Annotated in this window: 48 protein-coding genes, 5 tRNA genes and 2 pseudogenes (1 of these 55 running past the window's edge); 17 read left to right on the forward strand and 38 right to left on the reverse strand. The window is 71.6% G+C overall.

The genetic code is table 11. The annotated features are described in order from the left end of the window. Both thiD and ABZ862_RS17190 read right to left on the reverse strand, forming a co-directional pair. Positions 1–220 carry the 5' portion of a bifunctional hydroxymethylpyrimidine kinase/phosphomethylpyrimidine kinase gene (gene thiD, locus ABZ862_RS17185; protein WP_360958566.1) on the reverse strand. The gene continues 590 nt to the left of window position 1, outside the view, so only the first 220 of its 810 coding nucleotides appear in the window; it begins with the start codon at positions 218–220; the stop codon falls past the left edge of the window. A gap of 35 nt (positions 221–255) precedes the next feature. After that, complete coding sequence (locus tag ABZ862_RS17190) at positions 256–1221, reverse strand: thiamine-phosphate kinase (RefSeq protein ID WP_360958569.1); 966 nt, start codon at positions 1219–1221, stop codon at positions 256–258. A gap of 203 nt (positions 1222–1424) precedes the next feature. Here ABZ862_RS17190 and ABZ862_RS17195 point away from each other — a divergent pair, with 203 nt between their 5' ends. Both ABZ862_RS17195 and ABZ862_RS17200 read left to right on the forward strand, forming a co-directional pair. Then, entirely contained in the window at positions 1425–1658 is a 234-nt protein-coding gene (locus tag ABZ862_RS17195; protein WP_003973433.1) for an Lrp/AsnC ligand binding domain-containing protein, read from the forward strand. Between the two features lie 20 nt (positions 1659–1678). Next, positions 1679–2185, forward strand: a complete 507-nt coding sequence (locus tag ABZ862_RS17200; protein WP_360958573.1) for a DUF3515 domain-containing protein — start codon at positions 1679–1681, stop codon at positions 2183–2185. Positions 2186–2251: 66 nt separating this feature from the next. On the opposite strand, the gene ABZ862_RS17205 is transcribed toward ABZ862_RS17200, so the two are convergent. From ABZ862_RS17205 to ABZ862_RS17215, 3 genes are all read right to left on the reverse strand, one after another. Then, the gene (locus ABZ862_RS17205; protein WP_360958575.1) at positions 2252–3412 is read right to left on the reverse strand and encodes a D-alanine--D-alanine ligase family protein; all 1161 of its coding nucleotides are present in this window, start codon (positions 3410–3412) and stop codon (positions 2252–2254) included. A 286-nt stretch (positions 3413–3698) separates the two neighbouring features. Beyond that, complete coding sequence (locus ABZ862_RS17210; RefSeq protein ID WP_360958577.1) at positions 3699–4709, reverse strand: NAD(P)H-dependent glycerol-3-phosphate dehydrogenase; 1011 nt, start codon at positions 4707–4709, stop codon at positions 3699–3701. After that, positions 4706–5512: a lysophospholipid acyltransferase family protein gene (locus ABZ862_RS17215; protein WP_360958580.1), complete on the reverse strand. Its 807-nt coding sequence runs from the start codon at positions 5510–5512 to the stop codon at positions 4706–4708. The genes ABZ862_RS17210 and ABZ862_RS17215 overlap by 4 nt, the downstream gene beginning before the upstream one ends. Before the next feature lie 154 nt (positions 5513–5666). Between ABZ862_RS17215 and cofC the strand changes: the two genes are divergently transcribed. Beyond that, on the forward strand, positions 5667–6305 hold the full coding sequence (gene cofC, locus ABZ862_RS17220; protein WP_360958583.1) for a 2-phospho-L-lactate guanylyltransferase: 639 nt from the start codon (positions 5667–5669) through the stop codon (positions 6303–6305). Between the two features lie 10 nt (positions 6306–6315). Continuing rightward, the gene (locus tag ABZ862_RS17225; protein WP_360958586.1) at positions 6316–6519 is read left to right on the forward strand and encodes a hypothetical protein; all 204 of its coding nucleotides are present in this window, start codon (positions 6316–6318) and stop codon (positions 6517–6519) included. Between the two features lie 165 nt (positions 6520–6684). Here ABZ862_RS17225 and ABZ862_RS17230 read toward each other — a convergent pair whose 3' ends face one another. The 4 genes from ABZ862_RS17230 to leuC form a co-directional block, all read right to left on the reverse strand. Next, positions 6685–7311, reverse strand: a complete 627-nt coding sequence (locus ABZ862_RS17230; protein ID WP_360958589.1) for an HU family DNA-binding protein — start codon at positions 7309–7311, stop codon at positions 6685–6687. A 137-nt stretch (positions 7312–7448) separates the two neighbouring features. Continuing rightward, positions 7449–7679, reverse strand: a complete 231-nt coding sequence (locus tag ABZ862_RS17235; protein WP_360958591.1) for a hypothetical protein — start codon at positions 7677–7679, stop codon at positions 7449–7451. A gap of 289 nt (positions 7680–7968) precedes the next feature. Continuing rightward, on the reverse strand, positions 7969–8562 hold the full coding sequence (leuD, locus tag ABZ862_RS17240) for a 3-isopropylmalate dehydratase small subunit (protein ID WP_360958594.1): 594 nt from the start codon (positions 8560–8562) through the stop codon (positions 7969–7971). Between the two features lie 5 nt (positions 8563–8567). Beyond that, positions 8568–9998 (reverse strand): 3-isopropylmalate dehydratase large subunit, encoded by a 1431-nt coding sequence (gene leuC / locus ABZ862_RS17245; protein WP_360958597.1) that lies wholly within the window; start codon positions 9996–9998, stop codon positions 8568–8570. A gap of 192 nt (positions 9999–10190) precedes the next feature. Between leuC and ndgR the strand changes: the two genes are divergently transcribed. Continuing rightward, positions 10191–10907, forward strand: coding sequence for an IclR family transcriptional regulator NdgR (ndgR, locus tag ABZ862_RS17250; protein WP_360958600.1), 717 nt, complete (start codon positions 10191–10193; stop codon positions 10905–10907). Positions 10908–11218: 311 nt separating this feature from the next. On the opposite strand, the gene ABZ862_RS17255 is transcribed toward ndgR, so the two are convergent. The 9 genes from ABZ862_RS17255 to ABZ862_RS17295 form a co-directional block, all read right to left on the reverse strand. Continuing rightward, positions 11219–11291, reverse strand: a tRNA-Glu gene (locus tag ABZ862_RS17255). Positions 11292–11319: 28 nt separating this feature from the next. Then, positions 11320–11391, reverse strand: a tRNA-Gln gene (locus ABZ862_RS17260). 21 nt (positions 11392–11412) lie between these two features. Next, positions 11413–11485 (reverse strand) — tRNA-Glu (locus tag ABZ862_RS17265). A gap of 27 nt (positions 11486–11512) precedes the next feature. Continuing rightward, positions 11513–11585, reverse strand: a tRNA-Glu gene (locus tag ABZ862_RS17270). 36 nt (positions 11586–11621) lie between these two features. Next, positions 11622–11693 (reverse strand) — tRNA-Gln (locus ABZ862_RS17275). Between the two features lie 91 nt (positions 11694–11784). Continuing rightward, positions 11785–12519 carry an HAD family hydrolase gene (locus ABZ862_RS17280; RefSeq protein ID WP_360958603.1) on the reverse strand — a complete coding sequence of 245 codons (735 nt, stop codon included), beginning with the start codon at positions 12517–12519 and terminating at the stop codon, positions 11785–11787. A gap of 180 nt (positions 12520–12699) precedes the next feature. Next, complete coding sequence (gene gltX, locus ABZ862_RS17285) at positions 12700–14199, reverse strand: glutamate--tRNA ligase (protein ID WP_360958605.1); 1500 nt, start codon at positions 14197–14199, stop codon at positions 12700–12702. Next, positions 14183–14959 (reverse strand): fumarylacetoacetate hydrolase family protein, encoded by a 777-nt coding sequence (locus ABZ862_RS17290; protein ID WP_360958807.1) that lies wholly within the window; start codon positions 14957–14959, stop codon positions 14183–14185. The genes gltX and ABZ862_RS17290 overlap by 17 nt, the downstream gene beginning before the upstream one ends. 347 nt (positions 14960–15306) lie before the next feature. Next, positions 15307–15507, reverse strand: coding sequence for a hypothetical protein (locus tag ABZ862_RS17295; protein WP_360958810.1), 201 nt, complete (start codon positions 15505–15507; stop codon positions 15307–15309). A 568-nt stretch (positions 15508–16075) separates the two neighbouring features. Here ABZ862_RS17295 and ABZ862_RS17300 point away from each other — a divergent pair. The 8 genes from ABZ862_RS17300 (at position 16076) to ABZ862_RS17335 (ending at position 26964) form a co-directional block, all read left to right on the forward strand. After that, positions 16076–20059 carry a nitrate- and nitrite sensing domain-containing protein gene (locus ABZ862_RS17300; protein WP_360958608.1) on the forward strand — a complete coding sequence of 1328 codons (3984 nt, stop codon included), beginning with the start codon at positions 16076–16078 and terminating at the stop codon, positions 20057–20059. A gap of 9 nt (positions 20060–20068) precedes the next feature. Beyond that, on the forward strand, positions 20069–20482 hold the full coding sequence (locus ABZ862_RS17305; RefSeq protein WP_003993189.1) for a roadblock/LC7 domain-containing protein: 414 nt from the start codon (positions 20069–20071) through the stop codon (positions 20480–20482). A gap of 112 nt (positions 20483–20594) precedes the next feature. Beyond that, entirely contained in the window at positions 20595–20993 is a 399-nt protein-coding gene (locus ABZ862_RS17310) for a DUF742 domain-containing protein (RefSeq protein WP_030168425.1), read from the forward strand. Then, positions 20974–21549, forward strand: a complete 576-nt coding sequence (locus tag ABZ862_RS17315; protein ID WP_360958612.1) for an ATP/GTP-binding protein — start codon at positions 20974–20976, stop codon at positions 21547–21549. The genes ABZ862_RS17310 and ABZ862_RS17315 overlap by 20 nt, the downstream gene beginning before the upstream one ends. A 423-nt stretch (positions 21550–21972) precedes the next feature. Continuing rightward, on the forward strand, positions 21973–25296 hold the full coding sequence (locus ABZ862_RS17320) for a nitrate- and nitrite sensing domain-containing protein (protein ID WP_360958615.1): 3324 nt from the start codon (positions 21973–21975) through the stop codon (positions 25294–25296). 10 nt (positions 25297–25306) lie between these two features. Next, entirely contained in the window at positions 25307–25720 is a 414-nt protein-coding gene (locus ABZ862_RS17325; protein WP_033321188.1) for a roadblock/LC7 domain-containing protein, read from the forward strand. Between the two features lie 97 nt (positions 25721–25817). Beyond that, entirely contained in the window at positions 25818–26402 is a 585-nt protein-coding gene (locus tag ABZ862_RS17330) for a DUF742 domain-containing protein (RefSeq protein ID WP_360958618.1), read from the forward strand. Beyond that, a complete protein-coding gene (locus ABZ862_RS17335) occupies positions 26383–26964 on the forward strand; it encodes an ATP/GTP-binding protein (RefSeq protein WP_356469703.1) in 582 nt (193 codons plus the stop codon). Before ABZ862_RS17330 ends, ABZ862_RS17335 begins: the two co-directional genes overlap by 20 nt. Before the next feature lie 155 nt (positions 26965–27119). On the opposite strand, the gene ABZ862_RS17340 is transcribed toward ABZ862_RS17335, so the two are convergent. After that, complete coding sequence (locus tag ABZ862_RS17340) at positions 27120–27329, reverse strand: acyl-CoA carboxylase subunit epsilon (RefSeq protein ID WP_360958622.1); 210 nt, start codon at positions 27327–27329, stop codon at positions 27120–27122. A 72-nt stretch (positions 27330–27401) separates the two neighbouring features. Beyond that, on the reverse strand, positions 27402–28997 hold the full coding sequence (locus tag ABZ862_RS17345; protein ID WP_360958625.1) for an acyl-CoA carboxylase subunit beta: 1596 nt from the start codon (positions 28995–28997) through the stop codon (positions 27402–27404). A gap of 420 nt (positions 28998–29417) precedes the next feature. Here ABZ862_RS17345 and ABZ862_RS17350 point away from each other — a divergent pair, with 420 nt between their 5' ends. Next, positions 29418–30023 (forward strand): YceI family protein, encoded by a 606-nt coding sequence (locus tag ABZ862_RS17350; protein WP_360958628.1) that lies wholly within the window; start codon positions 29418–29420, stop codon positions 30021–30023. A gap of 106 nt (positions 30024–30129) precedes the next feature. On the opposite strand, the gene ABZ862_RS17355 is transcribed toward ABZ862_RS17350, so the two are convergent. From ABZ862_RS17355 to ABZ862_RS17400, 10 genes and pseudogenes are all read right to left on the reverse strand, one after another. Continuing rightward, on the reverse strand, positions 30130–31554 hold the full coding sequence (locus tag ABZ862_RS17355; protein WP_360958631.1) for a hypothetical protein: 1425 nt from the start codon (positions 31552–31554) through the stop codon (positions 30130–30132). 50 nt (positions 31555–31604) lie between these two features. Next, a pseudogene (locus ABZ862_RS17360) lies at positions 31605–32536 on the reverse strand (glycoside hydrolase family 3 N-terminal domain-containing protein); the annotation flags it as partial. A 29-nt stretch (positions 32537–32565) separates the two neighbouring features. Beyond that, positions 32566–33159, reverse strand: a pseudogene (locus ABZ862_RS17365) (YdcF family protein); the annotation flags it as partial. A 140-nt stretch (positions 33160–33299) separates the two neighbouring features. Next, positions 33300–34904: a citramalate synthase gene (cimA, locus tag ABZ862_RS17370; RefSeq protein WP_360958634.1), complete on the reverse strand. Its 1605-nt coding sequence runs from the start codon at positions 34902–34904 to the stop codon at positions 33300–33302. A 284-nt stretch (positions 34905–35188) separates the two neighbouring features. Next, positions 35189–35821 (reverse strand): TetR/AcrR family transcriptional regulator, encoded by a 633-nt coding sequence (locus ABZ862_RS17375; RefSeq protein ID WP_360958637.1) that lies wholly within the window; start codon positions 35819–35821, stop codon positions 35189–35191. A gap of 16 nt (positions 35822–35837) precedes the next feature. Then, complete coding sequence (locus ABZ862_RS17380) at positions 35838–36920, reverse strand: agmatine deiminase family protein (RefSeq protein ID WP_360958640.1); 1083 nt, start codon at positions 36918–36920, stop codon at positions 35838–35840. 12 nt (positions 36921–36932) lie between these two features. Next, positions 36933–38666, reverse strand: coding sequence for an urease subunit alpha (locus tag ABZ862_RS17385; RefSeq protein WP_360958644.1), 1734 nt, complete (start codon positions 38664–38666; stop codon positions 36933–36935). Further along, positions 38639–39352 carry an urease subunit gamma gene (ureA, locus tag ABZ862_RS17390; RefSeq protein ID WP_360958647.1) on the reverse strand — a complete coding sequence of 238 codons (714 nt, stop codon included), beginning with the start codon at positions 39350–39352 and terminating at the stop codon, positions 38639–38641. The genes ABZ862_RS17385 and ureA overlap by 28 nt, the downstream gene beginning before the upstream one ends. A 159-nt stretch (positions 39353–39511) precedes the next feature. Continuing rightward, positions 39512–40600 (reverse strand): branched-chain amino acid aminotransferase, encoded by a 1089-nt coding sequence (locus ABZ862_RS17395; RefSeq protein ID WP_360958650.1) that lies wholly within the window; start codon positions 40598–40600, stop codon positions 39512–39514. 281 nt (positions 40601–40881) lie between these two features. Beyond that, the gene (locus tag ABZ862_RS17400; protein WP_360958653.1) at positions 40882–41925 is read right to left on the reverse strand and encodes a 3-isopropylmalate dehydrogenase; all 1044 of its coding nucleotides are present in this window, start codon (positions 41923–41925) and stop codon (positions 40882–40884) included. 174 nt (positions 41926–42099) lie between these two features. On the opposite strand from ABZ862_RS17400, the gene ABZ862_RS17405 reads away from it, so the two are divergent. Continuing rightward, complete coding sequence (locus tag ABZ862_RS17405; protein ID WP_360958655.1) at positions 42100–43692, forward strand: metallophosphoesterase family protein; 1593 nt, start codon at positions 42100–42102, stop codon at positions 43690–43692. A gap of 113 nt (positions 43693–43805) precedes the next feature. Here the strand turns inward: ABZ862_RS17405 and ABZ862_RS17410 are convergent, their stop codons facing one another. From ABZ862_RS17410 to ABZ862_RS17420, 3 genes are all read right to left on the reverse strand, one after another. Then, the gene (locus ABZ862_RS17410) at positions 43806–43937 is read right to left on the reverse strand and encodes a hypothetical protein (protein WP_360958658.1); all 132 of its coding nucleotides are present in this window, start codon (positions 43935–43937) and stop codon (positions 43806–43808) included. Positions 43938–44259: 322 nt separating this feature from the next. Beyond that, on the reverse strand, positions 44260–45891 hold the full coding sequence (gene pruA, locus ABZ862_RS17415; protein WP_360958661.1) for an L-glutamate gamma-semialdehyde dehydrogenase: 1632 nt from the start codon (positions 45889–45891) through the stop codon (positions 44260–44262). A 71-nt stretch (positions 45892–45962) separates the two neighbouring features. Beyond that, complete coding sequence (locus ABZ862_RS17420) at positions 45963–46889, reverse strand: proline dehydrogenase family protein (RefSeq protein WP_360958664.1); 927 nt, start codon at positions 46887–46889, stop codon at positions 45963–45965. 298 nt (positions 46890–47187) lie between these two features. On the opposite strand from ABZ862_RS17420, the gene ABZ862_RS17425 reads away from it, so the two are divergent. Next, positions 47188–48414 (forward strand): helix-turn-helix domain-containing protein, encoded by a 1227-nt coding sequence (locus ABZ862_RS17425; RefSeq protein WP_360958667.1) that lies wholly within the window; start codon positions 47188–47190, stop codon positions 48412–48414. Between the two features lie 45 nt (positions 48415–48459). On the opposite strand, the gene ABZ862_RS17430 is transcribed toward ABZ862_RS17425, so the two are convergent. Next, the gene (locus ABZ862_RS17430) at positions 48460–49068 is read right to left on the reverse strand and encodes a TetR/AcrR family transcriptional regulator (protein WP_360958670.1); all 609 of its coding nucleotides are present in this window, start codon (positions 49066–49068) and stop codon (positions 48460–48462) included. Between the two features lie 95 nt (positions 49069–49163). Between ABZ862_RS17430 and ABZ862_RS17435 the strand changes: the two genes are divergently transcribed. Continuing rightward, positions 49164–50720, forward strand: coding sequence for an MFS transporter (locus ABZ862_RS17435; protein WP_360958673.1), 1557 nt, complete (start codon positions 49164–49166; stop codon positions 50718–50720). A gap of 194 nt (positions 50721–50914) precedes the next feature. Here ABZ862_RS17435 and serA read toward each other — a convergent pair whose 3' ends face one another. The 4 genes from serA to ABZ862_RS17455 all read right to left on the reverse strand — a co-directional run bounded on the left by serA (position 50915) and on the right by ABZ862_RS17455 (position 56463). Further along, positions 50915–52504, reverse strand: coding sequence for a phosphoglycerate dehydrogenase (gene serA / locus ABZ862_RS17440; protein WP_360958676.1), 1590 nt, complete (start codon positions 52502–52504; stop codon positions 50915–50917). Between the two features lie 318 nt (positions 52505–52822). Then, a complete protein-coding gene (gene ilvC / locus ABZ862_RS17445; protein ID WP_360958679.1) occupies positions 52823–53821 on the reverse strand; it encodes a ketol-acid reductoisomerase in 999 nt (332 codons plus the stop codon). 242 nt (positions 53822–54063) lie between these two features. Beyond that, positions 54064–54588: an acetolactate synthase small subunit gene (ilvN, locus tag ABZ862_RS17450; protein WP_360958814.1), complete on the reverse strand. Its 525-nt coding sequence runs from the start codon at positions 54586–54588 to the stop codon at positions 54064–54066. A gap of 21 nt (positions 54589–54609) precedes the next feature. Further along, positions 54610–56463, reverse strand: a complete 1854-nt coding sequence (locus tag ABZ862_RS17455) for an acetolactate synthase large subunit (protein ID WP_360958682.1) — start codon at positions 56461–56463, stop codon at positions 54610–54612. Positions 56464–56768 lie beyond the last annotated feature (305 nt).

A 56768-nucleotide genomic window follows, 5' to 3' on the forward strand; every position in this document is an offset into this window, starting at 1 on the left:
TGTCGTCCACCACACTGCGGTACTGCGCCCGCACCGCCGCCACCGGGAGCGGCCAGGTCCCCTGCACCCCCAGGGAGTTCTGCGCGGTGACGGCGGTGACGACGCTCATTCCGTGCACGCCGAGCGCGAGCAGCGTCTTCAGGTCGGCCTGGATCCCGGCGCCCCCGCCGGAGTCGGAGCCCGCCACGGTCAGCACCCCCACCGGGGCAGCCGGGTTCACCGGGGCAACCGCGGCAATCGGGTCCACCGGGGCGGTCACCGCTCGATGTCCCCGAAATGGTCCCAGCCGCCCTTGCTGGTCCACGGCGCCCCGTCGACCGTCACCAGCGGCTGCGCCGAGGGGTTGAGCACCTCGCCGATGACCTTCCAGCGGGCCGGGAGCTTCACGTCCGGCGGGAAGGCCGCCACGATCGCGTGGTCCTCCCCACCCGTCAGCACCCACTGCATGGGGTCGACACCCACGGCCTGCCCGATGTCGTTCATCTGGGACGGGATGTCGATGGCACCGGAACGGACGTCGATACGGACCTTGCTGGCCTCGGCGATGTGCCCGAGGTCGGCGATCAGCCCGTCGCTGACGTCGCACATCGCCGTGGCGCCGAGCGCGGCGGCGGCGGGACCCGCGTGGTACGGCGGCTCGGGGCGGCGGTGCGCCTCGACGAACGCGCGCGGCGAGCGGAACCCCCGGGACAGCACCGCGTATCCGGCCGCAGACCAGCCGAGCCAGCCGGTCACCGCGATCAGGTCACCGGGCCGGGCTCCCGCGCGGGTGACCGGTTCCTGGTTGCGCAGATCACCGAGCGCGGTGATCGACACCATGATCGCGTCGCCGCGCACCACGTCGCCGCCGACCACCGAGGCACCGGCGACCTGGCACTCGTCGCGCAGGCCGTCCATCAGCTCGGTGGGCCAGGCGACCGGGAGTTCGGCCGGGACGACGAGGCCGAGCAGCAGCGCGGTGGGGACGGCGCCCATGGCGGCGATGTCCGCGAGGTTCTGCGCGGCCGCCTTGCGCCCGACGTCGTACGCCGTGGACCAGTCGCGGCGGAAGTGACGTCCCTCCAGCAGGATGTCGGTGCTCGCCACGACCCGCCGGTCGGGCGCCGCGATCACCGCGGCGTCGTCACCGGGGCCCACCCGCACCATGGGGGTGGTGGTGAGCCGGGAGGTGAGCTCCCTGATGAGTCCGAACTCCCCCAGCTCACCCACGGTGCCCTTCATGGTCCGTCCTCTTCTCGTGCTCATGGCGCCCGGTCGCGGGCGGTCGGCGGGCTCGGTACGGTCGAGACGGCCGTCAACTTCTGACGTCCCCGCACCCCCACGCGGGGACCCCGCCGTCCACAGGTCTCCCCGTGACGAGCGGCGACGCGATACCGTGGCGTTCCTTTTCCCCACATGATCCTCGTGGCCGCCCTGGAGGTTCCGTGGTACAGGCGTACATCCTGATCCAGACAGAGGTCGGCAAGGCGTCGACCGTCGCCGAGACGATCAGCAAACTCCCTGGAGTGATCCAGGCGGAGGACGTGACGGGACCGTACGACGTCATCGTGCGCGCCCAGTCCGACACGGTCGACGAACTCGGCCGCATGGTGGTCGCCAAGGTCCAGCAAGTCGACGGCATCACCCGCACCCTGACCTGCCCGGTCGTGCATCTGTAGCCCCCGTCTACCCTGGGCCGGTGACCTCTTGCCGCCGCCGGTCCGCCGGTCCTGCCGTGCTCGCCCTGCTGATCGCCGCCGCGGGCTGCTCCTCGGCGGGGGGCGGGGCCACGGTCGCGGTTCCCCGTCCGGACACGACCACCGCGAAGCTGTGCCGGAACCTGGACGAGGCCCTGCCGCGCAAGGTGGCGGGCCTCGGCCGGGACGACCCCGAGCCCCGGTCCGCCCTCACGGCGGGCTGGGGAGGCTCGGTGATCATACTGCGCTGCGGTGTCACCCGGCCGCCCAGGATGACCGACCCCGCCGTCGCCGAGGGCGCCGACCGCGACGCCGTGGCGGGCGGGGTGAACGGCGTGGACTGGCTGATGGAGAAGCAGGACGACGGCTCGTACCGGTTCACCACGGCCAACCGCCGCGCCTATGTGGAGGTGAGCCTGGCGAGGCAGCGGGTCCAGGACGGTTCGGCGGTGCTGGTCGACCTGGCCCCGGCCGTCAAGAAGGCGATCCCCACGGGGATCGCCGACTGACGGACTCCGGGTGTCACCGGCCGCGGGCCTGCGGCAGCCCGGTGGGGCGGGCCTGGCGCCGCGGCGCTAGCGCAGCCCGGTGGAGCGCCGCAGGGCCGCCTGGACGAGGCGGTCGACGAGCTCGGGGTAGGGGATCCCGGTCGCCTCCCACATCTTCGGGTACATCGAGATGGGCGTGAAACCGGGCATGGTGTTGATCTCGTTGATGACGAACTCGCCGTCGTCGGTGAGGAAGAAGTCGGCACGCACCAGTCCCTCGCAGGAGGCCGCCTCGAACGCCTCCACCGCGAGCCGCCGCACCTCGGCGGTCTCCTCCGCGGTGAGCGGGGCGGGCACCACACCGGGCGTGGAGTCGATGTACTTGGCCTCGAAGTCGTAGTAGGCGTGCTCCTCGGGCGGCGGGATCTCGGCGGGCAGCGAGGCCCGCGGGCCGTCCTCGAACTCCAGGACGCCGCACTCGATCTCCCGGCCGCGCAGCGCGGCCTCGACGAGGATCTTCGGGTCGTGGCGCCGGGCCTCGGCGATCGCGTCGTCCAGCCCGGCGAGGCCGTCGACCTTGGTGATGCCGATCGACGAACCCGCGCGCGCGGGCTTCACGAACAGCGGCCAGCCGTGTTCGCCCGCGAAGTCGACGATCTTCCTGCGGGCGGCGGACTCGTCCCGCTCCCACTCGCGGGGCCGGATCACCACGTACGGGCCGACCTTGAGCCCGAAGGAGGTGAACACCCGCTTCATGTAGTCCTTGTCCTGGCCGACGGCCGAGGCGAGCACACCGGAACCCACGTACGGCGTCCCGGACAGCTCCAGCAGACCCTGCAAAGTGCCGTCCTCGCCGTAGGGGCCGTGCAGCACCGGGAAGACGACGTCGACCTCGCCGAGCACCTTGGGCACCGCGCCGGGCTCGCTGTAGACGACCTCGCGGTTGCCGGGGTCGATGGGCAGCACCACGGCGCCCTCCACCGACTCGGCGAGGCTCTCGACGCTCGGCGTACGGCGGTCGGTGATCGCCATGCGGTCGGGTTCGTCGGCGGTGAGCGCCCAGCGGCCGTCCCCGGTGATGCCGATCGGCAGGACGTCGTACTTGGCGCGGTCGATGGCGCGCAGTACGGCGCCGGCCGTGACCACGGAGATCCCGTGTTCGGAGCTGCGGCCGCCGAACACGACGGCCACGCGCGGCTTGCGGGACGGCTGCTGCTCAGGGCGCTGGGGGAGGTTCTCGCTGCTCATATCGCGTCGAGAGTACCCGCTGACAAGACCCTGACACAGTGTCGGACATCCGCTACCCCCGTTCAGCCGCGGACAACCGCACCACCGGCCCCGCCCCGGCCGCGGGCAGCCGCGATGCCCCGGCCGGGCCCGGCCCCAGGCGTCTTGTCCACCGGCCGCGCCCCGGTCGGGGGCGGTGGGGCCGTAGGGGGTCGCCCTGCTCGCCGAGTTCGGGGGAAGCACCCTGCCGGCGCCGGGCGGCGCGGGCCGGCCCGGCCGGGTGAACCCCGCTCGGCGCCGCGAGGGCTCAGCGCCGCTCGGGCTTGGCGCTGCGCGACATCAGCTCCTTGACGGCGACCGCGGGCGGCTTGCCCTCGTGGACGATGTCGACGACCGTCTTCGTGATCGGCATGTCCACCCCGTGCCGCCGGGCCAGATCCAGCACGGACTCGCAGGACTTGACGCCCTCCGCGGTCTGCCGGGTGACGGCGATGGTCTCCTGGAGGGTCATGCCCCTGCCGAGGTTGGTGCCGAAGGTGTGGTTCCGCGACAGCGGCGAGGAGCAGGTCGCCACCAGGTCGCCGAGGCCCGCGAGCCCGGCGAAGGTCAGCGGGTCGGCCCCCATGGCGAGGCCGAGGCGGGTGGTCTCGGCGAGGCCGCGGGTGATGAGGGAGCCCTTGGCGTTGTCGCCGAGCCCCATGCCGTCCGCGATGCCCACGGCGAGGCCGATGACGTTCTTGACGGCGCCGCCCAGTTCGCAGCCCACCACGTCGGTGTTGGTGTAGGGCCGGAAGTACGGCGTGTGGCAGGCGGCCTGGAGCCGCTGGGCGACCCTCTCGTCGGCGCAGGCGACCACCGCGGCGGCCGGCATGCGGGCGGCGATCTCACGGGCCAGGTTGGGGCCGGTGACCACGGCGACCCGCTCCGGTCCGGCCTTGGCGACGTCCTCGACGACCTCGCTCATCCGCATGGTGGTGCCGAGTTCGACACCCTTCATCAGCGACACCAGCACGGTGTGCGGCGCGAGCAGCGGCGCCCAGTCGGCGAGATTGCCGCGCAGTGTCTGCGAGGGGACCGCCAGGACCGCGAAGTCGGCGCCGCGGGCGGCGGCGGCGGCGTCCGTGGTGGCCCGCACGGTCGCGGGGAGTTCGACGCCGGGCAGATAGTCGGGGTTGGTCCGTGTGGAGTTGACCGCCTCGGCCAGCTCGGGGCGCCGTCCCCACAGGGCGACCTCGCAGCCCGCGTCCGCCAGCACCATGGCGAAGGCGGTGCCCCACGACCCCGTACCGAAGACCGCCGCCTTGACGGGCTCGCTCACGTACCCTGCCCCTCTTCTTCCTTTTCCGTTTCCCTGGTCCGCACCGCTTGCCCCGGCTGCGGCGCCGTCTGTGCCTCGGTCCTGCGGCGCTGCTCGACCCGCTCGCGGCGCGGGTCGTAGGGGGTGTCGGGCGCCTTCTCGCCGCGGATCTCCTCCAGCAGACGGGTGATGGCGGCCATGATGACCTCGGTGACCTCCTTGAGGAGGTCGGCGCTCATGTCCCGGTCGTAGTACTCGGACAGGTCGACGGGCGGGCCCGCGAGGACGTGGTGCGTCTTGCGCGGCCAGAGGTCGGGCTTCTTCGCGTACGGCGGCAGCAGTTCGTTGCAGCCCCACTGGGCGACGGGGATCACCGGGCAGCGGGTGCGCAGGGCGACGCGCGCGGCACCGGTCTTGGCGACCATGGGCCAGCCGTCCGGGTCCCGGGTGAGGGTGCCCTCGGGATAGAAGGCGACGCACTCGCCGCGTTCCACGGCGTCGATCGCGGCCCGGAACGCGCTGAGCGCGTCGGTGCTCTCGCGGTAGACGGGGATCTGCCCGGTGCCGCGCATCGCGGCGCCGACGAAACCCTTGCGGAAGAGGCCGCTCTTGGCGAGGAACCGGGGCACCCGTCCGGTGTTGTACTGGAAGTGGCCGTACGCGACGGGGTCCAGGTGCGAATTGTGGTTCACCACGGTGATGAATCCGCCCTCGGCCGGAATGTGTTCCCTTCCGTGCCAGTCCCGCTTGATCAGAACCACAAGCGGCGGTTTGCAGAGCACCGCGGCGAAGCGGTACCAGAAGCCGATTCTGCGGCGGGGCACTCGGACACCTTCCTCTTGGGCTGCCACCTGGACCGGGGGCCGCACAAGTGTCGCTCCGGGCCGCCGGTCTGTCGAGAACACCGTACGCCCCGACCCCCGGCGTGCCCGATGCTCCGGGGGACAATGGCGGCGAGGAGAGAGGGAAGATACACCGGTGCAGTGGACCTTGGTCGTGCCCCTGAAGGCCCTTGCGCGGGCCAAGAGCAGACTCGCGGACACCGTCGGCGACGGGGTGCGGCCGGGGCTCGCCCTGGCGTTCGCGCAGGACACCGTGGCGGCGGCGCTGGCCTGCCCGGCGGTGCGGGATGTGGTGGTGGTCACGGACGACGCGCGGGCCGGGCGGGAACTGACGGCGCTCGGCGCGGCCGTCGTCGCGGACGAGCCGGGCGGCGGACTCAACACGGCGCTCACCCATGCGGCGGCGGCGGTGCGGGCGGCCCGTCCGGAAAGCGCCCTCGCCGCGCTCAACGCGGATCTCCCGGCGTTGCGTCCGGTGGAATTGGCGCGGGTCCTGGAGGCGGCGGCACAATTCCCGCGTGCTTTTCTCGCGGACGCGGCGGGAATCGGCACGACACTGCTGACGGCGGCTCCCGGCCGGGAATTGCGGCCGGCTTTCGGCGCGGATTCCCGGGCGCTGCACAGCGCGTCGGGGGCGGTGGAACTGCGACTGGCGGCGGTGGAGTCCGTACGGCAGGACGTCGACACCGGCGACGATCTGCGCGCGGCGCTGGCGCTCGGTCTCGGGCCCCGGACGGCGGCGGTCGCGGAGCGGCTGCTGATCGCCGGGCAGTAGGCTGCCGTCCATGCAGGCGACCGCGTACTCCTACGACCCCGAGACCCGCAGCGGGCAGGTGCTGCTCGACGACGGCACCCCCGTGCCCTTCGACGCCGCGGCGTTCGACGCGGGCGCGCTGCGGCTGCTGCGGCCCGGGCAGCGGGTGCGCATCGAGACGGAGGGCGAGGGCGCGGCGCGCCGGATCACCCTGGTGACCCTGCACACGTTCTGACCCCGGACGCCCGTCGCCGCGCGCGTACGGGCCGGTCCGCGCGGTGGACGGACACGCCGCGGGCCGGACTCCCGGAGGAGTCCGGCCCGGCGCGTGAATGCCCTGTGCCGTGTCGTGTGCCGTGACCTGTGCTGTGTCCTGTGCCGTGCCCCGTGCCGCGCGCCGTCAGGAGGCCGGGGTGGTCTTCTTGGCGGCGGTCTTGCGGGCCGTGGACTTCTTCGCCGGGGCCTTCGTGGCGGTCACCTTCTTGGCCGGGGCCTTCTTGGCGGTGGCCTTCTTCGCCGCGGTCTTGGCCGGGGCGCCGGTGGCCGCCGTCTTCTTCGCGGTGGTCTTCTTGGCCGCGGTCTTGGTGGCGGCTGCGGCGGCGGTGGTCTTCTTCGCCGCCGCCTTGCGGGCCGTGGCCTTCTTGGCGGTGGTCTTCTTCGCCGCCGCCTTCTTCACCGTCGCCGAAGCCCCGCCGGTCAGGCTGCCCTTGGGTGCCTTCTTGACGGCGACCTCGCCACCGCGGGGAAGCTTCTTCGTGCCGCTGACCAGGTCCTTGAAGCCCTGGCCCGCGCGGAAGCGGGGCACGGAGGTCTTCTTGACCCGGACCCGCTCACCGGTCTGCGGGTTGCGGGCGTAACGGGCCGGGCGGTCGACCTTCTCGAACGAACCGAAGCCGGTGACCGAGACCCGGTCGCCCGCGACGACCGCACGGACGATGGCGTCCAGGACCGCGTCGACGGCGTCGGCAGCCTGCTGGCGGCCGCCCATCTTGTCGGCAATCGCTTCTACGAGCTGCGCCTTGTTCACGTCTTCCCCTTCGGAGACCTCGCCAGAACGAAAGTGTTCAAGCTTTTTCGCACGTTAGGCAGATATATACCGCAAATCAAACACGAAACGGGCTTATCACCCTTGTGCCGCAACGAACTCGGCGGTCCCGGAGAAGTTCAGCGTTCCCCTTCGGGGAATCGACCCGCGTCGAGGTCCGATGTGAACCGCTCCAGACGCCTTGCCGCGTCGGCGAGATCGTGCTTGGCCGCGGCCGTAATGACCAGCAGCTTCCGGGCCAGCGCCATCCGTACGCCCTCCGGGACTTGCAGTGCGCGCACCCGCGAGTGCGCTTCTTTGAGCCGGTCCGCGACTGCCCCCCAGAGCTCGAGTTGGCCGTCGTGTCCCATGCACAGATTGTGCCATCTGGGGCGAGTTGTCGCCTGCTCAGGGGGCAACTGCCGCCGTGAACCACCTTTCCGGGGGCAGCGCGTCTCGCGCCCCGGTGGATCGCCTACCCCGGCAACCAGCGCTCTAACGTGGGAAGTTGTCCCGAACGGTCGGCCGGGACGGGGCCGTTCGGGTACAGAAACAGCCGTACCCCCGATCAGCCCGATCGGGGGTACGGAGGGGGTTTCCGGTGGCCGAAACTCGACCCGTGTCAGCCGGTGATGTGCTTCCGGTGCGGCGCCTCGGCGGTCAGACCGGGAGGGTGCGCGGTTTGAAGGACGGGCGCTTCGCCTCGTAAGCGGCGATGTCGGCCTCGTTCTGGAGGGTGATGGAGATGTCGTCCAGCCCGTTCAGCAGCCGCCAGCGCGCGTTCTCGTCCAGCTCGAAGGAGGCGGTGACACCCTCGGCGCGCACCTCGCGGGCCTCGAGGTCGACGGTGATCTCGGCCTGCGGGTCACGCTCGGTGAGCTCCCAGAGGGCGTCCACGATCTTCTGCTCCAGCACCACGGTGAGCAGGCCGTTCTTCAGCGAGTTACCGCGGAAGATGTCGGCGAAGCGGGCGGAGATCACGGTCCTGAAGCCGTAGTTCTGCAGCGCCCATACGGCGTGCTCGCGCGAGGAGCCGGTGCCGAAGTCGGGGCCGGCGACCAGGACGGTGGCGCCCTGCCGCTCAGGACGGTTGAGGACGAACTCCGGGTCCTTGCGCCATGCCTCGAAGAGACCGTCCTCGAAGCCGTCCCGGGTCACCTTCTTGAGCCAGTGGGCCGGGATGATCTGGTCGGTGTCGACGTTGGAGCGGCGCAGCGGGACGGCCCGGCCGGTGTGCGTGGTGAATGCTTCCATGATCCTCAGACTCCAGCGGGCGTACGGGTGTCGGCGTCGGACAGGTCGGCCGGGGAGGCGAGGTGCCCCAGGACCGCGGTGGCGGCGGCGACCTGCGGGGAGACCAGGTGGGTACGGCCGCCCTTGCCCTGCCTGCCCTCGAAGTTGCGGTTGGAGGTGGACGCCGAGCGCTCGCCCGGGGCCAGCTGGTCGGGGTTCATGCCCAGACACATCGAGCAGCCCGCGTGCCGCCATTCGGCGCCGGCCTCCTTGAAGACCGTGTCGAGGCCCTCGGCGACGGCCTGCAGGCCCACCCGCACGGAGCCGGGGACGACCAGCATCCGCACGCCGTCGGCGACTTTGCGCTCCTTGAGGATGTCCGCGGCGGCACGCAGGTCCTCGATGCGGCCGTTGGTGCACGAACCTACGAAGACGGTGTCCACGGTGATGGAGCGCAGCGGCTGTCCGGCCTCCAACCCCATGTATTCCAGGGCCTTCTCGGCGGCGAGGCGCTCCGAGGCGTCTTCGTACGAGGCCGGGTCGGGGACGGACGCCGAAAGCGGCGCGCCCTGGCCGGGGTTGGTTCCCCAGGTGACGAACGGGGCGAGAGAGGCGGCGTCGATGACGACCTCGGCGTCGAAGACGGCGTCCTCGTCGGTCCGCAGGGTCTTCCAGTACGCGACCGCGGCGTCCCAGTCGGCGCCCTCGGGGGCGTGCGGGCGGCCCTGGAGATAGGCGAAGGTGGTCTCGTCGGGGGCGATCATGCCCGCGCGGGCACCGGCCTCGATCGACATGTTGCAGATGGTCATCCGCGCTTCCATCGAGAGTTTCTCGATGGCGGAGCCGCGGTACTCCAGGATGTAGCCCTGGCCGCCGCCCGTACCGATCCGGGCGATGATCGCGAGGATCAGGTCCTTGGCGGTGACGCCGTCGGGCAGTTCGCCGTCGACCGTGATGGCCATGGTCCTCGGGCGGGCCAGCGGCAGCGTCTGGGTCGCCAGCACATGCTCGACCTGCGAGGTGCCGATACCGAACGCCAGCGCGCCGAAGGCGCCGTGCGTGGAGGTGTGGGAGTCGCCGCACACCACCGTCGTACCGGGCTGGGTCAGGCCGAGCTGCGGGCCCACGACGTGCACCACACCCTGCTCGACGTCGCCCAGCGGGTGCAGGCGCACCCCGAACTCGGCACAGTTCTTGCGCAGCGTCTCCAGCTGGGCGCGCGAGACCGGGTCGGCGATGGGCTTGTCGATGTCGAGGGTGGGGGTGTTGTGGTCCTCGGTCGCAAGGGTCAGATCGAGGCGGCGCACCGGGCGGCCGCTCCCCCGCAGCCCGTCGAAGGCCTGGGGGCTGGTCACCTCGTGCAGCAGGTGCAGATCGATGAAGAGGAGGTCGGGCTCGCCCTCGGCGCGCCGGACGACATGGTCGTCCCAGACCTTCTCCGCGAGTGTCCTACCCATCGCTGTTCCCTCCGGCCGGCCAAGAGGCACCGGCCCATCTCGAGATCGTGAGGAGACGGCGCCCGCGCCCCCCTGCGTGCCGGGCGCCCGCCGCCGGGCCCATAGGTCCACGGGCCGCTGTGCATCCAAGGGTTGCGCGTCTCACGGAAAATTGAACTTGCGTTTCACAGAGTGAGACGCAAGTATCGTTGCATGGACAACAGTAGCGGCGTCGGCGTTCTGGACAAGGCGGCCCTCGTCCTGAGCGCTCTGGAGTCCGGTCCGGCCACCCTCGCGGGCCTGGTCGGTGCCACCGGACTGGCACGACCCACGGCTCACCGCCTGGCCGTGGCCCTGGAACACCACCGCATGGTGGCGCGCGACATGCAGGGCCGGTTCATCCTCGGCCCCCGGCTCGCCGAACTGGCCGCCGCGGCGGGCGAGGACCGTCTGCTGGCGACGGCGGGACCGGTGCTCACCCACCTCCGTGACATCACGGGCGAGAGCGCTCAGCTCTATCGCCGGCAGGGTGACATGCGTATCTGCGTCGCCGCGGCGGAACGGCTGTCCGGTCTGCGGGACACGGTTCCGGTCGGCTCGACGCTGACCATGAAGGCGGGCTCGTCGGCGCAGATCCTCATGGCGTGGGAGGAACCGGAGCGGCTGCACCGCGGCCTCCAGGGCGCCCGCTTCACGGCCACGGCCCTGTCGGGCGTACGGCGCCGGGGCTGGGCCCAGTCGATCGGCGAGCGCGAGCCGGGGGTGGCGTCGGTGTCCGCCCCGGTCCGGGGCCCTTCCAACCGGGTCGTCGCCGCGGTCTCCGTGTCGGGCCCCATCGAGCGCCTGAGCCGCCACCCGGGCCGGATGCACGCCCAGGCCGTGATCGACGCGGCCTCCCGCCTGTCCGAGGCGCTGCGCCGCTCCGCCTGAGCCGGCCCCGTCGGGGACCAGGCCGCCCCAACGCCGCGGTCGCCTGATCCCGGCGGGGAGTGAGCGGGCGGGTGCCCGGGTGCGGGTCGTGTGTGGCCGGTCGCGCAGTTCCCCGCGCCCCTGGGCAGGCCGATCATCCGTCCCTCAAGAGCAGCGCGGAGAGACCTTCGGAGCCGTGGAACACCGGGGGCATCAGTCCCCTGAGGGGCGCGGGGAACTGCGCGAAAACCCCCGCCCAGCCGCACCCGCCGCACAACAGAAAATGGCCCCCCGCCTCAGCGAACCGCCAAGGCGAAGAGCCATCGTTCCCGTACCCCCGACCGGATTCGAACCGGCGCTACCGCCTTGAGAGGGCGGCGTGCTAGGCCGCTACACAACGGGGGCGTGGATCCTGCGTTTCCGCAGGTCCGAGCTGGTCTACCTGGACTCGAACCAAGACTAACTGAACCAGAATCAGTCGTGCTGCCAATTACACCATAGACCAAAGTGGTTTAGACCAGTTCAGTACCCCCGACCGGATTCGAACCGGCGCTACCGCCTTGAGAGGGCGGCGTGCTAGGCCGCTACACAACGGGGGCCCTAGCGTCCCGAGATGATCGGAACCGTACCCCCGACCGGATTCGAACCGGCGCTACTGCCTTGAGAGGGCAGCGTGCTAGGCCGCTACACAACGGGGGCTTTGCAGATGCTTGTGGTGTTCAGAGCTTCTGCGAGCTGGCCTACCTGGACTCGAACCAAGACTAACTGAACCAGAATCAGTCGTGCTGCCAATTACACCATAGGCCACTGGAACTCAAGCCCCGAGGGGGATCTCGTTCTAGCTTGCTCCTCCGGTACCGGCCTTGTCGGCCCGCTGCCCGGCGGCGCAGGAAGAACATTACCCGAAGGTGGACGGGGCTCCAAAACGGGTATCGGGCCCGAGCAACGCCGGAAGTTCGGTGAGCGACCCGATCCGCCGGAACCCGGCCGGGTCGCCGTCCAGGCGATAGACGCCGCCCCGGTCGATCCAGAAGGACAGCAGTCCGGCGTCGGCGGCGCCGCGTCCGTCGATCTCCGGGTGGTCACCGACGTAGGCGACCTGGTGCGGCGGCAGCCCGAGGCGATCGCAGGCCGCGCGGAAGGCGTCCGCGGCCGGCTTGGAGACCCCGAGCTCGGCCGCGCACAGCACACTCTCGAACCGGTCCCGCACCCCGAGGATCCGCAGCTTGCGCTCCTGGACGTGGAGGCTGGAGTTGGACAGCACGGCGTGCCGGTGGCTGCGGGCGAGCAGGTCCAGCACCGGCAGCACATCGGGGAACAGCGCCCAGGCTGCCTCGTAGTGCGCGACGTACCGCGCGAACCACTCCCCCGCCTCCGCGTCGCTCATCCCGGCGGCCTGGAGGAACACCCGCACCCGGTCGAGCCGCTGCTCCTCGAACGTGACCTCCCCGGCGGCGAACCGCGCCCACTGCGCGTCGGTCACCTCCCGCCACCGCGCCAGGGCACCCTCGACGCTCTCCTCCGCCCCGAGCATCCGCTCGGCGACCAGATGCGCCCGCATGCCCTCGCGGTCGGCGAAGGTGTAGTCGAAGAGAGTGTCGTCGACGTCCCAGACCACGGCGCGGATCCCCATGATCCGACGGTAGCGCGTGCCCCGGATCAAGGCTCCCGCGGGGGACGGACTGCCATGTCGTCGTGGTGGAGATCTTCGACGAGAGTGCCCATCCGGTCGACGAGGCCGACGCGCAGTGATCAACGGCCGAGGGGCGGCACCCGGAGTGTTCCGGGTGCCGCCCCTCACGTGGGGGCGGGGTCAGGCCGCCGGCCTCGCCAGCGCCGCGTCGATGCGGGCCAGGGTCTTCTCCCTGCCCAGGATCTCCAGGGACTCGAAGAGGGGCAGGCCGACCGTGCGGCCGGTGACGGCGACGCGGACCGGGGCCTGGGCCTTGCCGAGCTTGAGGCCGTGGGCCTCGCCGGCGGCCAGGACGGCCTCCTTCAGGGACTCGGGGGAGGTCCAGTCCGCCGACTCCAGGTTCTCGCGGGCCGTGCGGAGCAGCGCGTCGCTGCCCTCCTTCATGGCCTTCGTCCAGCTCGCCTCGTCGAAGACCGGCTCCGCCAGGAACAGGAAGTCGACGTTGTCGGTGATCTCCGAGAGGACCTTCAGGCGGGTCTGGGCGTGCGGGGCGATCGCCTGCCACTTCGCCTCGTCGAAGTCCTCCGGCGCCCAGGGGGCGGCCGGGGCCTTCAGCCAGGGGCGGCAGCGCTCGGTGAAGTCCTTGACCTCCAGCAGGCGGATGTGGTCGGCGTTGATCGCCTCGCACTTCTTGAGGTCGAAGCGGGCCGGGTTGGGGTTGACGGCCGCGATGTCGAACGCCTCGACCAGTTCGGCCGTGCCGAAGATGTCCCGGTCGGCCGACAGGGACCAGCCCAGCAGGGAGAGGTAGTTGAGCAGGCCCTCCGGGAGGAAGCCGCGCTCGCGGTAGAGGTTCAGGGACGCCTGCGGGTCGCGCTTGGAGAGCTTCTTGTTGCCCTCGCCCATCACATAGGGGAGATGGCCGAAGAGGGGGATCTCCCGGGCGACGCCCAGCTCGATCAGCGCCCGGTACAGCGCGATCTGCCGCGGGGTGGAGGAGAGCAGGTCCTCGCCGCGCAGGACGTGGGTGATCTCCATCAGGGCGTCGTCGACCGGGTTGACCAGCGTATAGAGGGGAGCGCCGTTGGCGCGGACGATGCCGTAGTCCGGGACGTTCTCCGGGAGGTACGTGATCTCGCCGCGGACCAGGTCGGTGAAGGTGATCGGCTCGTCGGGCATCCGGAAGCGGACGATGGGCTCGCGGCCCTGGGCCCGGTACTCCTCGACCTGGGCGCCGGTCAGGTCGCGGCAGTGGCCGTCGTAGCCGGACGGCCTGCCGGCGGCGCGGGCGGCCTCGCGGCGGACGTCCAGCTCGTCCTGGGAGCAGTAGCAGTGGTAGGCGTGGCCGGCGTCGAGCAGCCTGCGCGCGACGTCCTGGTAGAGGTCCATGCGCTGCGACTGGCGGTAGGGGGCGTGCGGGCCGCCGATCTCGGGGCCCTCGTCCCAGTCGAAGCCCAGCCAGCGCATCGCCTCGAGCAGCTGGCCGTACGACTCCTCGGAGTCGCGCGCCGCGTCGGTGTCCTCGATGCGGAAGACCAGGGTGCCCTGGTGGTGCCGGGCGAACGCCCAGTTGAACAGGGCGGTGCGCACCAGGCCCACGTGCGGGTTACCGGTGGGCGAGGGACAGAAACGGACGCGTACGGAGGAGGAGGAGCCTGATGCGCTAGCCACGCTTGACAACCTTGTTGGTGAGAGTGCCGATGCCTTCGATGGTGACGGCGACCTCGTCGCCGACGTTGAGGGGGCCGACCCCCGCGGGGGTGCCGGTGAGGATCACGTCGCCGGGGAGCAGCGTCATGGCCTCGGAGATGTTGACGATCAGGTCCTCGATCGGGTGGATCATCTCGCTGGTGCGGCCGAGCTGGCGCTGTTCACCGTTGACGGTCAGCTGGACGGTCAGGTCGGCCGGGTCCAGGTCCGTCTCCACCCAGGGGCCCAGCGGGCAGGACGTGTCGAAGCCCTTGGCCCGCGCCCACTGCTTCTCGCGCTTCTGGACGTCGCGCGCGGTGACGTCGTTGGCGCAGGTGTAGCCGAGGATCACGTCCTTGACGCGGTCACGCGGGACCTCCCTGCACAGCCGTCCGATCACGACCGCGAGTTCGGCCTCGTGGTGGACCTCCCGGCTGAAGGAGGGGTACTGGATCTCGTCGCCGGGGCCGATGACGGAGGTGGCGGGCTTGAAGAAGGCGAACGGTTCCTCGGGCACCTCGTTGCGCAGTTCCCTCGCGTGCTCGGCGTAGTTGCGGCCGAAGGCCACGACCTTGTTGGGGAGCACCGGCGGCAGCAGCCTGACCTTGCTCAGCGGCACCTTCGTACCGGAGAGCTCGAAGTCGGCGAACGGGATGCCCTTGATGATGTCGAGCACGAGTTCGTCCGGCTTGTCGCCCTCGACCACGCCGAAGGCGACGTTGCCGTCGATGGAGAACCTGGCGATGCGCACGGGATCCTGCACGACCCTTCGCTGAAGGAAGCGGATGGAACGGAACGGAACGGAACGGACACGACGGCCGCGGCCACCGGAACGGCGGCCCGGGCCGGCGCTCCAGGCTAACGCGGCAGAGGGCCCCCACCTCGCGTATCACGCGCTGCGTCCGCCCCCGCTCACCCACCGCGCCCGCCCTTGTCGCGCCACGGTCACCCCCGCGCCGGGCACGTGCCGCCGCGTAGGACAATGGACGGGCGCGAGCGAGCGCGGGCTTCGACGACGAAGGGCGCCCCCCGGTGAGGGGGACGCCCTTCATGCGTGCGGCGGGGCCGGCCGGAGCCCGGCCCGCGGACCCGCTCCGGCTATTCCGCGGACGCCGGCGCGGCCGCGGCTGCCACCGGTACGTCCTCGAGGACGGTGCGGCGGGGGTTGGCCGTCTGGGCGGGCAGCTCGGCGGAGTGCTCCGGACGCTCGTGGATGCGCAGGGCGTCGGTGCCGTCTAGGTGCGCCAGCGTCGTGCGGCGCGGGTTGGCGGTCTTGTGGAGCAGGTAAGTGGTCTTCACGGTGTACTCGACCCCGGGTTGTCGTGAGTTGGCAGGTTCGCCCATCTTGTAAAGCGTCAGGCTAAACATGCAATTCCCCGTCGAAGCCGTGAAGACCCCGTGATTACCGTGTGAGTTTGCTCACTGAGGGAGGCTCAAACCGGTCAAGTCCGACCTGCTTCACACCACGACAAAATGGACATCGGCCACCTGAAGCGACTATTCCGCTCCTGATCATGGCGTCTGGGACACGTGTAACGAGCTGCGGAGTCGCGGCTTTACGCCCTATTTATCCGCGATCATTTTCCACGGTTCGTGATCACCCGCTCACACTGGGTAACGCAGGTCACAGGTGGGCCGATGGCCCTTGTTGGAGATCCGGCACTGTGCTGGAATCAGGCGGACCGCTGCAGGATCGAGCCGGCGCGCAGGGGGCGCAACGCAGCGCCGAGTGGCGGCGAGACAGGGGGAACCAGCGCCGGTCACTCACGACCACCCGGGGGGCGTCTCCACAAACGCTCCCCACAACGCCGACACCGTGTCCTTCCGTTCATCCGGAGGGGCGCCTGGTCCAGAGGTTGCGACGCTAGTGCAGGGACGTTTCAAGAGGGATGGCAGCGCTTCGGCGGAGCCGGAGCCGCACGGCGGGACCGACCGCGGTTCCTCGCCCCAGCACGCCCAGAACCAGGGCCCGGCACCGTCCGGTGACGGCGCGGGCCGTCCGGGTGGCGCTCCGGCGTCCGCGGGTTCTCCCACACCCCCACCACCGACCAAGCCGCCCAAGGCCCCCGAGGGGCCGGGTCCGCGAATAGCACTGCGCAACTGGCGCATCTCCACCCGCCTGGTGTCGCTGCTCGCCCTCCCCGTGGTCGCGGCCACCTCGCTGGGCGCCCTGCGCATCAGCGACTCCATGGACAACATCCAGCAGCTCGACAACATCAAGCTGCTGACGGACATGACCAGGCAGGCCACGGCCCTGGCCACCGCGCTCCAGGAGGAGCGCGACGAGTCCGCCGGTCCGCTGGCCCACGGCGCCAACGCCAAGACCGACTTCACGGTCAAGGGCGTCCGGGACAAGACGGACCGGGCCAAGGAAAACTTCATCAACGCGGCCGAGGAGATCGACGCCTCCAGCAAGGACGGCAACCTCCAGGGTGTCCGTGACACCCTCGTCGGCCTGGTCGGTGACCTCGACAACCTCGCCAGGATCCGCAACACCGCGTACGAGCAGTCGGACAACTCCACCCAGACCGTGGAGTCGTACCACCGTCTGATCACGCAGCTCGTCGACCTCTCCCAGGACATGGCCGAGGCGACCAGCAACCCGGAGATGATCCAGCGCACCCGCGCGCTGGCGGCCTTCTCGACGGCCAAGGAGTACGCCTCGGTGCAGCGCGCCGTGATCGCGGCGGCCCTGCCGAGCCAGAAGACCACCTACGGCAACCTCTCGGAGAACGACCGCCTCTACGGCGACTCGGCCTACGAGAGCGAGAAGTCCGAGATCAACATCTTCCGCAACATCTACGGCGCCGCCGGTGCCGAGGAGCTCATCGCCCCGATCGAGGACGGCAACGCGACCATCGAGGCCGCGGACACCTACGCCAAGCGCGCCCTCGACTCCAAGGGCGGTCTGAAGACCCTCGACAAGCGCTCCTACCTCGACTGGGTGGACGACAGCTCCACCAAGATCGACGAGATGAAGAAGCTCGAGCTCACCCTGCTCCAGAACATGGAGCAGAAGGCCCGTGAGCTGCGCAGCGCCTCCGAGCAGGAAGCGATCATCTCCGGTGTCCTGATCCTCCTGGTGCTCGGTATCTCCCTGGTCGGCGCCTTCGTGGTGGCCCGGGGCATGATCCGCTCGCTGCGCCGGCTGCAGGAGACGGCCACCAAGGTCGCCCAGGACCGGCTGCCCGAGCTGGTCAAGCAGCTGTCCGAGTCCGACCCGCAGGACGTCGACACGTCCGTGGAGTCGGTCGGTGTGCACTCGCGTGACGAGATCGGCCAGGTGGCCGCGGCCTTCGACGACGTGCACCGCGAGGCGGTCCGCCTCGCCGCCGAGCAGGCCCTGCTGCGGGGCAACGTCAACGCGATGTTCACCAACCTCTCGCGCCGGTCCCAGGGCCTCATCCAGCGTCAGCTGTCCCTGATCTCCGAGCTCGAGTCCCGCGAGGCCGACCCCGACCAGCTGTCCTCGCTGTTCAAGCTCGACCACCTCGCGACCCGTATGCGCCGTAACGGTGAGAACCTCCTCGTCCTCGCGGGTGAGGAGCCCGGCCGACGCTGGACCCGCCCGGTCCCGCTGGTCGACGTGCTCCGCGCCGCCGCGTCCGAGGTGGAGCAGTACGAGCGCATCGAACTCGCCTCCGTGCCGACCACCGAGGTCGCCGGACGCGTCGTCAACGACCTCGTGCACCTGCTCGCCGAGCTGCTCGAGAACGCCACCTCGTTCTCCTCGCCGCAGACCAAGGTCAAGGTCACCGGTCACGCGCTGCCCGACGGCCGCGTGCTGATCGAGATCCACGACACCGGTATCGGTCTGTCCCCCGAGGACCTCGCGGCGATCAACGAGCGGCTCGCCTCGCCGCCCACCGTGGACGTCTCCGTCTCCCGCCGCATGGGCCTCTTCGTGGTCGGCCGTCTGTCGCAGCGGCACGGCATCCGCATCCAGCTGCGCCCGTCCGACTCCGGTGGCACGACCGCGCTGGTCATGCTGCCCGTCGATGTCGCCCAGGGCGGCAAGAAGCCCGCTCCCGGCAAGCCCGGTCCGGGCGGTCCGACCGGCGGCCCCGCCGCCGCGGCGGCCGCGGCCGGTGCCGCCGCCGCACGGCGCAACGCCCAGAGCGGTGCCCTCGGTTCCGGCGGTGCCGCGAACGCGGCACGGCTCGGTGCCGCCGCCGCACGCGGCCAGGTCGGCGCCCAGGGTCCGCGTGCCGCGCTGCCCGGCGCGGGCGGACGTCCGGGCGGCCCCGGCGCCCCCGGCGGCCCCAACGGTCAGCGTCCCGGCGGTGCGCCCCAGCAGGGCGGCCGCCCGGCTCCGGCCGGTGCGGGCGCGGGCGGCTTCGGCCAGGGACCCGGTGCCCCGCAGGGCATGCAGGCGACCGGTGCGCCGGACAACTTCGCCGGCGGTCAGGACCCGTTCGGCGGTCAGGACCCGTTCGGCGGCACCGCGCAGCCGCAGGACCCGTTCGGTCCGCAGGGCGCCTTCGGCACCCGCGACGCGTTCGGCAACCCCGCCCCGCGCGGTCCCGTTCCCCCGCAGCGCGGCCCCGAACAGGGCCGTCAGCCGCAGCTCCCGGCACGCGGCGACCGGCCGCGGCCCGAGCTGCCGGGCGGCGACGCCCAGCCGCGGGTGACCTGGGGCAACGACAACTCCCAGCAGGACATGGGCCGTACGCCGCTGGACGCCCCGCGCGGCCACGACGAGCGCGAGGTCTCCCAGACCTCGCAGATGCCCCGAGTCGACGACCGGCAGGGTCCCGGCTCGACCTCGGAGATCCCCCGGATCGACGACTGGCCGGCCTCCACCTCCGAGTTCCCGCGCCAGGACTACAACGCCCCGCGGCCCGGCGGACCGTCGGACACCGGCCAGTTCGACACCGGCCAGTTCCCGATGACCGGCACGCCCGCCGACACCGGCCAGTTCCAGCGGCCCAACACGCCCGCCGACACCGGCCAGTTCCCGCGGCCCGGCTACGACGCCCCGCGTCCGGGAGCCGGAGCCCCGCAGGACACCGGCCAGTTCCCGATGCCCGCGGTCAACGGCAGCCAGGACAACGGCCAGTACGTCCGTTCCGACGTGTTCGGCACGTCCGGCGGCCAGAACAACACGCCGCACACCGGCCAGTTCCCCGTCCCGCAGGCGTACGACCCGGGTTCCACCGGCCAGTTCCCCGCGCAGGGCTACAACGGCTCCACGGGCCAGCACGCCCTGCCCGGCCGCCAGGACGCCCTCGGCGACCCGGCCGGCACCGGCCAGTTCCCGTACCAGCAGGTCAACGGCAACGACTACGGCGGCCAGCGGCCGCAGGCACCGCAGCGCCCCGCAGGCCGCCAGGAGCCCGAGGCACTGCCGCCCGCGACGGGCCCCGGCGACGGACGCACCCCGCTGTTCGACACGCTGGAGACCAACTGGTTCCGCGGCGGCCAGGGCCAGCCGCAGCCGCAGAGCAACGGCTCCGCTCCGGCCCCTCAGCCGATGGCCCAGGCGGCTCCCGCCGCCGCTCCGGCGGCCCCGGCGGCTCCTCCGGCGCCCGCCGCTCCCCCCCAGCGTCCCGCCACCGCGACCTGGCGCACCTCGCCCAACGACGAACTCGTCAAGCAGGCGGAGCGTGTCAGGAAGCCGGCGGCGGGCGGTGTCACCACCTCCGGCCTGCCGCGCCGGGTGCCCCGGGCGAACCTCGTCCCGGGCACGGCTCAGCAGCAACAGCACCACACCGGTCCGCAGGTCTCGCGTGCGCCTGACGACGTACGCGGCCGGCTGACCAATCTCCGTCGGGGTATCGCGCAGGGCCGTCAGGTCAACACCGGCCAGACGGGCAGCTTCCCGAACCCCACTCACCAGCAGGAGCGTTAGTTGAGCCAGATGAGCCAGGCGGCACAGAACCTCAACTGGTTGATCACCAACTTCGTGGACAACACCCCCGGGGTGTCCCACACCGTCGTAGTGTCCGCCGACGGTCTCCTTCTGGCGATGTCGGAAGGCTTTCCCCGTGACCGCGCCGATCAGCTCGCGGCCGTCGCGTCCGGGCTCACCTCGCTGACCGCCGGGGCGTCCCGGATCTTCGAGGGCGGCAGTGTGGCCCAGACGGTCGTCGAGATGGAACGGGGCTTCCTGTTCCTCATGTCCGTCTCGGACGGCTCGTCCCTCGCCGTCCTCGCCCACCCGGAGTGCGACATCGGCCTCGTCGGCTACGAGATGGCGCTCCTCGTCGACCGAGCGGGTGCGGTCCTTACTCCGGATCTGCGTGCCGAACTACAGGGAAGTCTGCTTCACTGATCGGCCTCCGCACCACCCACCTCACGAAATCACCGTCCGGCCGACACATTCCCCCCACCGGCCCGACGGACGGCACGACTGACCGAGCACAGCTGTCCCGCCCGGAGGATCCATGACCCCGCCCACCGCCCATCATGATCCGTACGCCGAGCCGTACGGAGACGAGGGCGACCAGCCGCTGGTACGTCCGTACGCGATGACCGGTGGCCGGACCCGGCCGCGCTATCAGCTCGCCATCGAGGCGCTGATCAGCACGACGGCCGACCCGGCAGCGCTCATGGGACTGCTCCCGGAGCACCAGCGCATCTGCCATCTGTGCCGTGAGGTGAAGTCGGTTGCAGAGGTCTCGGCTCTCCTGACCATGCCGCTCGGCGTGGCTCGGATCCTCGTGGCAGACCTCGCCGAGGCCGGACTGGTGGCAATCCACCAGCCGGGTGGCGACGAGAACAACGGCGGCGCTCCGGACGTGACGCTGCTCGAAAGGGTGCTCAGTGGACTTCGCAAGCTCTGACGGAGGTCGGGCCACCACCTCCGCGAAGATCGTGGTGGCGGGCGGCTTCGGTGTCGGCAAGACGACATTCGTCGGCGCCGTCTCCGAGATCAACCCGCTGCGCACGGAGGCCGTGATGACGTCCGCGTCCGCGGGCATCGACGACCTCACCCACACCGGGGACAAGACCACCACCACGGTGGCCATGGACTTCGGCCGTATCACGCTGGACCAGGACCTGATCCTGTACCTGTTCGGCACGCCCGGCCAGGACCGTTTCTGGTTCATGTGGGACGACCTGGTGCGCGGCGCGATCGGCGCGGTGGTGCTCGTGGACACCCGGCGCCTGGCCGACTGCTTCCCGGCGGTCGACTACTTCGAGAACAGCGGCCTGCCGTTCGTCATCGCCCTCAACGGCTTCGACGGCAACCAGCCGTACACCCCGGACGAGGTGCGGGAGGCGCTGCAGATCGGGCCCGACACCCCGATCATCACCACCGACGCCCGCCACCGCGCGGACGCCAAGAGCGCGCTCATCACCCTGGTCGAGCACGCCCTGATGGCCCGCCTGCGGTAGTCGCGGAGAGCGCGGCGGCACAGCGGTACGCAGTTGCCGTACGGCAGCTGCGGTAGGCACCGGCGGGCCGGCTGTGGACTTTGACACGGCCGGCCCCGCTGTTCATAACGTTTCGGCAGAAGAATCGAGTGCCGCGACCACGCGTCGCGGTCATCCGGTGTCTCTGCGTCCACAACGGCCCCGCCTTTTGGCGGGGCTTGTTCTTTTTGGCCGCTTTTCCCCGGGGCTCACGGGGGCGCGTTCCGGCCCTTCCCGGTGTTTGGAAGTGCGCTGCCCCCCATGCTGGAATGCCTGAACTGCCCTTTGGTCAAAGACGTACTCCCCAGTGCTCACTGACACACCCCGTAGTGGTCGGTGGCGCAGCTGGCTCTGAGAGAATGCGGCACGAAGAAGGTGCCGAACCGCCGAGAGGTTGTTGGTCGAGTGAGGCGAAGCAAGAACGGTCCCGAGCCATCGGCGCGGGGCAACTTCACCCCGCCGCCGCGCGGAGCGGCGCCCGCCCCAGTGCCAGGTTCGGAGCCGACGGCCGCTCCCGCGCCGAGCGGCGGCCGTCTCTCCCCGCGCAACTGGCGTGTGCCCGCCAAGCTGAACGCGATCCTGCTCATACCTGTGCTGGTCGGCCTCGTGATGGGCGGCTTCCAGGTCAAGGGCTCGATCGGTACCTGGCAGGACGCCAAGGACGCCGAGAGCACCGCCCGGCTGGTCCGGGCCGCGATGACCTACAGCAACGCGCTGCTCGTCGAACGTGATGTGACGGCCGCGCCGCTGCTCCAGGGCAAGGGCCAGAACGACCCGACGGTCGTCAAGGCCCGCAAGGCCACCGACCAGGCGGCCGACGCCTTCGACCAGGCCGCGCAGAGCATGCCCGACCGGGAGAACCTCAAGCGCCGGCTGGACCGCTTCCGGGCCGTGGAGCCCGAGCTCCAGCAGGTCCGCACCGCCGCCTACACCAGCAAGCGGACCGGCGTGCAGACCGAGGAGAGCTACGTCGACGTCGAGCACCGGCTGCTCGAGTTCGCCAACGAGCTGGGCCTGGGCACCGGCAACATCACCAGCTACGGCCGTACCGTCTACGCCATCGCCCTCGCGCAGGGCGCGCTCTCCCTGGAACGCTCGATCGGCATGCACCTGCTGATCAAGCCGGGCACCAGCACCACCAGCCTCACCCAGCAGCGGGTCGCGCTGACCTCGTACGCCTATCTGGAGGGCATCGCCGTCCAGGAGTTCGAGAGCGGCAGCACCGACCAGGACATCGCCACCCTCCAGGCCGCGCAGAAGAAGATCAAGTCCGACGGCGCCGCGCTGGCCGAGGGCGCCAAGGAGAAGAACCCGGACTACGTGGCCCCGCCGTCCGACCCCGCGAAGACGGTCGCCGCGCTGGCCCAGCTGCAGTCCACCGACCCGGCCGCCCGCGCCGCGCTGGCCCAGCAGGGCATCACCGCCGAGAACTGGTGGGCGGTCAACACCCTGAAGTTCGACGCCTACCGCCAGATCCAGTCGGACATGACCGACGCGGCGGTGACCGAGGCGTCGGACATCGCCGACAACGCGAAGCAGGACGCCTACATCACCGGCGCCGCCGTGGTCGTCGCCCTGCTCCTCGCGTTCATCCTGGCCGGTGCGGTCGCCCGGCAGATGAGCCGCTCGATGCGCCAGCTGCGCAACGCCGCCTTCGGCATCGCCGAGCAGCGGCTGCCGATGCTGGTCGACCAGCTCTCCCGCACCGACCCCGGCCGGGTCGACACCCGGGTGGCCCCCATCCCGATCGCCTCCACCGACGAGATCGGCGAGGTCGCCCGCGCCTTCGACCAGGTGCACCGCGAGGCCGTCCGGCTCGCCGCCGAGCAGGCCCTGCTGCGGGGCAACATCAACGCGATCTTCACCAACCTCTCGCGCCGCAACCAGTCCCTGATCGAGGGTCAGCTGACCCTGATCACCGACCTGGAGAACCACGAGGCCGAGCCGGACCAGCTGGAGAACCTCTTCAAGCTGGACCACCTCGCGACCCGTATGCGCCGCAACGGCGAGAACCTCCTGGTCCTCGCCGGCGAGGAGCCCGGCCGCCGCTGGGACCAGCCGGTCCCGCTGGTCGACGTGCTGCGCGCCGCCTCCTCCGAGGTGGAGCAGTACGAGCGCATCGAGCTGTCCGGTGTCCCGGAGGCCGAGATCCACGGCCGCGCCGTCACCGACCTCGTGCATCTGCTCGCGGAGCTGCTGGAGAACGCCACCACGTTCTCCAGCCCGCAGACCAAGGTCCGCGTGACCGCCACCCGGCTGCCCGACGGCCGCATCATGATCGAGATCCATGACAAGGGCATCGGTCTGACCGCCGAGGACTTCGCGGACATCAACCACAAGCTGGCCAACCCGCCCACCGTGGACGCCGCGATCTCGCAGCGCATGGGCCTGTTCGTGGTCGGCCGGCTGTCCGACCGGCACGGCATCCGCGTCCAGCTGCGTCCCTCCGGCGAGCTGGCGGGCACCACCTCACTGGTCATGCTCCCGGACGCCATCACCCACGGCGGTGGCGGCGAACCGGTCCTGGCCCGCGACGAGTTCACCGTCTCGCAGATCATCCCGGAGCAGGACTTCCAGGGCGAGGACTTCAGCCAGCAGCTTCCGCCGATGCGGACCGCGGCCGAACTCGGCTTCGACGACAGCCGTTACACGGAGGTCCCCGACGACCTCCGTGACCTGGACCCGGTGGGCCGCTCCCGGATGCGCGAGGAGCGCCGGGCGGCCCTGGAGGCCCAGACGCACGACCCGGAGGCCCCCCAGGGCCCGCAGGAGGCCGCCGAACAGGCCCCCGCGTACCCCGATGCCTTCGACGCGCCGCAGCCGTTCGAGACGCCGCAGGCGTACGACGCACCGCAGACGTACGAGGACGGCCAGGGCGGCTACGACGCCCAGGAGGCCTTCCCCGAGCAGCCCGCCGCCTTCGACGGGCACACCGGGTACGAGGAGCAGCCGCAGGCGCCGTACGAGGAGGCGCAGCAGTCGCCGTACGGCGAGCGGACGCTTCCGCCGTACGGGGAGCCGTACTACGCGGCGAACGGGCAGCTGCCGCAGCCCGGTCCCTTCGCACCGGACGCCGGCTACCCGGCCTCCGGGTACGCGGAGACGCCGCAGGACGGCGACCCGGCCGGCCAGGATGCCTCCGGTGAGGGCTTCCCGGCCTATGGCGAGGCGCCCTATCAGGACGACTGGCCCCAGCAGAGCGGCTACGACGCCGGTTACCCTGTACCGGAAGCGGAATCGGCGCAGGCCGCCGATGCGACCGAGCCGGGCCACGTAGGCTTCGACCGTCCCGGACCGGCCGCGACCTCCACCGGTCACCGGCTGACCGGCGCCGGACTGCCCCGCCGCTCCGCCACGGCGGGCGGGACGAACGGCGCCGCTCCGCAGGCGGCCCCGGAGCCACCGGCCGCCGCTCCGCAGGGCAGCGGCGACACCAGCTGGCAGTCGGCCAACGACCAGCGCTGGCAGCAGGCGTCGGCGCTGCGGAAGCCGAAGGCGGGCGGGGTCACCTCCTCCGGCCTGCCCCGGCGGGTACCCAAGGCCAACCTGGTCGAGGGCGCCGCCGAGACCACTCCCCAGGGAGGCCCACAGGTCTCCCGCGCCCCGGAGGACGTCCGGGGCCGACTGAGCAACCTGCGCCGAGGCGTCCAGCGCGGACGCAGCGCAGGCGGCAGTGAAACGAACGGCCAGGGCTACGGTCCTGACAGCACCTACAACCAGGAGCGTTAGTGTGAGCCCGATGAGCCAGGCGGCACAGAACCTGAACTGGTTGATCACCAACTTCGTGGACAACACCCCGGGGGTGTCCCACACGGTGGTGGTCTCCGCCGACGGACTCCTTCTGGCGATGTCCGAGGGGTTCCCGCGCGACCGGGCCGACCAGCTGGCGGCCGTCGCCTCCGGCCTGACGTCGCTGACGGCAGGCGCCTCCCGGATCTTCGAGGGCGGCAGCGTGAACCAGACGGTGGTGGAGATGGAGCGGGGCTTCCTGTTCATCATGTCCATCTCCGACGGTTCCTCGCTCGCGGTCCTGGCCCACCCGGAGGCCGACATCGGTCTCGTCGGGTACGAGATGGCCCTTCTCGTGGACCGTGCCGGTACGGTCCTCACGCCGGATCTCCGTGCGGAGCTCCAGGGAAGCCTTCTCAACTAACAGACAGACGGTGCGTTTTGGCGTCCCGTGGCCGTAAGGTTTCGGGACGCGGCTTCCACGAGTACGGGCGCCAGGCACAGTCGGAGGAGGAGAGAAAGTGGCGACACCCCCAAACGGTTCATCTTCAGGAAACTGGTCCTACGGCCCCGCCCAGGGGCACGGCGACGGTTCCGAGAACCGCTACGGCTTCCCCTCCGCACCACGCCACCGGCAGCCGTACCCGTCGCAGGGCCCAGGCCCCTCGCCGTACGACCAGCCGTACGACCAGCCGTCCGCACCGCGCATCCAGCCGGTGCAGCCGCAGCGCCGCGGCCCCGAGCCGGCTCCCGCCGGTTCCGCGAACAACCCCCTGGTGCGTCCGTACGCCATGACCGGCGGCCGGACCCGCCCCAGGTACCAGCTCGCCATCGAGGCGCTGGTGCACACCACCGCGCAGCCGCACCAGATGCAGGGCCAGTTGCCCGAGCATCAGCGGATCTGCAACCTGTGCCGGGAGATCAAGTCGGTGGCCGAGATCTCGGCACTGCTGACCATCCCCCTCGGCGTCGCCAGGATCCTCGTCGCCGACCTGGCGGAGGCGGGCCTGGTCGCCATCCATCAGCCCGGCGGCGACGAGAACGCCGGCGGCCAGCCAGCCGTGACACTGCTCGAAAGGGTGCTCAGTGGACTTCGCAAGCTCTAGCGGCGGTCCTTCCCGCTCCACCACCTCCGCGAAAATCGTGGTGGCGGGCGGCTTCGGCGTGGGCAAGACCACGTTCGTCGGCGCCGTCTCGGAGATCAACCCGCTGCGCACCGAGGCCGTGATGACGTCCGCGTCGGCCGGCATCGACGACCTCACCCACACCGGGGACAAGACCACCACCACGGTGGCCATGGACTTCGGCCGTATCACCCTGGACCAGGACCTGATCCTGTACCTGTTCGGCACGCCCGGTCAGGACCGTTTCTGGTTCATGTGGGACGACCTGGTGCGCGGCGCGATCGGCGCGATCGTCCTCGTGGACACCCGGCGCCTGGCCGACTGCTTCCCGGCGGTCGACTACTTCGAGAACAGCGGCCTGCCGTTCGTCATCGCCCTCAACGGCTTCGACGGCAACCAGCCGTACCAGCCGGAGGAGGTCCGCGAGGCCCTGCAGATCGGCCCGGACGCCCCGATCATCACCACCGACGCCCGCCACCGGGCTGACGCCAAGTCGGCCCTGATCACCCTGGTGGAGCACGCGCTGATGGCCCGCCTGCGGTAGCCCGCGGCGGCTGCCCGGGGCGGGACGCCGGCTGCGGGTGCGTCGCGGCGGGTCGCGCACTTCCCCGCGCCCCTCGGGGTGCGGGGACCGTATACGTTGAAGGGCCCCCTCTCGTGTCGAGAGGGGGCCCTTCAACGGTTCGTGGGGGGAGGTGCCTAGCCGCGCCAGCTGTGCGGCGACCGGAAGCCGCCCTCACGCTCCAGGCGGCGCCAGCCGGCCTTCGGGCGTCGCCCGTGATGCCCCGCGCCGCCGGACTCGGCACCGGCGCCGGAACGGGCCGCCCGCGCCAGCAGCACCGCGGTGATCGCGGCGACCTCCTCGGGGTCCGCATGGCCCTTCTCGACGCGAATGTCAGACGTGTTCATAGATCTCAGTCTCCGTGAGGGAAGTTTCGGCGGCACAACCGGAGGGTTACCGCGCAGGGTCGCTGCGGTGGGTCACTGAGGCGGGTTGCCGTGCTTGCGGGAGGGCAGGTCGGCGTGCTTGCTCTGCAGCATCGCCAGGGACCTGATGAGGATCTCGCGGGTCTCGGCGGGATCGATGACGTCGTCGACGAGGCCGCGCTCGGCGGCGTAGTACGGGTGCATCAGCTCGGCCTTGTACTCCTTGACCATGCGCGCCCGCATCGCCTCGGGGTCCTCGGCCGCGGCGATCTGCCGCCGGAAGATGACGTTCGCGGCGCCCTCGGCACCCATGACGGCGATCTCGTTCGTCGGCCAGGCGTACGTCAGGTCGGCTCCGATGGACTGGCTGTCCATGACGATGTAGGCACCGCCGTAGGCCTTGCGCAGGATCAGCGAGATCCGCGGCACGGTCGCGTTGCAGTACGCGTACAGCAGCTTGGCGCCGTGCCGGATGATGCCGCCGTGCTCCTGGCCGACGCCGGGCAGGAAGCCGGGGACGTCCAGGAAGGTGACGATCGGGATGTTGAACGCGTCGCACATCTGGACGAACCGCGCGGCCTTCTCCGACGCCTCGATGTCGAGGACACCGGCGAGGCTCTGCGGCTGGTTGGCGACGATGCCGACGACCTGGCCGTCGAGGCGGGCCAGCGCGCAGATGATGTTCCGCGCCCAGCGCTCGTGGACCTCCAGGTAGTCGCCGTCGTCGACGATCTCCTCGATGACCTTGGCCATGTCGTACGGCCGGTTGCCGTCCGCCGGGACCAGGTCGAGCAGTACGTCGCCGCGCCGGTCGGCCGGGTCGCTCGCCTCCGCGCGGGGCGGGTTCTCCCGGTTGTTCTGCGGCAGCAGCGAGAGGAGGTACCGCACCTCGGCGATGCAGGTCTCCTCGTCGTCGTAGGCGAAGTGGCACACACCGGAGGTCTCGGCGTGCACGTCGGCGCCGCCGAGCCCGTTCTGCGTGATCTCCTCGCCGGTGACCGCCTTGACGACGTCCGGGCCGGTGATGAACATCTGCGAGGTCTCACGGACCATGAAGACGAAGTCGGTGAGGGCGGGCGAGTACGCCGCGCCGCCCGCGCACGGGCCGAGCATCACGCTGATCTGCGGGATGACGCCGGACGCCTTGGTGTTGCGCTGGAAGATGCCGCCGTACCCGGCGAGCGCGGAGACACCCTCCTGGATCCGGGCACCGGCACCGTCGTTCAGCGACACCAGCGGGGCCCCGGCCGCGATGGCCATGTCCATGATCTTGTGGATCTTCGTCGCGTGCGCCTCACCGAGCGCACCGCCGAAGATCCGGAAGTCGTGGGCGTACACGAAGACCGTACGGCCCTCCACCGTGCCCCAGCCGGTGATCACACCGTCCGTGTACGGCTTCTTGGCCTCCAGGCCGAACCCGGTCGCCCGGTGCCGCCGCAACTGCTCGACCTCCCGGAAGGAGCCCGGGTCCAGGAGCAGCTCGATGCGCTCCCGCGCGGTCAGCTTGCCCTTGGCGTGCTGCGCCTCGGTCGCCTTCTCGCTCGGCCCCGCAAGGGCCTGCGCACGGATCTCGTGCAGCTCGGCGACCCGTCCGCGCGCGTCCGTCGGCTCGCCGGCCGGCTCACCCGTCGTCTCTTCCAAAACGGTCATGTAGCGACCTTACGAAGCACCGCCAGGTGTGCGGGACGTTCACTTCGTACAGTCTCGGACGCGTTTTCCTGGTACCACCGGACAGAACCTTGCCGGGGCACAGGCTTTCCGACTGTTCACAGGGCATCCCCGTTGTAGGGGTCGCACAAAGTCCGGACCTGAGACCCGGCTCACATCCCGTGCCGGAGCCTAGCCCACCCGGGTGAGTCACTCTCCGTCCACCCGCTCGACGCGCCGAGCCGCCCCGGCGGCACTACGCTCACGCCCGCGGAGAGTGTGACACAGGAGACACTTCCCGATGATGTTGAATATTGAACGGAATAGGTCTACGGTCGGAGACGTTGAAGCTCATTGAAGGTTCAACAAAATGCGTTCTCCCCTTCCTCTTCCGCACCTCCACACCCGCATCAGGAGCATTCCATGGGCATCTTCGGCAGCAAGAAGGACGACCAGGCCACCACCGGTGCCGCCGCCGTGAACCCCGACCTGGCCGCGCTGACCGGCGAGTACACGCTGGACCCGGCCCACACCACGATCGGGTTCGTGGCCCGGCACGCCATGGTCACCAACGTCAAGGGCCAGTTCCGCGACTTCACCGGCACCCTGCACCTGGACGGCTCGGACCCGGCCGCGTCGACGGCCGTGATCGACGTCACGATGGACAGCATCGACACCGGCAACGCGGACCGCGACGGCCACCTCAAGTCGGCGGACTTCTTCAAGACCGACGAGTTCCCGGCCATGACGTTCCGCTCCACCAAGGCCGAGGCCCTCGGCGGCGACGACTACCGCATCACCGGTGACCTCTCCATCCTCGGTGTCACCAAGCCGCTCACCATCGACCTCGAGTTCAACGGCGCCGCCAAGGACCCCTTCGGCAACGAGCGCGTGGGGTTCGAGGGCAAGGCGGAGATCGTGCGCTCCGACTGGGGCCTGACCTGGAACGCCGCGCTGGAGACGGGCGGCTTCCTGGTCTCGGACAAGATCAAGCTGAACTTCGACATCTCGGCGATCAAGAGCGCCTGACCCCGGCTCCGGCCCGGCACGCCGGGCATCCGGTACGAGCGCGCCCGCCCTCGCAGACCCGGCTCCCGGGTCCGCGGGGCGGGCGCTCGTCTGCCTCCGCGGGGTTTCAGAACCCCCCGCCGAAGTCACCGCCGCCCCCGCCGAAGTCCCCTCCCCCGCCGTCTCCGAAGCCGCCGCCGAAGTCCCCGAAGTCCCCCGTGTCGAAGTCCGCGCCGGACACGTCCCCGCCCTCGTACCCCGCGGCGCCGAAGTCCCCGTACCCGCTGCCGTAGCCGGCGGCGTAGCCGGGATTGGCCATCATGCCGCCGAGCAGGGTGCCCACGAGCAGGCCGGGCAGCAGGCCGCCGCCGAAGTAGCCGCCCGCCCAGGGACCGTAGGCCGGGCCCGCGTCCCAGTAAGGGCGGCGGCCGGCGGCGGTGTCCACCTCGCGTGCCATCGGCTCGCGGCCGTCGGCGAGCCGAGCGCCGTCGGCGGCGCAGACCGGCACCCGGCGGGCGGTGCCGCCGGGCGGGGTCCACTCGGCGTCGGCGACCGAGGGGCCGTGCCGGGGGTCGAAGAAGCACGGCGGGCGGCGCTCGGGAAGCGGCTGACCGCTGCGCCGGGCGGCGAGCTGGGCGAGCGAGAAGCGGCCGTTCTCCAGGGCCTGGGTGACGGCCCGCACGTCCTCGGGCCTGGCCGCCTGCGCCATGTACTGCTTCGCCTGCTCGTAGGCGTCGAGGCCGCGCTCGTAGTCCGCGCGCATCGCGTCGTCGGCTCCCGCCTCCGCGGGGTGGAAGTCCAGCCGGTCCAGTTCCTCGCCGAACGCGGTGATGTCCTCGTCCACCACCACCCGGAGCTGCTCCAGCGCGGCCCGCTGCTCCTGCTGTCTGCGCTGCCGGTTGCGCCGTACCAGGACGTACGCTCCCGCGCCGCCGGCCACCACGACCGCGCCCGCCGTGATCAGCGCCGTGGCCGAGGGGCCGCCGCCACCGGTGCCGCCCCAGGAGGCCGGGGCGGAGCCGCCCATGTCGGCCAGCGCGCGGTCGGTGAAATCGCCGAGCTGGGCGGCGGCGGGCTCGCCCTGGACGCTGGTGACCAGGTTGCGGACGGCGGTGCGCGGCAGCACGGAGGAGTCGGCGCGGGCGTCGAAGCGGTCACCGAGGCGGATCGCGTACAGACCGGTGACGCCGGTGGCGGTGCGCAGGTCGGTGAAGAGCTTCGCGGTGGGGTAACCGGCGGGGAGGACGACGAGGAAGAGCGGCTTGTCGGCGCTCCTGATCCGCCGGACGAGCGCGTCGCCCTCGGCCGCGGAGAGCTGCCCGACGGCGGCCGGGTCGATGTAGAGGGGACTCGCCCGCAGCGCCCGGCCGATCTCCGAGACGGACGCGGCCGCCACAGGGTCGGCCACGGCGCGTGCGGCCACGGCAGGCGTGTCCGCGGCGGCGGCGGGCCGCTGCGCCGGCGCCGCGAGGACCGCGAGGACGGCCAGGGCGGTGAGCGCGAGGGCCGGCAGCAGTCTGGGGAGGCTCCGGACACGGACCACGGCCTTCATGGTTCGAAACTACCCGAAGCCTCCCGGAACGGTCAGTTCACGGGTGGTGCTCAGGCCTTCCCGTACGCCTCCCGCAGCTTTTGCAGGGCGGCACCGTAGCGCCCGGTCAGCAGCAGATGGTCGGCGTCGGCGAAGGGCCCCGCGAGCGCCGCGGTGATGTGCTGCCCCGCCTTCCGCTGGACGATCGGCTCGGCCTTGCGCACCAGTTCCCGCCCGGTGCGGTCGGCGCCCCTGTGCTCCGCCGCCGCGGCCTGGCGGGCGAGGGTGCGGAGGGTGGCCGCGCCGCCGGACGGGACCTCGGTGAGGGTGGTCAGGCCCCAGCCGTACGGGAACTGCGGGTCGTACGTCGCGTCACCGACGTTGATCGGCAGCTGGGCCTCGGACCTCGGCCAGGTCACCGGGAGCTGCCCGGTGAAGGGCCGCCTGCCGTAGAGGACGTCGGCGACGCCGTCGCCCTCGGTGCCGGGCAGCCAGGACGCCACCAGCGCGTCGATCTCGCCGAACCGGTCGCCGATCAGCCGGGGCCGCCCCGAGACGATCAGCACCGCGCACCTCATCGCGGCGCACACCGTGTCGACGGCGGCCTTGTCGGCGGCGGACAGCCGGAGGTCGTGGCCGTTGCCGACGTCGCAGCCGCCGGTGGGGGCGGAGGCGTCCTCGGAGTACGTGACCGTGCCGCCGCCGACGAAGTGCCCGGCGGTGGCGAGCACCTTGTCTCTCCGGCTCAAGTCACCTCCGTTCACGCGTCCCTGGAGGCCCTGGACGACGGTCGCCATGGACTCGACGAGCGCCGGTTCCTCGCCGAAGGACTCGTACGACCGTCCCCACCGCTCGTCCCGGCTCACGCGCGGGCATGGCGCGAAGTCCCACGGCACGCCGGTGCCCCGCTCCTCACTCCGGCCGTCACATCGCCTGGCTTCCGGGTGAGTCGGGGATCGCGGGTGGCCCCGATGCCGACGTCGTGCGGCATGATCGTGGCGCCGAGGCGGCAGCGGCTGCCCGCCGGGGGACTCTCCGCTCGCCCGGTGTGAGACAGCGGAGTGTCCTCAAGCCGTACAGGGCCAGCAGCGGTTTGACGAGCGTCCACTCGCCGGGACGGTAGTCGTCCGCGCGCACCAGTCTCCCGGCGAGATCCGGGCGTTGCCGCCGTAAGTAGGCGCGGGCCTTGAGCGCGTGAGCCGGCTGGGAGACGATCTTGATGCGGTCGGCGTCCTCCAGCAGCGGGATCACGTTCGTGACGTTCTCCCAGGTCGTCGTGGAGCGATCCTCGATGAGCACGGGGCCGTCGAACCCGAGCACCGACTTCGCGTAGTCGGCCATCACCCGGGCTTCCGCGGCGCCGCCGCCGGGCGCACCGCCGCTGAAGATCAAGCGGGTGGCCTGCGCGCTGTCGGCGGAGGCGGAGCGGATACCGGCGCGGACACGCCACCGGTTGACGAAGTTCGCCGTCACCTCGGAGTTCCGGTAGCCCAGTACGACCACGACCTCGGTCCCGGCAGCGCCCGTGGCGTTCCCCACGAGAGCGCGGGACCAGCGCCAGTTCAGCCACTCGCCCCACGCCAGGGCCGCAGCCCCGGCTATGACCGGCCCTGTCCTCCACCGCATGCGGCGACCCTACGGCACCCCGGCACCGGGCCGAGGTGAACGGTGGAGTCGGGGTGGTCTGTGGCCGCCGGTGAGGGCGGGTCAGGTCCCCCCGTGCCCCGGCCACGGACCGTCCGGGCGTGGCCGGGGCGGGTGCGGGGTCATTCCGCCGGTTCCACTCCCGCGCGCAGGAGGCCGTAGGCGTAGGCGTCCTCCAGGGCCTGCCAGGAGGCGGCGATGACGTTCTCGGCCACGCCCACCGTGGACCATTCGCCGGCGCCGTCCGAGGTGGCGATCAGGACCCGGGTGGTGGAGCTGGTGCCGTGCTTGCCCTCCAGGATGCGGACCTTGTAGTCCACCAGTTCCAGCTTCGCCAGCTGGGGGTAGATCCTCTCCAGGGCCACCCGCAGGGCGCGGTCCAGGGCGTTGACCGGGCCGTTGCCCTCGGCCGTGGCGACGATGCGCTCGCTCTTCGCCCACAGTTTCACCGTGGCCTCGTTGGCGTGGGTGCCGTCGGGGCGGTCCTCGACGATCGCCCGCCAGGACTCGACCCTGAAGTACGTGAGCGGCCTGCCCTCGAGCTCCGCCCTCAGCAGGAGTTCGAAGCTCGCGTCCGCCGCCTCGTAGGTGTAGCCCTTCAGCTCGCGTTCCTTGACGCGTTCGACCACCCGGCCGACCAGCTCGCGGTCGCCGCCCAGGTCGACGCCCAGTTCCCTGCCCTTGAGCTCGATGGACGCGCGGCCCGCCATGTCCGACACCAGCATCCGCATGGTGTTGCCGACCCGCTCGGGGTCGATGTGCTGGTAGAGGTCCGGGTCGACCTTGATCGCGGAGGCGTGCAGGCCCGCCTTGTGGGCGAAGGCCGAGACGCCGACGTAGGGCTGGTGGGTGGACGGGGTGAGGTTGACGACCTCGGCGACGGCGTGGGAGATGCGGGTCATCTCGCGCAGCCGGCCGTCGGGGAGGACCTTCTTGCCGTACTTCAGTTCCAGGGCCGCGACGACCGGGAACAGGTTGGCGTTGCCGACCCGTTCGCCGTAGCCGTTGGCCGTGCACTGCACGTGGGTCGCGCCCGCGTCGACCGCGGCGAGGGTGTTGGCGACGGCGCAGCCGGTGTCGTCCTGGGCGTGGATGCCGAGCCGGGCGCCGGTGTCGGCCAGCACCGTCGAGACGACCGCGTTGACCTGCGCCGGGAGCATGCCGCCGTTGGTGTCGCACAGGATCACCACGGCCGCGCCCGCCTCCGAGGCGGTCCGTACGACGGACTTGGCGTACTCGGGGTTCGCCCGGTAGCCGTCGAAGAAGTGCTCGCAGTCGACGAAGACGCGGCGGCCCTGCGCGACGAGGTGGGAGACGGTGTCCCGCACCATCTCCAGGTTCTCCTCCAGCGTGGTGCGCAGCGCCAGCTCCACATGCCGGTCGTGGGACTTCGCGACCAGGGTGATCACCGGCGCCCCGGACTCCAGCAGCGCCCTGACCTGCGGGTCGTCCGCGGCCTTGGCTCCGGCGCGGCGGGTCGCGCCGAAGGCGACCAGCTGGGCGTGCCGGAAGTCGATCTCTTCCCGGGCGCGGGCGAAGAACTCCGTGTCCCGCGGGTTGGCGCCGGGCCAGCCGCCCTCGATGAAGCCCACGCCGAAGTCGTCCAGGTGCCGTGCGATGGCGAGCTTGTCCGCGACGGTGAGGTTGATGCCCTCCCGCTGGGCGCCGTCGCGCAGGGTGGTGTCGAAGACGTGGAACGAATCGTCGAGCTCGCTGGGTGCGGTCATGGTGTCAAGGCTCCTGTTTGGTTCTCGGTCGTACCGGAAGAACCGGCTCCACCGTCCCCCCATGGTCCCTCGCGCTCTCGTTCCCGGTTGTGGATGGGCCAGGAAAACGAAAAACCTCTCGCGGGTGCGAGAGGTCTGCGCGCGGGTCGAGGACGACGGTGGCCGCCCGTACCTGGTCGTACTGGGGCGGTCACTGCGGACCGGCGCGCCTGCTGCCAATAATCATGGCCAACGAGAGCACGGGGGCAGTCTGGCACAGGCTCCTGGCCACGTTCACAGCCGTCTCAGGATGCGGTCGGTCGGACGGTGCCGGCGGGCGCCGCTCCGCCCAGCGTCCCGTCCAGGAACTCCGACACATGGGTCAGGACGCCTCGGCGGTCCGTGCCGCGCAGGCCCACGGCCACGTTGACGGAGAAGCCGTCGAGCAGGGCGCGCAGGCGGGTGGCGAAGCGGTCGGGGTCGACGGGGCGGAACTCGCCCCGGGAGACGCCCTCGGCGAGCAGCGCCGTCAGGTCGCGGTGCCAGGCGGCCTCGATGGCCGCCTGGCGGGCGCGGGCGTCGTCACCGGCGTGCTGCGAGCGGTTCCAGACCTCCAGCCACAGTGTCCAGTGCGGGTCGCGGTGGCCGGCGGGCGTGTACAGGCCGATGTACGCGTCGAGGCGGGCGCGGGCCGGCGCCGGGGCGCTGAGGAGACGCGCGCGTTCGGCGCCGAGGCGGTCCTCGCTCCACTCCAGGGTGCGCAGCAGGAGTTCGTCCTTGGAGCGGAAGTAGTAGAGGAGGTGGCCGCTGCTCATGCCGACCTCACGGCCGAGCGCCGCCATGGTGAGCTTCTCCAGACCGCGCTCGGCGATCATGCTCATGGCGGCGGCGAGGACGTCCTCGCGGGGCGGGGCCTGTCTGCGCCCAGCACCGGCCATGGGTCCCTCCTCGTGATCAGATCCTGGGCTGCTGCTGTGTGATGCAGTGGATGCCGCCCCCGCCGGAGAAGATCGTACGGGCGTCGACCGGTACGACCGTCCGCCCGGGGAAGAGACGGCGGAAGATCCCGGCGGCCGTGTCGTCCCGCGGGTCGTCGAAGGCGCACAGGATCACGGCGCCGTTGCAGAGGTAGTGGTTGATGTAGGACCAGTCGGCCCAGCGGCCGTCCGCCTCCAGGACGGTGGGGGCCGGGACCTCGACCACCTCCAGGGGGCGGCCCCGCGCGTCCGTCGACGCGCGCAGGATGCCCGCCGCTTCCCCGGTGACCTCGTGGTCGGGGTGTGCGGGGTCCGGCTGGTGATGGACCACGACGACGCCGGGGCGGGCGAACGCCGCGACGATGTCGACGTGGCCGAGGGTGCCGTAGCCGCCGGGGGCCGTGCCCGGCGGGGCGGACGGGGACGGCGGGGCGGGGTAGTCGCCGGTGAGGCCCCTCGGGAGCCAGATCGCCTTGCTGGTGCCGAGCTTGGCGTGGATCTCGGCCTCGGCCCGCTCCCTCGTCCAGCCCGGGTTGCGCTCCGGGCCCAGCTGCACCGTCTCCGTGAGGAGGACGGTGCCCTCGCCGTCGACGTGGATCGCGCCGCCCTCGTTGACCAGCTCCGAGGCGTACGTCGTCGCGCCCGCGAGGTCGGCGACGTGTCCGGCGATCTTCGCGTCGTGCTCCCAGCGGGCCCAGTGCTGGGCGCCCCAGCCGTTGAACGTCCAGTCGACGGCGGCGAGTCCGCCGTTGCCGTCCACCAGGAAGGTGGGGCCGGTGTCCCGCAGCCACGCGTCGTCGAGGTCGCGTTCGACGAGGTCGGTGCCCGGACCGAGCAGCGCGCTCGCCCCGGCCGACTGCCCCTGGCCGCACACCATCGTCACCGGTTCGAACCGGCCTATGGTGCGGGCGACTTCGGCCCAGGCGCGGCGGGCGGCGGCGAGGTCGTCCGGGTCGTCGAAGGTGGGGTTCGGGCCCGGCCACGCCATCCAGGTGCGTTCGTGCGGGGTCCATTCGGCGGGCATGCGGTAGCCGTCTGCGGCAGGGGACTCGGTCGGCATGGCGGGTGATCCCTAGAGGAAGTAGAGGCGGTTGAGGGACACGGAGTCCGCGGGGCGGGAGCGCAGCGGCTCCCCGTCGAGGGTGACCAGGCCGGTGCGCTGGTCCACGTCGACCGTGCCGGTACGGGAGTTGAGGCGCAGGTCGGCCGGGCCGATGCCGCGGGTGCCGCGGACGGCGACCCTGCGGCGCCGGGTGGGGAGGCGGTCGTCGCCCAGGTCCAGGGCGGCCCGGGCGACGAAGGCCACGGAGAGGTCGGCCGGTGCGGCGCCGTGCGCCCCGAACTGGGGTCCCAGGACGAGGGGTTCGCAGGTGTCGGTGGCCGCGTTCGGATCGCCGGTGACGCCGTACGCGGGGAAGCCCGCCTTCAGGACCAGCTGCGGCTTGGCACCGAAGTACTCGGGCCGCCACAGCACGATGTCCGCGAGCTTGCCGGGCTCCAGGGAGCCGACCTCGTGCGCGAGGCCGTGGGCGATGGCCGGGTTGACGGTCAGCTTGGCGAGGTAGCGCAGGACGCGGGCGTTGTCGTGGTCCCCGTCACGGCCGTCGTCCGGGTCGCCGCCGGTGCCGCGTTCGGCCTTCATCTTCCCGGCCAGGGCGAACGTACGGCGCACGGTCTCGCCCGCCCGGCCCATGCCCTGCGCGTCGGAGGAGGTGATGCCGATGGCGCCCAGGTCGTGGAGCACGTCCTCGGCTCCCATGGTCCCGGCGCGGATGCGGTCGCGGGCCAGGGCGGCGTCACCGGGCAGGTCGGTCTTCAGGCCGTGCACGGCGACGATCATCCGGTAGTGCTCGGCGACCGCGTCCCGGCCGAAGGGCAGCGTGGGGTTGGTGGAGGAGCCGATGACGTGGGCGACCCCGGCCATTTTCAGGACGTTCGGGACGTGGCCGCCGCCGCAGCCCTCGATGTGGAAGGCGTGCACGGTACGGCCGTCGAGCACGGCCAGGGTGTCCTCGACGGCCAGGCACTCGTTCAGCCCGTCGCTGTGCAGTGCGACCTGGACGTCGTGTTCCTCGGCGACCCGCAACGCCGTGTCCAGCGCGCGGGTGTGGGCGCCCATGTCCTCGTGCACCTTGAACCCGCTCGCCCCGCCCTCCGCCAGCGCCTCCACCAGCGGCGCCGGTGAGGACGACGAACCCCGGGCCAGGAAGCCGATGTTGACGGGCCAGGCGTCGAAGGCGCCGAACGCGTGCCGCAGCGCCCACGGCGAGTTGACGCCGACGCCCCACACCGGCCCGAACTCCTGGCCGATGATCGTGGTCACGCCGGAGGCCAGGGATGCCTCCATGACGCGCGGGGACAGCAGATGGACGTGTGTGTCGACGGCGCCCGCGGTGGCGATGAGCCCCTCGCCGGACACGATGGTGGTGCCGGTGCCGACCACGACGTCCACGCCGTCGAGGGTGTCGGGGTTCCCGGCCCGCCCGACGGCGTGGATACGCCCCTCGCGGACGCCGATGGACACCTTCCGGACGCCCAGCACCGCGTCGATCACGACGACGTTGCTGATCACGAGGTCGCAGGTGTCGCGGACGGCGGCGGCCTTGAGGTGGAGCCCGTCGCGGGCGGTCTTGCCGAACCCGGCGAGGAACTCGTCGCCGGGCCGCTGCGCGTCGGACTCCACGCGGATCACCAGTCCGGAGTCGCCGAGCCGGACCCGGTCCCCGGCGCGGGGGCCGTGCACGGCGGCGTACTCGTACGGGTCCACCGGGCGCGCCTTCACCGGCCCGCCCCCAGGTACCCGCACGCCGCGGCCCTCCGCAGCGCCTCCTCCCTGGCCCCCGGCGCGTCCAGCGGCCCGTCGACCAGCCCGGCGAACCCGATGGCGACCCGGGCACCGCCGACCGGGACCAGGCCGACCTCGGCGCTCTCCCCCGGCCCGAACCGCACCGACGATCCGGCGGGCACCGCGAGCCGCATCCCGTAGGCGGCGGCGCGGTCGAAGTCGAGCCGCGGGTTGGCCTCGAAGAAGTGGAAGTGCGAGGTGACGGACACCGGGACGGCGGCCGTGTTGGTGACGCGCAGCCGGACCACCGCGGCCGGCTCCTCGTGCGCGGGGCCCGGCAGCAGGGCACCCGGCGCGCCGTCGCCGAGGCTGCCGGTGCCGTCACCGTCGCCGGTGCCGCCGGTGCCGCCGATCGGGTCGGTGACGACCGCGAGCCGGGAGCCGTCGTCGAAGACCGCCTCGACCTGTACCTCGGTGACGATGTCGGCGACGCCGGGCAGCACGTCGCCGGGGCCGAGCACGGCGCGGGCCCGCTCGATCGCCTCGGCGAGCCGGGCACCGTCCCGGGCGGCCTCGCACACCGTGTCGGCGACGAGCGCGGTCGCCTCGGGCACGTTGAGCCGCAGGCCGCGCGCCTTGCGGGCCCGGGCCAGTTCGGCGGCCGAGAACAGCAGCAGCCGGTCCCGTTCGGTGGGGGTGAGTCGCACGCGCCGGTGCCTCCTCGCCGGGTGCGGCACCGCGCGGTCGCGGATGCCGAAAAGGTTAGAACACTACTCTAAACTTGACTCTAGACGCGGACGTGAAAAAGCGGAAGCACCGGAGTTCTTCCGGTGCTTCCCCTTTTGAGCGTTGCTCGATCAGACGGCTCAGCCCAGCCGGTGCATCCAGCCGTGGGTGTCCTCCGCGACGCCCCGCTGGATGTCCAGCAGGGCCTGGCGCAGCCGGAGGGTGACCTCGCCGGGCTCTCCGTCCGACTGCTGCCAGGCGGCGCCCGTGCGCTTGACCGTGCCGACCGGGGTGATCACGGCGGCGGTGCCGCAGGCGAAGACCTCGGTCAGGGTGCCGTTCTCCGAGTCGCGCTGCCACTGGTCGACGGAGACGCGGCCCTCCTCCGCCTGGTACCCGAGGTCGCGGGCGAGGGCGAGGAGGGAGTCACGGGTGACGCCCTCCAGGATGGAGCCGGTGAGGGTCGGCGTGACGATGCGGTCGCCGTAGACGAAGTAGAGGTTCATGCCGCCGAGTTCCTCGACCCAGGTGCGCTCGACCGCGTCGAGGTAGCAGACCTGGGCGCAGCCCTCCGCGGCGGCCTCGGCCTGGGCGAGCAGGGAGGCGGCGTAGTTGCCGCCGGTCTTGGCGTCGCCCATGCCGCCGGGGACGGCGCGGACGTGGTCCTCGGAGACCCAGATGGAGACCGGCTTGACGCCGCCGGGGAAGTACGCGCTCGCCGGGGAGGCGATGACGAGGAACAGGTACTCGTTGGCGGGCCGGACACCGAGCCCGACCTCCGTGGCGATCATGAAGGGGCGCAGGTAGAGGGAGTCCTCGCCGCCGTGCGCCGGGACCCAGTCCTTGTCCTGCCGGACCAGCAGGTCGCACGCCTCGACGAACGTCTCGACGGGCAGTTCGGGCATGGCGAGGCGGCGGGCGGACGCCTGGAAGCGGCGGGCGTTCTTCTCGGGGCGGAAGGTGGCGACGGAGCCGTCGGGCAGCCGGTACGCCTTGAGTCCCTCGAAGACCTCCTGCGCGTAGTGCAGGACGTTGGTCGCGGGGTCGAGGGGGATCGGCGCGTAGGGAACGAGCTGCCCGTCGTGCCAGCCGCGGCCCTCGGTCCACCTGATCGTCACCATGTGGTCGGTGAAGTGGCGGCCGAACCCTGGATCGGCCAGGATCGCCTCGCGCTCGGCGGCGGCGAGGGGGGTTGCGGAGGGCTTCAGCTCGATCGTGGGCGTCGTCATGAGTGGTTGTGTCCTTCACCGGTTGTAGTGACGGGGCCGCGCTCACGTCCGTCCGGCCGGCGGGCGGCCGGTGGCGGGACGTCCGAGCCGGGACGTCCGGGCATCGCCCCGGTCTGCGGCTCGCGGCTCCACGTTCGATTATCGCGCGTGGCCCGCGCCGGCCGGAATGGGCGTGTGGGCGGTCCGGGGGTTGATGGTGGCACCCGGTGGGGCACATGGCGAAGCCACCGGGTGCGGATGCGACCCGGCGGCTTCGAAGCGAGGTTTCGAGGAGCGCGGGGTCAGCCGGCTACTCGTACGGCGAGCGCGTCGCCGATCTCGGAGGTGCTGCGGGCGGGCCTGCCGGTGCGCTCCGCCAGGTCGGTGGAGACGGCATCCTCGATCCGGGCCGCCTCGGCCTCGTAGCCGAGGTGGCGCAGGAGCAGGGCGACGGACAGGACGGTGGCCGTGGGGTCGGCCTTGCCCTGGCCCGCGATGTCCGGGGCCGAGCCGTGCACCGGCTCGAACATGGACGGGAACTCGCCGCTCGGGTTGATGTTGCCCGACGCGGCCACGCCGATGCCGCCGGAGACGGCCGCGGCGAGGTCGGTGATGATGTCGCCGAAGAGGTTGTCGGTGACGATGACGTCGAACCGCTCGGGCTGGGTGACCAGGAAGATGGTCGCGGCGTCGACGTGCAGGTAGTCGGTCTCGACCTCGGGGAACTCTTCGGCGACCTTGTGGAAGACGTTCGTCCACAGGTGGCCGGCGAAGGTCAGCACGTTGTTCTTGTGGACCAGCGTGAGCTTCTTGCGCGGGCGGGCCTGGGCGCGGGCGAAGGCGTCACGGACGACGCGCTCGACGCCGTAGGCCGTGTTCACGGAGACCTCCGTGGCGACCTCGTGCGGGGTGCCCTTCCGGATGGTGCCGCCGTTGCCGGTGTACGGGCCCTCGGTGCCCTCGCGGACGACCACGAAGTCGATGCTCGGCTCACCGGCGAGCGGGGTGGCGACGCCGGGCAGCAGTTTCGAGGGACGCAGGTTGACGTGGTGGTCGAAGGCGAAGCGGAGCTTGAGCAGGAAGCCGCGCTCCAGGACGCCGGACGGCACGGACGGGTCGCCGATCGCGCCGAGCAGGATCGCGTCGTGCTGCTCGAGGGCTTCCAGGTCGGCGTCGGTGAGGGTCTCACCGGTGGCGTGGTAGCGCTTGGCGCCGAAGTCGTAGTCCTTCGTCTCCAGCTTCACGTCCTCCGGGAGGACGGCGGAGAGGACCTTGAGGCCTTCGGCCACGACTTCCTGGCCGATGCCGTCACCGGGGATCACTGCGAGATCGATGCTGCGAGACATGTCGGCACCCTACTCCTCGTCCCATGGAATGACATGAGGTGTCCGCGATGCGGACAGCGGCGGCTGCGTGGGGCGTGGCGGGCGGTGTCCGCACCCCGGGTAGGCGTCATTCTGTTGGCCTAAGTTCACCCGTATGTGTGGCTCTGGTCGGCACACGAAGGGAAGTTCACCGGCATGGAGACCCCCGACTTCGGTATCCCGCCGCGGCTCGCCGAACGCATGAGCATGGCCGAGCAGCACGAGTACCTGCGCACCAGGCTGTTCCGGCGCCGCTCCCTGGTGACCGCCGGAGCGGTGGCGGCGGGCGGGCTGCTCACCGGCTGCGGCGGCGTCACGTCCACCGGCACCCCGGCCACCTCCCCGGCGGGAGTTTCCTCGGGCGCCGTCCCGTCGCCCGTCACGTCCAAGGTGCGCGGCGCCCACGTCATCCCGTTCGGCCGCCATCTCGCCTTCGGCGCCGACCCGAAGACGCAGATGCGGATCTCCTGGCAGCTGCCGGCCGCGGTGCGCAAGCCGTACGTGCGGGTGGGGCTGCGCCCCGACCAGCTGACCCACCGCGTCGCCGCCGAGATCCGCGATCTGCACACCCCGGGGGTCACCGGGGTGCGGCCGGCGGTCGAGCAGTACTACGTGCACGCCGCCCTGGACGGCCTCACGCCCGGCACGACGTACTACTACGGCGTCGGCCACGAGGGCTTCGACCCGGCCTCCGCCGCACACCGCGCCACGATCACCGCGTTCCGCACGGCGCCCGCACGCCCGGCGTCGTTCACCTTCACCGCCTTCGGCGACCAGGGCGTCGGCACCAGCGCCGCCGCCAACGACAGCGCCCTGCGGCGGCTGAAGCCGGCCTTCCATCTGCACGCCGGGGACATCTGCTACGCCGACGTCAACGGGCAGGGCAAGAAGTCCGACGGCTACGACCCCACGTTCTGGGACCTGTTCCTCAAGCAGACGGAGCCGGTGGCCCGTTCGGTGCCGTGGATGGTGACGACCGGCAACCACGACATGGAGGCCTGGTACTCGCCGGACGGCTACGGCGGCCAGCTCGCCCGCTGGTCCCTGCCGGCCGACGGCCCCGACCCCCGTACGGCGCCGGGGGTGTACTCCTTCGTCTACGGCAACGTCGGCTTCGTCGCCCTCGACGCGAACGACGTGTCGTACGAGATCCCCGCCAACCTCGGTCACACGCACGGCAGGCAGACGGCGTGGCTGGACCGGACGCTCGCCCGGCTGCGCGCCGCGAAGGACGTCGACTTCGTCGTGGTCTTCTTCCATCACTGCGCCTACTCCACCTCCTCGCACGCCTCCGACGGCGGGGTCCGCGACGCGTGGCTGCCGCTGTTCACCAAGCACCAGGTGGACCTGGTCGTCAACGGCCACAACCATGTGTACGAGCGCACGGACGCCGTGAAGAAGGGCAAGGTCGGCCGCGCGGTGCCCATCGGCGGCTCGACCGACCCGACCCGGGACGGGATCGTGTACGTCACGGCGGGCGGCGGCGGGAAGGACCTGTACTCGTTCCCGGAGGGCGCCAAGGAGAGCTACGAGGGGCATGTGACCCGCGTCGAGTCCGTGCAGACCTTCCACTGGACCAAGTCCCGGAACGCGCACCAGGAGACCGTGGAGTGGTCGCGGGTGCGCTACCGGGGCTTCTCGTTCCTGTCGGTGGAGGCGCGGGCGGGTGCGCGGCCGGTGCTGAAGGTGTCGGCGCTGGCACAGAGCGGCAAGCGCATCGACCACTTCGAGGTGCGGCGCGGCGGCTGAGCGCGGAGCGCGCCCAGGGGCCGCGCCGCACCGCGCGGGCGCGGCTCCCGGCTGGTGGTGCGGCTCGGTGCGGGTCCGGCGGGCGGCCGGGCCTGACGGGGGTCCGGCCGGTCTCAGTGACCGGTGGAGCCGCCGTTGTCACGGCGGTCGAGGGCGCGCTGGAGCGCCGCGGCGGCGTTCTTGCGGTCGGCCTCGCTGGAGCGGGACTGGTGACGGACGCGGGGGCGGACGGCGGTCTCGGCCATGGGGGATCGACTCCTTCGAGCATCCGGGAGTACGGGGGGAGAGGGTTCGAGACGCCGGTTGGGCGGGGAGCGTGCCGCAGGGATCACCTGCACGGGGCCCGGCTCACGGCCGCCATTCGCTGGATCGAGCGATTCGTTCGGCTCCTACAAAAGTAGTGGAGTCGGCCGCTCCTGTCTCCACACTTACTCGGACTTCCTACTATCTGAGACAGTGCGGTGTGTCACACGCCTGTGACCTGTGTTTTCGTCCTGGGGCAGATATGCCGACGGGCCGGGCGGCGCGCTCGGGGTGCGCGCCGCCCGGCCCGTGCCGAGGAGGCTGTCAGCCCATGTGGGGGTAGGTGTGGTCGGTCGGCGGGACCAGGGTCTCCTTGATGGCCCGGGTCAGGGTCCAGCGCATGAGGTTCTGCGGGGCGCCGGCCTTGTCGTCGGTGCCGGAGGCGCGGCCGCCGCCGAAGGGCTGCTGGCCGACGACGGCGCCGGTCGACTTGTCGTTGATGTAGAAGTTGCCGGCCGCGTAGCGCAGCTTCTCCATCGTGTACGCCGCCGCCGCGCGGTCGCCCGCGATGACCGAGCCGGTGAGGGCGTAGTCGGACACCGACTCCATCTGGGTCAGCATCTCGTCGTAGCGGTCGTCCTCGTAGACGTGCACGGCGAGGATCGGGCCGAAGTACTCGGTGCGGAAGACCTCGTTGTCCGGGTCGGTGCACTCGATGACGGTCGGGCGGACGAACCAGCCGACCGAGTCGTCGCAGGAGCCGCCCGCGACGATCGTGCAGGCCGGGTCGGCCGCTGCCCGCTCGATGGCGGCCTTGTTCTTGGCGAACGCCCGCTCGTCGATGACGGCGCCCAGGAAGTGGGACAGGTCGGTGACGTCGCCCATGGTGAGGGAGTCGGTCTCGGCGGCGAACTCCTCACGGAAGCCGTCGTTCCAGAGGGACGCGGGGAGGTAGGCGCGGGAGGTGGCGCTGCACTTCTGGCCCTGGTACTCGAAGGCGCCCCGGGTCAGCGCGGTCTTCAGGACGGCGCGGTCGGCGCTGGGGTGGGCGACCAGGAAGTCCTTGCCGCCGGTCTCGCCGACCAGCCGCGGGTAGGAGCGGTACTTCTCGATGTTGGCGCCGACCGTCCTCCACAGGTACTGGAAGGTCTTCGTGGAGCCGGTGAAGTGGATGCCGGCCAGGTCACGGTGCTCGAGGACGACCTCGGAGACGGCGATGCCGTCGCCGGTGACGAGGTTGATGACGCCCTTGGGCAGCCCGGCCTCCTCCAGCAGCCTCAGCAGCAGCACGGCGGCGTGGGTCTGGGTCGGGGACGGCTTCCACACCACCACGTTGCCCATCAGCGCGGGCGCGGTGGGCAGGTTGCCCGCGATGGCGCTGAAGTTGAACGGGGTGATCGCGTAGACGAAGCCCTCCAGCGGGCGGTGGTCGAGGCGGTTCCACACGCCCGGGGAGTTGACCGGGGGCTGCTCGGCGAGGATCTGGCGGGCGTAGTGCACGTTGAAGCGCCAGAAGTCGACCAGCTCGCAGGGGGTGTCGATCTCGGCCTGCTGGACGGTCTTGGACTGGCCGAGCATGGTGGAGGCGGCGATCGTCTCGCGCCAGGGGCCGGCGAGCAGTTCGGCGGCGCGCAGGATGATCGCGGCGCGGTCGTCGAAGGCCATCGCGCGCCAGGCGGGCGCGGCGGCCAGGGCCGCGTCGACGGCGTCCTTCGCGTCCTGGTGGGTGGCGTTGCGCAGGGTGCCGATGACGGCCTTGTGGCGGTGGGGCTGCACGACCTGGAACGGTTCCCCGCCGCCCATCCGCCGCTCGCCGCCGATGACGCACGGCAGGTCGACCGGGTTCTCGGCCAGCTCCCTGAGCTTCGCCTCCAGCCGGGCGCGCTCGGGCGAACCGGGGGCGTAGCCGTGCACCGGCTCGTTGACGGGCGTGGGGACCTGGGTGACGGCGTCCATGGGTTCCGTACTCCTTGTGGCGCGGGTGGCGGTGGGATCGGGGTGGGGGTGGCGGAGGGCAGGCGGGGGGATCAGCCGTTGCCCATCATGCTGCGGACGAAGAAGCGCAGGTTGGCCGGCTTCTCCGCGAGGCGGCGCATGAAGTAGCCGTACCAGTCGGTGCCGTAGGCGGTGTAGACGCGCATGCGGTGGCCCTCGGCGGCGAGGCGCTGGTGCTCGTCGCCGCGGATGCCGTAGAGCATCTGGAACTCGTACTCGTCCGGTTTGCGCCCGGCCCGGTGGGCGAGCTCCTGGGCGACGGCGATGAGGCGCGGGTCGTGGGAGCCGATCATCGGGTAGCCGTCGCCCGCCATGAGGATCTTCAGGATGCGGACGTACGCCTTGTCGATCTCGTGCTTCTGCTGGTGGGCGACCTCGGCGGGCTCCTTGTAGGCGCCCTTGACCAGCCGTACCCGGCTGCCGCTCGCGGCGAGGCGGCGGGCGTCGGCCTCGGTGCGGAAGAGGTACGCCTGGATGACGCAGCCGGTCTGCGGGTGGTCCCTCCGCAGTTCCTCGTGGATCGCGAACATCGAGTCGAGGGTGGTGTGGTCCTCGGCGTCCAGGGTGACCGTGGTGCCGATGGCGGCGGCCGCCTCGACGACCGGGCGGACGTTGGTGAGCGCCAGTTCGTGGCCGCCGGGCAGCGACTGCCCGAACATCGACAGCTTGACCGACATCTCGACCCGCTTGCCGAGGCCGAGTTCCCGGAGCCGGCCGACGAGGGCGAGGTAGGCGTCGCGGGCGGCCGCGGCCTGACCGGGTCCGGTGATGTCCTCGCCGACGACGTCCATGGTGAGGTCGAGGCCGCGGCCGGTGAGGTCCCGGATGACGGGCACGATGTCGTCGAGGGTCTCGCCCGGGATGAACCGGTCGACGACCTGCCTGGTCACCGGGGCCGCCGAGATCAGGCGTCGCATCCGGTCGCTGCGCGACGCGGCGAGAATCACGGGACCCAGCACGGGGCACCTCCAACTGGCACGGGCAACGGAACGGCCGGTGTGCGGCGGTCCGGACTTGCGGCGATTCGGGATTACGGGGTTACGGGGTTACGGGGATGCGGCGCTGCGGGAATTCGGGGTCACGGGCGGGGCGGGCCCGCGACGGTGCGGGTTCCCGGCGATGCGGGATGCGGCTGTGCGGGCTTCCGGCGATCCGATCCGGGTGCGGCACGGAGAACCACTTGAAAAGTAAGGACCGTTTCGAGCGTGAGCCATCGACAGCTGTCAGGCATCCGCGCCACCGATCTCAGACAGATGTATGAAGCCTGGCCGGAAAGTGCGGGAAACTGACCGGGTGACGTCGGAACACAGGGGTGACTACCAGGAGCTGGTCGACGAGATCTCCGAGCTGCTCGGCGCGCCGGCGACCCTGGAGAACCGCGACTTCGAGCTGATCGCCTTCGGTGCCTACGACAGCGAGGGCGACCTCGATCCGGCGGCGCTGGACCCGGTGCGCACCCGCTCGATCCTCACCCGGCGTTCCACCGCGGCGGTGCGGTCCTGGTTCGAGGGGTTCGGCATCACCCGGGCGACCGGTCCGGTGCGCATCCCGCCGACCCCGGAGGCGGGCGTCTACCGCGGCCGGATCTGCCTGCCGGTGCGGCACCGGGGCGTGGTCCTGGGGTACGTGTGGCTGCTGTACGACGATCCCGGCCCGGCCGAGCGGCAGCTGGCGGCGGCGATGGAGGTCACGGTGCGGATCGGCGCGCTGCTGGCCGACGAGGCGCAGCACGGTGCCGACCTCACCCGTGAGCTGCGGGCGGTGCTGACGGCGGGCCGGGGCTGGGAGCGGGACATGGCCGTGGCGGAGCTGCGTACGGCGCTGGGTCCCCGGGCCGACGGCCCGCACACGGTGATCTGCGTGGCCCCGTGGCCCTCGGCCGACCCGGACGACGCGCCCTCGGTGCGCACCCTGCCCGGCGCGACAGCCCTGTGCGCGGTGCCGTGGGGGGACGCGGCACAGTGTCTGGCGGCGCTGGTCAGACTGCGTTCGGCGGACAGTCCGGCCCCGGCGGTGTCGGCGGCGACCCGGCTGCTGGAGCGGGCGCGGCTGCTGCCGGGTGCGGAGGCCGCGGCCACGGCGGCGGGGGTGGGGGCCGGGCGGGCGGGGTTCAGCGACATCGGCGAGGCGTGGCGCGAGGCGTCGGCGGCGGCCCGCGCGGTGCGCGCCGAGCCCCGGCTCGGGCCGGTCGCGGAGTGGGCGGCGCTGGGCCCGTTCCGGCTGCTCACGGCGCTGCCCCCGCAGACGCCGCCCGATCCCGCCGTACGGGCCCTGCTCGGTCCCGAGCACCGCGAGCTGGCGCACACGGCGGAGGTCTATCTCGACTGCGCGGGCCAGGCGGCCCGTACGGCGGCGCGGCTCGGCATCCACCGCCAGACGCTGTACTACCGGCTCTCACGGGTGGAGCGCCTCACCGGCCTGGACCTGACCGACGGCGAGTCCCGGCTGCTGCTGCACATGGCCCTGAAGGCGCACCGGCTGTGAGGGGGCGGGCAGGGCGACGGGGCTGACGTCCGTCCCGCCGTGCGCTCACTCCGCCTCGCGCGCCCCCGCCTCCGTCCCGCGGGCTCCCTCCAGCACCCGGCGCAGGCCGTCCGTCAGCTGTGCGGCGTCCGTGGCCGTGCCGGGGTCGAAGATCCACTGGAGCATGAGGCCCTGGAGGAGGGTCAGGTAGAAGCGCCCCTCCGTGTCGACGACCGCCTTGTCCAGGTCCGGTTCCGGGACGTCGGTGAAGAGGGGGATCAGCCCGGAGCGGCTCGCCTCCTGCGCCTCGGCCAGCAGCCTGCGCACCTCGGGCATCCGGTCGCCCAGCAGGACGATCTCGAAGCTGAGCAGCCATACCGCCCGTGACTCGGGCAGCGAATCCGTGACGCTCGTCCACACCTCCCGGAAGCGGTCCAGGGAACGGGCGGGCGTCATCGAGGGGCCGTCCGCGCCGGGGTGGAAGCGGTCGCCCCACTCCTCGACCAGCGCCACGTACGCCTGGACGAGCAGGGCGTCCTTGGAGCCGTAGTGGTAGCCGATCGAGGCCAGGTTCGTCCCGGACTCCCTGACGATGTCGCGCGCCGTCGTACGGGCGAAGCCCTTCTCCAGCAGACAGCGCTTGGCGCCTTCGAGCAGATCCTCACGGTGTCCCATGCGCGCCAGCCTACGCGATCCATACAAGCGTCCCATACACATGACTTATACAAGTGTTCTAGACGAGCGTTTAATACGCTTGTACAGTCCCCGTCATGACGAACCCGACGAACCCGACGAGCACCACCGGCGCCCGCGCCGGACGCCGTGAATGGACCGCGCTGGGCGTGCTGATGCTGCCGCTGCTGCTGGTGTCCATGGACGTCTCCGTCCTCTACTTCGCGATCCCGGCGATCAGCGCCGATCTGCGTCCCAGCGGCACCCAGCAGCTGTGGATCTTCGACATCTACGCCTTCGTCCTCGCCGGACTGCTGATGACGATGGGCTCCCTGGGCGACCGCGTCGGGCGCCGCAGACTGCTGCTGACCGGCGCGGCGGCGTTCGGCGCCGCCTCCCTCGCCGCCGCCTACGCCGACAGCGCCGGGACGCTGATCGCCGCCCGCGCGGTGCTCGGTGTGGGCGGCGCGACCCTGATGCCGTCGACCATGGCGCTGATCCGCACGATGTTCACCGACCCCGGGCAGCGCGCGAAGGCCATCGGGCTGTGGTCCGGGGTGATGACGGCGGGCGTCGCGCTGGGCTCGGTCATGAGCGGTGTGCTCGTGCAGTACTTCTGGTGGGGCTCGGTCTTCCTGGTGAACCTGCCCGCGATGGCCCTGCTCCTGGTGCTCGGCCCGTTCCTGCTCCCCGAGTCCAGGGACCCCTCCCCCGGCCGCTTCGACCGGCCGAGCGTCCCGCTGTCGATGGCCGCCGTACTGCCCGTGGTCTACGGCCTCAAGGAGATCCCCTCCGAGGGCTGGCACGTCCGCTATGTCGTCGCGATCACCGTGGGCCTGCTGTTCGCCGTCCTGTTCGTGCACCGCCAGCGCACCACGGCCGCCCCGATGGTCTCCCCCGCGCTGCTGCGCGCCCGCGGCTTCACGCCCGCCGTGGTCCTGAACCTCGTGGCGTCCTTCGGGATGATGGGCTCGGCCTACTTCACCACGCAGTACCTCCAGTCCGTGCTCGGCAGGAGCGCGATGGAGGCGGCCCTGTGGGCGCTGCTCCCCTCGGTGCCGATCGGCATGGCCGCGCCGCTGGCCACGGTGCTCGTCCAGAAGGGCGTCGACCGGGCTCTCGTCGTGGCCGCGGGCTTCGGCGTCGCCGCGCTCGGCTACGGGCTGCTCGTACCGGCGGGCACCGGCTCGCTGTGGCTGGTCCTCACCGCGTGCGGGGTGCTCGCCTCGGGGATCGTCGTGGCGATCTCCCAGGTGACCGACCTCGCGATGGGCACGGCACCGGCCGAGCGGGCGGGCTCGGCCTCCTCGCTGCTGGAGACCGGCGCGGAGTTCGGCGGCGCGCTGGGCATGGCGCTGCTGGGGTCGATCGGTACGGCGGTCTACCGGCACCGTGTCCCGGCGTCCGCTCCGGACGCGGCGCGCGAGACGCTGGGCGGTGCCCTCGCCGTCGCCGGGCGGCTGCCGGGGCGGGCGGGCGAGTCGCTCACCGCCACGGCGCGGGAGGCGTTCACCGGCGGGATGCACGCGGCGGCGGTCGCCGGTGCCGTGGTGCTCGCGGCGGCGTCGGCGGCCGCGGCGGTGACCCTGCGGCGCGCTCGGCCGCGGCGGCCGGATCCCGCGGCCGGGCGGACCGCGGAACGGGCCGATGCCTGACGGCCCGGCCACGGGCACGGGCGCGGGCGCGGACACGGCAGAGGGCTGAGAAGGTCAGACCTTCTCAGCCCCCGAGCCCGGCCGGGCCGGATGAGCCAGATGGGTCAGGCGGGTCAGGCGGGTCAGGCGGGTCAGGCGGGTCAGGCGGGTCAGGCGGGTCAGGCGGGTCAGGCGGGTCAGGCGGGTCAGGCGGGTCAGACCAGGTTGACCGAGCGGGCCGACGTGGCGCCGATCTCGGAGGAGACCTCCGCCAGGACCGCCGCCGAGACCGTGTCGTCCACCGTCAGGACGGCCAGGGCCTCGCCGCCGACCGTCGCACGGGCGACCTGCATACCGGCGATGTTGATACCGGCCTCGCCGAGGATGCGGCCGACGGTGCCGACGACACCGGGACGGTCCTCGTAGCGCAGGACGACCATGTGGTCGGCGAGGGCGAGGTCCACGTCGTACTCGCCGACCGCGACGATCTTCTGGAGGTGCTTGGGGCCGGCCAGGGTGCCGGACACCGAGACCTCCTCGCCGTCCGTGAGGGTGCCGCGCACCGTGACGACGTTGCGGTGGTCCGGGGACTCCGAGCTGGTGGTGAGGCGCACCTCGACCCCGCGCTCCTGGGCGAACAGGGGCGCGTTGACGTAGGAGACGGTCTCGTCGACGACGTCCTCGAAGACACCCTTGAGGGCGGACAGCTCCAGCACCTTGACGTCGTGCTGGGTGATCTCGCCGTAGACCTCGACGTCGAGGCGGACGGCGACCTCGCCGGCCAGCGCGGTGAAGATCCGGCCGAGCCGCTCGGCGAGCGGCAGGCCCGGCTTGACGTCCTCGGCGATCACCCCGCCCTGCACGTTGACCGCGTCGGGGACCAGCTCACCGGCGAGCGCCAGGCGGACCGAGCGGGCCACCGCGATACCGGCCTTCTCCTGCGCCTCGTCGGTGGAGGCGCCCAGGTGCGGGGTGCAGACCACCTCGTCGAGCTCGAACAGCGGGGAGTCCGTGCAGGGCTCCTTCGCGTACACGTCGAGACCGGCGCCCGCGACGCGGCCCTCCTTGAGCGCCGAGTACAGCGCGGCCTCGTCGACGATGCCGCCGCGCGCGGCGTTGACGATCCGCACGGTCGGCTTGACCTTGTGCAGCGCGTCCTCGCCGATCAGGCCGAGGGTCTCGGGGGTCTTGGGGAGGTGCACGGTGATGAAGTCGGCGACCTCGAGCAGCTCGTCGAGCGACAGCACCTTGACGCCCATCTGGGCGGCGCGGGCGGGCTGGACGTAGGGGTCGTAGGCGACGACCTTCATGCCGAAGGCGGACATGCGCTGCGCGACCAGCGCGCCGATGCGGCCGAGGCCGACGACACCGAGGGTTTTCTCGGCGAGCTCCACGCCCGTGTACTTGCTGCGCTTCCACTCGCCGTTCTTCAGCGCGGTGCTGGCCTGCGGGATGTTGCGGGCGGTGGCGACGAGGAGGCCGCAGGCCAGCTCGGCGGCGGTGACGATGTTGGAGGTCGGCGCGTTGACGACCATGACGCCGGCCTTGGTGGCGGCCGACACGTCGACGTTGTCGAGGCCGACGCCGGCTCGTGCGACGACCTTCAGCTTGCGGCTCGCGGCGATCGCCTCGGCGTCCACCTTGGTGGCGGAGCGGATCAGGATCGCGTCGACGTCGGCGATGGCGGGGAGCAGTTCGGCTCGGTCCGCCCCGTTGCAGTGACGGATCTCGAAGTCAGGGCCGAGTGCGTCAACGGTGGCGGGCGACAGCTCTTCAGCGATGAGTACGACAGGTTTCGAGCTCACGTGAGTCCTCACAAGTCCAATGCGGACGGCCGTCCCGACGGCCGCTGGCGGTGGAGGGGTGCTAGCCGCGTGGAAGACGCACGACGCTGTGGGCCTGACGCGTATTAGTCCCGCAGTGTAGTGGCGCCGCGGACGCCGGTATGCGCCGCTGCGGAAGGATCACCCGTCCGTGGCTGGACGGGGTGGACAACCCCGTCCGGGGGTGGTGACGAGGGTGTGCGCGGAGGGTGCCGGGGCCCCGGGCAGGGTGCCGGAAGGGTTCCCGGGCTCGCCGAAGGGGCCGGAGCGGTCCGCTCCGGCCCCTCGGCCGCAAGGGGCTTACGCCTCCTCGTCCACCCAGCTCATCAGCTTGCGCAGCTGCTTGCCGGTCGTCTCGAGCAGGTGCTCGGAGTCCTGCTTCTTGTACTCGTTGTACTTCTTCAGACCGCCGTGGTACTCGTCCATCCAGTTCTGCGCGAACGAGCCGTCCTGGATCTCGGCGAGGACCTTGCGCATCTCGGCCTTGGTGGCGTCCGTGATGATGCGCGGGCCGGTGACGTAGTCGCCCCACTCGGCGGTCTCGGAGATCGACCAGCGCATCTTCTCCAGGCCGCCCTCGTACATGAGGTCCACGATGAGCTTCAGCTCGTGCAGGCACTCGAAGTAGGCGATCTCCGGCTGGTAGCCGGCCTCGGTCAGGGTCTCGAAGCCCGCCTTGACCAGCGCGGCGGTGCCGCCGCACAGCACGGCCTGCTCGCCGAACAGGTCGGTCTCGGTCTCCTCGGTGAAGGTCGTCTTGATGACACCGGCGCGGGTGCCGCCGATCGCCTTCGCGTACGACAGGGCCAGCGCGAAGCCGTTGCCCGAGGCGTCCTGCTCGACGGCCACGATGCACGGCACACCGCGGCCCTCCTCGTACTGGCGGCGGACGAGGTGGCCGGGGCCCTTGGGGGCGACCATGCAGACGTCCACACCGGCCGGGGGCTTGATGAAGCCGAAGCGGATGTTGAAGCCGTGCCCGAAGAACAGGGCGTCGCCGTCGTTCAGGTTCGGGGCGATGGACTCCTCGTAGACCTGGGACTGGATCGGGTCCGGGACGAGGATCATGATGACGTCGGCCTCGGCGGCGGCCTCGGCGGGCGTCACCACGCGCAGGCCCTGCTCCTCGGCCTTGGCCTTCGACCTGGAGCCCTCGTGCAGACCGACCCGCACGTCGACACCCGAGTCACGCAGCGACAGGGCGTGGGCGTGGCCCTGACTGCCGTAGCCGATGACCGCGACCTTGCGGCCCTGGATGATGGACAGGTCGGCGTCGGCGTCGTAGAACAGCTCGGCCACTTTGGGTTCTCTCCTTGAGTGCAGGTGTTGCGTCCCTGTTGCGTCCCACCGTATGACGCAGGGCGCAGGGGGCGTGTCAGGGTCTCGGTATACGGGCCGGTGACGGCCGGGAACTGCCCGTACGGGCCAACCCGTGCCGCCGGACGCGCGGGGAGCCGGAGGGCGAGGGGCGGGGCCGGAGGCGACCCGGGTCGCCGGGTCCGGGGCCGGCCGGGGGCACCGGCCGGCCCGGGGGTGCCGGTCTAGGCCGAACGGTCGAGCGCGCGGAGCGACCGGTCCGTGATCGAACGGGAGCCGCGGCCGATCGCGATCGTGCCGGACTGCACGAGTTCCTTGATGCCGAACGGCTCCAGCATCTTCAGCATGGCGCCCAGTTTGTCGGTGCCGCCGGTGGCCTCGATGGTGACGGCCTCCGGGGAGACGTCGACGGTCTTGGCGCGGAACAGCTGGACGATCTCGACGATCTGGGAGCGCGTCTCGTTGTCGGCGCGCACCTTCACCAGGACCAGTTCGCGCTGGACGGCGGAGGACGGCTCCAGCTCGACGATCTTCAGCACGTTGACGAGCTTGTTGAGCTGCTTGGTCACCTGCTCCAGCGGCAGGTCCTCCACGTTCACCACGATGGTGATGCGGGAGATGTCGGGGTGCTCGGTGACACCGACCGCGAGGGAGTCGATGTTGAAGCCCCGGCGGGAGAACAGGGCGGCGACCCGGGTGAGGATGCCCGGCGTGTTCTCCACCAGGACCGAGAGCGTGTGCTTGGACATGTTCATGGCTCGGCTCTCTGCTCAGTCGTCTTCGTTGTCGCCGAAGTCCGGGCGGACGTCCCGGGCGGCCATGATCTCGTCGTTGGAGGTGCCGGCGGCGACCATCGGCCACACCATCGCGTCCTCGTGCACGATGAAGTCCACGACGACCGGCCGGTCGTTGACCGAGTTCGCCTCCTCGATGACCTTGTCGAGGTCGTCGGGCGACTCGCAGCGGATCGCGTAGCAGCCCATCGCCTCCGCCAGCTTCACGAAGTCGGGGACCCGGGTGCCCGCGCTCGGCTGGGCGGGATCGGCGCCGGGGCCGGAGTGCAGCACCGTGTTGGAGTAGCGCTGGTTGTAGAACAGCGTCTGCCACTGGCGGACCATCCCGAGGGCGCCGTTGTTGATGATGGCGACCTTGATCGGGATGTTGTTCAGGGCGCAGGTGGTGAGCTCCTGGTTGGTCATCTGGAAGCAGCCGTCACCGTCGATCGCCCAGACCGTGCGGTCCGGCGCGCCCGCCTTGGCGCCCATCGCGGCCGGGACCGCGTAGCCCATGGTTCCCGCGCCGCCGGAGTTCAGCCAGGTGGCGGGCTTCTCGTACCTGATGAAGTGCGCGGCCCACATCTGGTGCTGGCCGACGCCCGAGGCGAAGATCGTGCCCTCGGGGGCCAGCTGTCCGATGCGTTCGATGACCTGCTGCGGCGACAGCGAGCCGTCGGCGGGCTGGTCGTAGCCCAGCGGGTACGTCTCCCGCCAGCGGCTGAGGTCCTTCCACCAGGCGGTGTAGTCGCCCTGGTGGCCCTCGCTGTGCTCCTTCTGCACGGCCTGGACCAGATCGGCGATGACCTCGCGGGCGTCGCCCACGATCGGCACGTCGGCGGCCCGGTTCTTGCCGATCTCGGCGGGGTCGATGTCGGCGTGGACGATCTTGGCGTACGGGGCGAAGCTGTCCAGCTTGCCGGTGACGCGGTCGTCGAAGCGGGCGCCGAGGGCGACGATCAGGTCGGCCTTCTGCAGCGCGGTGACGGCGGCGACGCTGCCGTGCATGCCCGGCATGCCCAGGTGCAGCTCGTGGCTGTCGGGGAACGCCCCGAGCGCCGTCAGGGTGGTGGTGACGGGCGCTCCGGTGAGTTCGGCGAGGACCTTCAGCTCGGCGGTGGCCCGCGCCTTGATGACGCCGCCGCCGACGTAGAGGACGGGACGGCGGGCCGAGGCGATCATCCTGGCCGCCTCGCGGATCTGCTTGGCGTGCGGCTTGGTCACCGGGCGGTAGCCGGGCAGGTCCATGACCGGCGGCCAGGAGAACGTGGTCTTCGCCTGGAGGGCGTCCTTGGCGATGTCGACCAGGACCGGGCCGGGGCGGCCGGTGCCGGCGATGTGGAACGCCTGCGCGATCGCCCGGGGGATGTCGGCGGGGTCGGTGATCAGGAAGCTGTGCTTGGTGACCGGCATGGTGATGCCGACGATGTCCGCCTCCTGGAAGGCGTCCGTGCCGATCGCCTTCGAGGTGACCTGCCCGGTGATCGCCACGATCGGCACCGAGTCCATGTGCGCGTCGGCGATCGCCGTCACCAGGTTGGTGGCGCCCGGCCCCGAGGTGGCCATGCAGACGCCGACCTTGCCGGTGGCCAGCGCGTACCCCTCCGCCGCGTGGCCGGCGCCCTGCTCGTGGCGGACCAGGACGTGGCGCACCCGGCTGGAGTCCATCAGCGGGTCGTAGGCCGGAAGGATCGTGCCGCCGGGGATACCGAATACCGTCTCGGCCCCGACCTCCTCGAGAGAGCGGATGAGGGACTGCGCGCCCGTGACGTGCTCGGGGGCGGACTGCTGTCCTCCGGATCGGGGCCGCGGCTGCGGATGGGCCCCGGTGGCCTGCTCGGTCATCGGCATTCTCTTCTCGATGCTGAGGGTTTTTGCGTGTTCTGTGCGGTGCTGCGGCTCTGGCACGAGCGGGCCGGACGGTGCCCGTGCAACAAAAAACCCCTCGTGCCGTGAGGCAAGCGAGGGGAGCGCGCCGGGTGTGGTCACTGCGTTTCCGGACGGTTCTCCGGTGGACCGCAGTTCAGCCGACGCGCTTGCCAAGTACGAGGATTCGGGTGCGCATGGAACTGACCCTCCCCCCGGCACACACCCGATGTCAAGTGGGTGGGACAGGGGTCTCACCATGTGAACGCCGGGGCACGGGCGCCCGCCGG

Source organism: Streptomyces sp. NPDC047000 (assembly GCF_040644295.1).
In the GTDB taxonomy this organism is placed as follows: domain Bacteria; phylum Actinomycetota; class Actinomycetes; order Streptomycetales; family Streptomycetaceae; genus Streptomyces.

Excerpts from the sequence above, each read along its gene's own strand:
- ABZ862_RS17190 (WP_360958569.1), bottom strand. The coding sequence starts at position 1,221 with ATGAAGGGCACCGTGGGTGAGCTGGGGGAGTTCGGACTCATCAGGGAG.
- ABZ862_RS17205 (WP_360958575.1), bottom strand. The coding sequence starts at position 3,412 with ATGAGCAGCGAGAACCTCCCCCAGCGCCCTGAGCAGCAGCCGTCCCGC.
- ABZ862_RS17225 (WP_360958586.1), top strand. The coding sequence starts at position 6,316 with ATGCAGGCGACCGCGTACTCCTACGACCCCGAGACCCGCAGCGGGCAG.
- ABZ862_RS17235 (WP_360958591.1), bottom strand. The coding sequence starts at position 7,679 with ATGGGACACGACGGCCAACTCGAGCTCTGGGGGGCAGTCGCGGACCGG.
- leuD (WP_360958594.1), bottom strand. The coding sequence starts at position 8,562 with ATGGAAGCATTCACCACGCACACCGGCCGGGCCGTCCCGCTGCGCCGC.
- leuC (WP_360958597.1), bottom strand. The coding sequence starts at position 9,998 with ATGGGTAGGACACTCGCGGAGAAGGTCTGGGACGACCATGTCGTCCGG.
- ndgR (WP_360958600.1), top strand. The coding sequence starts at position 10,191 with ATGGACAACAGTAGCGGCGTCGGCGTTCTGGACAAGGCGGCCCTCGTC.
- ABZ862_RS17280 (WP_360958603.1), bottom strand. The coding sequence starts at position 12,519 with ATGGGGATCCGCGCCGTGGTCTGGGACGTCGACGACACTCTCTTCGAC.
- ABZ862_RS17305 (WP_003993189.1), top strand. The coding sequence starts at position 20,069 with ATGAGCCAGGCGGCACAGAACCTCAACTGGTTGATCACCAACTTCGTG.
- ABZ862_RS17310 (WP_030168425.1), top strand. The coding sequence starts at position 20,595 with ATGACCCCGCCCACCGCCCATCATGATCCGTACGCCGAGCCGTACGGA.
- ABZ862_RS17325 (WP_033321188.1), top strand. The coding sequence starts at position 25,307 with ATGAGCCAGGCGGCACAGAACCTGAACTGGTTGATCACCAACTTCGTG.
- ABZ862_RS17340 (WP_360958622.1), bottom strand. The coding sequence starts at position 27,329 with ATGAACACGTCTGACATTCGCGTCGAGAAGGGCCATGCGGACCCCGAG.
- ABZ862_RS17345 (WP_360958625.1), bottom strand. The coding sequence starts at position 28,997 with ATGACCGTTTTGGAAGAGACGACGGGTGAGCCGGCCGGCGAGCCGACG.
- ABZ862_RS17350 (WP_360958628.1), top strand. The coding sequence starts at position 29,418 with ATGGGCATCTTCGGCAGCAAGAAGGACGACCAGGCCACCACCGGTGCC.
- ABZ862_RS17355 (WP_360958631.1), bottom strand. The coding sequence starts at position 31,554 with ATGAAGGCCGTGGTCCGTGTCCGGAGCCTCCCCAGACTGCTGCCGGCC.
- cimA (WP_360958634.1), bottom strand. The coding sequence starts at position 34,904 with ATGACCGCACCCAGCGAGCTCGACGATTCGTTCCACGTCTTCGACACC.
- ABZ862_RS17375 (WP_360958637.1), bottom strand. The coding sequence starts at position 35,821 with ATGGCCGGTGCTGGGCGCAGACAGGCCCCGCCCCGCGAGGACGTCCTC.
- ABZ862_RS17380 (WP_360958640.1), bottom strand. The coding sequence starts at position 36,920 with ATGCCGACCGAGTCCCCTGCCGCAGACGGCTACCGCATGCCCGCCGAA.
- ABZ862_RS17395 (WP_360958650.1), bottom strand. The coding sequence starts at position 40,600 with ATGACGACGCCCACGATCGAGCTGAAGCCCTCCGCAACCCCCCTCGCC.
- ABZ862_RS17400 (WP_360958653.1), bottom strand. The coding sequence starts at position 41,925 with ATGTCTCGCAGCATCGATCTCGCAGTGATCCCCGGTGACGGCATCGGC.
- ABZ862_RS17405 (WP_360958655.1), top strand. The coding sequence starts at position 42,100 with ATGGAGACCCCCGACTTCGGTATCCCGCCGCGGCTCGCCGAACGCATG.
- ABZ862_RS17410 (WP_360958658.1), bottom strand. The coding sequence starts at position 43,937 with ATGGCCGAGACCGCCGTCCGCCCCCGCGTCCGTCACCAGTCCCGCTCC.
- pruA (WP_360958661.1), bottom strand. The coding sequence starts at position 45,891 with ATGGACGCCGTCACCCAGGTCCCCACGCCCGTCAACGAGCCGGTGCAC.
- ABZ862_RS17425 (WP_360958667.1), top strand. The coding sequence starts at position 47,188 with ATGAAGCCTGGCCGGAAAGTGCGGGAAACTGACCGGGTGACGTCGGAA.
- ABZ862_RS17430 (WP_360958670.1), bottom strand. The coding sequence starts at position 49,068 with ATGGGACACCGTGAGGATCTGCTCGAAGGCGCCAAGCGCTGTCTGCTG.
- ABZ862_RS17435 (WP_360958673.1), top strand. The coding sequence starts at position 49,164 with ATGACGAACCCGACGAACCCGACGAGCACCACCGGCGCCCGCGCCGGA.
- ilvN (WP_360958814.1), bottom strand. The coding sequence starts at position 54,588 with ATGTCCAAGCACACGCTCTCGGTCCTGGTGGAGAACACGCCGGGCATC.
- ABZ862_RS17455 (WP_360958682.1), bottom strand. The coding sequence starts at position 56,463 with ATGCCGATGACCGAGCAGGCCACCGGGGCCCATCCGCAGCCGCGGCCC.